Source organism: Pseudaquabacterium inlustre (genome assembly GCF_038066595.1).
Classification (GTDB): Bacteria; Pseudomonadota; Gammaproteobacteria; order Burkholderiales; family Burkholderiaceae_C; genus Pseudaquabacterium; species Pseudaquabacterium inlustre.
Genome location: NZ_JBBUTH010000011.1, coordinates 455,548 through 510,499 on the forward strand (window position 1 = coordinate 455,548; position 54,952 = coordinate 510,499).

At 71.6% G+C, this 54,952-nt stretch carries 52 protein-coding genes and 1 pseudogene (2 of these 53 running past the window's edge); 23 read left to right on the top strand and 30 right to left on the bottom strand.

Annotated features, from left to right (window positions below; genetic code table 11):
- The 3 genes from AACH10_RS24755 to AACH10_RS24765 all read left to right on the top strand — a co-directional run.
- Positions 1–413, top strand: partial view of a ribonucleoside-diphosphate reductase subunit alpha gene (locus AACH10_RS24755; protein WP_341413218.1) — the 3' portion only. It extends 2,485 nt beyond the left edge of the window; 413 of the gene's 2,898 nt are visible here — the last part of the coding sequence; the start codon falls outside the window, past its left edge; the stop codon is at positions 411–413.
- Between the two features lie 212 nt (positions 414–625).
- Positions 626–1,867, top strand: a complete 1,242-nt coding sequence (locus tag AACH10_RS24760) for a ribonucleotide-diphosphate reductase subunit beta (RefSeq protein ID WP_341413219.1) — start codon at positions 626–628, stop codon at positions 1,865–1,867.
- A gap of 211 nt (positions 1,868–2,078) precedes the next feature.
- Positions 2,079–2,594 (top strand): hypothetical protein, encoded by a 516-nt coding sequence (locus AACH10_RS24765; RefSeq protein ID WP_341413220.1) that lies wholly within the window; start codon positions 2,079–2,081, stop codon positions 2,592–2,594.
- Between the two features lie 46 nt (positions 2,595–2,640).
- On the opposite strand, the gene AACH10_RS24770 is transcribed toward AACH10_RS24765, so the two are convergent.
- The 3 genes from AACH10_RS24770 to fba form a co-directional block, all read right to left on the bottom strand.
- Positions 2,641–3,747: a hypothetical protein gene (locus AACH10_RS24770; protein WP_341413221.1), complete on the bottom strand. Its 1,107-nt coding sequence runs from the start codon at positions 3,745–3,747 to the stop codon at positions 2,641–2,643.
- Positions 3,748–3,794: 47 nt separating this feature from the next.
- Positions 3,795–4,694: a phosphoribosylaminoimidazolesuccinocarboxamide synthase gene (locus tag AACH10_RS24775; RefSeq protein ID WP_341413222.1), complete on the bottom strand. Its 900-nt coding sequence runs from the start codon at positions 4,692–4,694 to the stop codon at positions 3,795–3,797.
- A gap of 157 nt (positions 4,695–4,851) precedes the next feature.
- Positions 4,852–5,916 carry a class II fructose-bisphosphate aldolase gene (gene fba, locus AACH10_RS24780; protein ID WP_341413223.1) on the bottom strand — a complete coding sequence of 355 codons (1,065 nt, stop codon included), beginning with the start codon at positions 5,914–5,916 and terminating at the stop codon, positions 4,852–4,854.
- Positions 5,917–6,188: 272 nt separating this feature from the next.
- On the opposite strand from fba, the gene AACH10_RS24785 reads away from it, so the two are divergent.
- Positions 6,189–7,232 (top strand): STAS-like domain-containing protein, encoded by a 1,044-nt coding sequence (locus AACH10_RS24785; protein WP_341413224.1) that lies wholly within the window; start codon positions 6,189–6,191, stop codon positions 7,230–7,232.
- Between the two features lie 154 nt (positions 7,233–7,386).
- On the opposite strand, the gene pyk is transcribed toward AACH10_RS24785, so the two are convergent.
- The 10 genes from pyk to def all read right to left on the bottom strand — a co-directional run bounded on the left by pyk (position 7,387) and on the right by def (position 17,611).
- Complete coding sequence (pyk, locus tag AACH10_RS24790; RefSeq protein WP_341413225.1) at positions 7,387–8,817, bottom strand: pyruvate kinase; 1,431 nt, start codon at positions 8,815–8,817, stop codon at positions 7,387–7,389.
- A gap of 71 nt (positions 8,818–8,888) precedes the next feature.
- A complete protein-coding gene (locus AACH10_RS24795) occupies positions 8,889–11,219 on the bottom strand; it encodes an NADP-dependent malic enzyme (protein WP_341413226.1) in 2,331 nt (776 codons plus the stop codon).
- Between the two features lie 142 nt (positions 11,220–11,361).
- On the bottom strand, positions 11,362–12,555 hold the full coding sequence (locus AACH10_RS24800; protein WP_341413227.1) for a phosphoglycerate kinase: 1,194 nt from the start codon (positions 12,553–12,555) through the stop codon (positions 11,362–11,364).
- 58 nt (positions 12,556–12,613) lie between these two features.
- Positions 12,614–12,943: an AzlD domain-containing protein gene (locus AACH10_RS24805; protein WP_341413228.1), complete on the bottom strand. Its 330-nt coding sequence runs from the start codon at positions 12,941–12,943 to the stop codon at positions 12,614–12,616.
- A 2-nt stretch (positions 12,944–12,945) separates the two neighbouring features.
- Positions 12,946–13,602, bottom strand: coding sequence for an AzlC family ABC transporter permease (locus AACH10_RS24810; protein WP_341413299.1), 657 nt, complete (start codon positions 13,600–13,602; stop codon positions 12,946–12,948).
- Between the two features lie 204 nt (positions 13,603–13,806).
- Entirely contained in the window at positions 13,807–14,583 is a 777-nt protein-coding gene (locus AACH10_RS24815; RefSeq protein WP_341413229.1) for a head GIN domain-containing protein, read from the bottom strand.
- Between the two features lie 145 nt (positions 14,584–14,728).
- Complete coding sequence (locus AACH10_RS24820) at positions 14,729–15,133, bottom strand: hypothetical protein (RefSeq protein ID WP_341413230.1); 405 nt, start codon at positions 15,131–15,133, stop codon at positions 14,729–14,731.
- A gap of 37 nt (positions 15,134–15,170) precedes the next feature.
- Complete coding sequence (gene htpX, locus AACH10_RS24825) at positions 15,171–16,010, bottom strand: zinc metalloprotease HtpX (protein ID WP_341413231.1); 840 nt, start codon at positions 16,008–16,010, stop codon at positions 15,171–15,173.
- Between the two features lie 123 nt (positions 16,011–16,133).
- Complete coding sequence (gene fmt / locus AACH10_RS24830; protein ID WP_341413300.1) at positions 16,134–17,078, bottom strand: methionyl-tRNA formyltransferase; 945 nt, start codon at positions 17,076–17,078, stop codon at positions 16,134–16,136.
- A gap of 17 nt (positions 17,079–17,095) precedes the next feature.
- The gene (gene def, locus AACH10_RS24835) at positions 17,096–17,611 is read right to left on the bottom strand and encodes a peptide deformylase (RefSeq protein WP_341413232.1); all 516 of its coding nucleotides are present in this window, start codon (positions 17,609–17,611) and stop codon (positions 17,096–17,098) included.
- Between the two features lie 269 nt (positions 17,612–17,880).
- On the opposite strand from def, the gene AACH10_RS24840 reads away from it, so the two are divergent.
- The 3 genes from AACH10_RS24840 to AACH10_RS24850 all read left to right on the top strand — a co-directional run bounded on the left by AACH10_RS24840 (position 17,881) and on the right by AACH10_RS24850 (position 20,847).
- The gene (locus tag AACH10_RS24840; RefSeq protein WP_341413233.1) at positions 17,881–19,044 is read left to right on the top strand and encodes a LysM peptidoglycan-binding domain-containing protein; all 1,164 of its coding nucleotides are present in this window, start codon (positions 17,881–17,883) and stop codon (positions 19,042–19,044) included.
- 19 nt (positions 19,045–19,063) lie between these two features.
- A complete protein-coding gene (gene dprA, locus AACH10_RS24845; protein WP_341413234.1) occupies positions 19,064–20,287 on the top strand; it encodes a DNA-processing protein DprA in 1,224 nt (407 codons plus the stop codon).
- A gap of 107 nt (positions 20,288–20,394) precedes the next feature.
- Positions 20,395–20,847 carry a Smg family protein gene (locus AACH10_RS24850; protein WP_341413235.1) on the top strand — a complete coding sequence of 151 codons (453 nt, stop codon included), beginning with the start codon at positions 20,395–20,397 and terminating at the stop codon, positions 20,845–20,847.
- A gap of 99 nt (positions 20,848–20,946) precedes the next feature.
- On the opposite strand, the gene AACH10_RS24855 is transcribed toward AACH10_RS24850, so the two are convergent.
- The 5 genes from AACH10_RS24855 to AACH10_RS24875 form a co-directional block, all read right to left on the bottom strand.
- Positions 20,947–23,370 (bottom strand): DUF1631 family protein, encoded by a 2,424-nt coding sequence (locus tag AACH10_RS24855; protein WP_341413236.1) that lies wholly within the window; start codon positions 23,368–23,370, stop codon positions 20,947–20,949.
- A 55-nt stretch (positions 23,371–23,425) separates the two neighbouring features.
- The gene (secF, locus tag AACH10_RS24860; RefSeq protein ID WP_341413237.1) at positions 23,426–24,481 is read right to left on the bottom strand and encodes a protein translocase subunit SecF; all 1,056 of its coding nucleotides are present in this window, start codon (positions 24,479–24,481) and stop codon (positions 23,426–23,428) included.
- A 25-nt stretch (positions 24,482–24,506) separates the two neighbouring features.
- Complete coding sequence (secD, locus tag AACH10_RS24865) at positions 24,507–26,420, bottom strand: protein translocase subunit SecD (protein WP_341413238.1); 1,914 nt, start codon at positions 26,418–26,420, stop codon at positions 24,507–24,509.
- A 139-nt stretch (positions 26,421–26,559) separates the two neighbouring features.
- Positions 26,560–26,886: a preprotein translocase subunit YajC gene (gene yajC, locus AACH10_RS24870; RefSeq protein ID WP_341413239.1), complete on the bottom strand. Its 327-nt coding sequence runs from the start codon at positions 26,884–26,886 to the stop codon at positions 26,560–26,562.
- Positions 26,887–27,053: 167 nt separating this feature from the next.
- Positions 27,054–28,016 carry a tetratricopeptide repeat protein gene (locus AACH10_RS24875; protein ID WP_341413240.1) on the bottom strand — a complete coding sequence of 321 codons (963 nt, stop codon included), beginning with the start codon at positions 28,014–28,016 and terminating at the stop codon, positions 27,054–27,056.
- A 149-nt stretch (positions 28,017–28,165) separates the two neighbouring features.
- On the opposite strand from AACH10_RS24875, the gene purE reads away from it, so the two are divergent.
- The 8 genes from purE to AACH10_RS24915 all read left to right on the top strand — a co-directional run bounded on the left by purE (position 28,166) and on the right by AACH10_RS24915 (position 36,626).
- Positions 28,166–28,633: a 5-(carboxyamino)imidazole ribonucleotide mutase gene (gene purE / locus AACH10_RS24880; RefSeq protein WP_341413301.1), complete on the top strand. Its 468-nt coding sequence runs from the start codon at positions 28,166–28,168 to the stop codon at positions 28,631–28,633.
- 41 nt (positions 28,634–28,674) lie between these two features.
- Positions 28,675–29,802 carry a 5-(carboxyamino)imidazole ribonucleotide synthase gene (locus AACH10_RS24885; RefSeq protein ID WP_423228664.1) on the top strand — a complete coding sequence of 376 codons (1,128 nt, stop codon included), beginning with the start codon at positions 28,675–28,677 and terminating at the stop codon, positions 29,800–29,802.
- A 19-nt stretch (positions 29,803–29,821) separates the two neighbouring features.
- Positions 29,822–30,850 (top strand): L-threonylcarbamoyladenylate synthase, encoded by a 1,029-nt coding sequence (locus tag AACH10_RS24890; RefSeq protein WP_341413242.1) that lies wholly within the window; start codon positions 29,822–29,824, stop codon positions 30,848–30,850.
- A 19-nt stretch (positions 30,851–30,869) separates the two neighbouring features.
- Complete coding sequence (locus tag AACH10_RS24895; RefSeq protein ID WP_341413243.1) at positions 30,870–31,874, top strand: SGNH/GDSL hydrolase family protein; 1,005 nt, start codon at positions 30,870–30,872, stop codon at positions 31,872–31,874.
- A 19-nt stretch (positions 31,875–31,893) separates the two neighbouring features.
- Complete coding sequence (tsaB, locus tag AACH10_RS24900) at positions 31,894–32,655, top strand: tRNA (adenosine(37)-N6)-threonylcarbamoyltransferase complex dimerization subunit type 1 TsaB (protein ID WP_341413244.1); 762 nt, start codon at positions 31,894–31,896, stop codon at positions 32,653–32,655.
- Positions 32,652–33,167 carry a ribosomal protein S18-alanine N-acetyltransferase gene (rimI, locus tag AACH10_RS24905; protein WP_341413245.1) on the top strand — a complete coding sequence of 172 codons (516 nt, stop codon included), beginning with the start codon at positions 32,652–32,654 and terminating at the stop codon, positions 33,165–33,167. Before tsaB ends, rimI begins: the two co-directional genes overlap by 4 nt.
- Positions 33,154–34,035, top strand: a complete 882-nt coding sequence (locus tag AACH10_RS24910) for a uracil-DNA glycosylase (RefSeq protein ID WP_341413246.1) — start codon at positions 33,154–33,156, stop codon at positions 34,033–34,035. Before rimI ends, AACH10_RS24910 begins: the two co-directional genes overlap by 14 nt.
- A 113-nt stretch (positions 34,036–34,148) precedes the next feature.
- A complete protein-coding gene (locus AACH10_RS24915; RefSeq protein WP_341413247.1) occupies positions 34,149–36,626 on the top strand; it encodes a diguanylate cyclase domain-containing protein in 2,478 nt (825 codons plus the stop codon).
- 33 nt (positions 36,627–36,659) lie between these two features.
- Here AACH10_RS24915 and glmU read toward each other — a convergent pair whose 3' ends face one another.
- A complete protein-coding gene (gene glmU / locus AACH10_RS24920) occupies positions 36,660–38,036 on the bottom strand; it encodes a bifunctional UDP-N-acetylglucosamine diphosphorylase/glucosamine-1-phosphate N-acetyltransferase GlmU (protein WP_341413248.1) in 1,377 nt (458 codons plus the stop codon).
- Between glmU and AACH10_RS24925 the strand changes: the two genes are divergently transcribed.
- The gene (locus AACH10_RS24925; RefSeq protein ID WP_341413249.1) at positions 38,035–38,958 is read left to right on the top strand and encodes a DUF6279 family lipoprotein; all 924 of its coding nucleotides are present in this window, start codon (positions 38,035–38,037) and stop codon (positions 38,956–38,958) included. The genes glmU and AACH10_RS24925 overlap by 2 nt on opposite strands.
- On the opposite strand, the gene AACH10_RS24930 is transcribed toward AACH10_RS24925, so the two are convergent.
- The 4 genes from AACH10_RS24930 to AACH10_RS24945 all read right to left on the bottom strand — a co-directional run bounded on the left by AACH10_RS24930 (position 38,952) and on the right by AACH10_RS24945 (position 41,894).
- Positions 38,952–39,575 carry a DUF4136 domain-containing protein gene (locus tag AACH10_RS24930; protein WP_341413250.1) on the bottom strand — a complete coding sequence of 208 codons (624 nt, stop codon included), beginning with the start codon at positions 39,573–39,575 and terminating at the stop codon, positions 38,952–38,954. The two genes, AACH10_RS24925 and AACH10_RS24930, sit on opposite strands and share 7 nt — an antisense overlap.
- A gap of 49 nt (positions 39,576–39,624) precedes the next feature.
- Complete coding sequence (gene ttcA / locus AACH10_RS24935) at positions 39,625–40,500, bottom strand: tRNA 2-thiocytidine(32) synthetase TtcA (RefSeq protein WP_423228665.1); 876 nt, start codon at positions 40,498–40,500, stop codon at positions 39,625–39,627.
- Between the two features lie 107 nt (positions 40,501–40,607).
- Positions 40,608–41,021 (bottom strand): dihydroneopterin aldolase, encoded by a 414-nt coding sequence (locus AACH10_RS24940; protein WP_341413251.1) that lies wholly within the window; start codon positions 41,019–41,021, stop codon positions 40,608–40,610.
- A gap of 12 nt (positions 41,022–41,033) precedes the next feature.
- The gene (locus AACH10_RS24945; RefSeq protein WP_341413252.1) at positions 41,034–41,894 is read right to left on the bottom strand and encodes an SDR family oxidoreductase; all 861 of its coding nucleotides are present in this window, start codon (positions 41,892–41,894) and stop codon (positions 41,034–41,036) included.
- 96 nt (positions 41,895–41,990) lie between these two features.
- On the opposite strand from AACH10_RS24945, the gene AACH10_RS24950 reads away from it, so the two are divergent.
- Together AACH10_RS24950 and AACH10_RS24955 are read left to right on the top strand one after the other, a co-directional pair.
- Entirely contained in the window at positions 41,991–43,079 is a 1,089-nt protein-coding gene (locus tag AACH10_RS24950; RefSeq protein ID WP_341413253.1) for a class I SAM-dependent methyltransferase, read from the top strand.
- Positions 43,080–43,081: 2 nt separating this feature from the next.
- Positions 43,082–43,273 carry a DUF2905 domain-containing protein gene (locus tag AACH10_RS24955; RefSeq protein ID WP_341413254.1) on the top strand — a complete coding sequence of 64 codons (192 nt, stop codon included), beginning with the start codon at positions 43,082–43,084 and terminating at the stop codon, positions 43,271–43,273.
- On the opposite strand, the gene AACH10_RS24960 is transcribed toward AACH10_RS24955, so the two are convergent.
- The 5 genes from AACH10_RS24960 to AACH10_RS24980 form a co-directional block, all read right to left on the bottom strand.
- Positions 43,236–44,501 carry a multifunctional CCA addition/repair protein gene (locus AACH10_RS24960; RefSeq protein ID WP_341413255.1) on the bottom strand — a complete coding sequence of 422 codons (1,266 nt, stop codon included), beginning with the start codon at positions 44,499–44,501 and terminating at the stop codon, positions 43,236–43,238. The two genes, AACH10_RS24955 and AACH10_RS24960, sit on opposite strands and share 38 nt — an antisense overlap.
- A gap of 19 nt (positions 44,502–44,520) precedes the next feature.
- Positions 44,521–45,468: a complex I NDUFA9 subunit family protein gene (locus AACH10_RS24965; protein ID WP_341413256.1), complete on the bottom strand. Its 948-nt coding sequence runs from the start codon at positions 45,466–45,468 to the stop codon at positions 44,521–44,523.
- 13 nt (positions 45,469–45,481) lie between these two features.
- A complete protein-coding gene (locus tag AACH10_RS24970) occupies positions 45,482–47,539 on the bottom strand; it encodes a lytic transglycosylase domain-containing protein (RefSeq protein ID WP_341413257.1) in 2,058 nt (685 codons plus the stop codon).
- Positions 47,540–47,655: 116 nt separating this feature from the next.
- Entirely contained in the window at positions 47,656–48,339 is a 684-nt protein-coding gene (locus tag AACH10_RS24975; protein WP_341413258.1) for a glutathione S-transferase family protein, read from the bottom strand.
- Between the two features lie 81 nt (positions 48,340–48,420).
- Positions 48,421–49,485: a LysR substrate-binding domain-containing protein gene (locus tag AACH10_RS24980; protein WP_341413259.1), complete on the bottom strand. Its 1,065-nt coding sequence runs from the start codon at positions 49,483–49,485 to the stop codon at positions 48,421–48,423.
- 126 nt (positions 49,486–49,611) lie between these two features.
- Between AACH10_RS24980 and AACH10_RS25375 the strand changes: the two are divergent.
- A pseudogene (locus AACH10_RS25375) lies at positions 49,612–49,836 on the top strand (DUF2917 domain-containing protein); the annotation flags it as partial.
- Between the two features lie 71 nt (positions 49,837–49,907).
- Here AACH10_RS25375 and AACH10_RS24985 read toward each other — a convergent pair.
- The gene (locus tag AACH10_RS24985; protein ID WP_341413260.1) at positions 49,908–50,369 is read right to left on the bottom strand and encodes a TfoX/Sxy family protein; all 462 of its coding nucleotides are present in this window, start codon (positions 50,367–50,369) and stop codon (positions 49,908–49,910) included.
- 115 nt (positions 50,370–50,484) lie between these two features.
- Between AACH10_RS24985 and AACH10_RS24990 the strand changes: the two genes are divergently transcribed.
- Entirely contained in the window at positions 50,485–51,078 is a 594-nt protein-coding gene (locus tag AACH10_RS24990; protein ID WP_341413261.1) for a 5-formyltetrahydrofolate cyclo-ligase, read from the top strand.
- A 182-nt stretch (positions 51,079–51,260) separates the two neighbouring features.
- Here the strand turns inward: AACH10_RS24990 and AACH10_RS24995 are convergent, their stop codons facing one another.
- A complete protein-coding gene (locus AACH10_RS24995; protein ID WP_341413262.1) occupies positions 51,261–51,863 on the bottom strand; it encodes an OmpW/AlkL family protein in 603 nt (200 codons plus the stop codon).
- Positions 51,864–52,165: 302 nt separating this feature from the next.
- Between AACH10_RS24995 and AACH10_RS25000 the strand changes: the two genes are divergently transcribed.
- The 3 genes in view from AACH10_RS25000 to AACH10_RS25010 are tightly spaced (at most 60 nt apart) and all read left to right on the top strand, a layout consistent with a single transcriptional unit that may run on beyond the window.
- Positions 52,166–53,800, top strand: coding sequence for a carboxyl transferase domain-containing protein (locus AACH10_RS25000; RefSeq protein WP_341413263.1), 1,635 nt, complete (start codon positions 52,166–52,168; stop codon positions 53,798–53,800).
- Positions 53,801–53,860: 60 nt separating this feature from the next.
- On the top strand, positions 53,861–54,853 hold the full coding sequence (locus AACH10_RS25005; RefSeq protein WP_341413264.1) for a GNAT family N-acetyltransferase: 993 nt from the start codon (positions 53,861–53,863) through the stop codon (positions 54,851–54,853).
- Positions 54,853–54,952 carry the 5' end (the start) of an alpha/beta hydrolase family protein gene (locus AACH10_RS25010; RefSeq protein WP_341413265.1) on the top strand. The gene runs 824 nt beyond the window's last position, so 100 of the gene's 924 nt are visible here — the first part of the coding sequence; the start codon lies at positions 54,853–54,855; its stop codon lies off the right edge, out of view. The genes AACH10_RS25005 and AACH10_RS25010 overlap by 1 nt, the downstream gene beginning before the upstream one ends.

A 54,952-nucleotide genomic window follows, 5' to 3' on the forward strand; every position in this document is an offset into this window, starting at 1 on the left:
GCATCGACCGTGTGCCTGAAGAGCTGAAGCAGTTGTACGCCACCGCCTTCGAGGTCGACGCCACCTGGCTGATCGAGGCCGGCGCGCGCCGCCAGAAGTGGATCGACCAGGCCCAGAGCCTGAACATCTACCTGGCCGGTGCCTCGGGCAAGAAGCTGGACGAGACCTACAAGCTGGCCTGGCTGCGCGGCCTGAAGACCACCTACTACCTGCGCACCATGGGCGCCACGCATGCCGAGAAGTCCACCGTGACCGCCGGCGCGCTGAACGCCGTGCCCGGTGGCGTGAGCGGTGGCGGCCTGTCGGCCCTGGACGCCGCAGCGGCCCAGGCCCAGGCGGCGATGGACGCGGTGCCGGCGAGCGACATCAAGTTCTGCTCGATCGACAACCCGGACTGCGAAGCCTGCCAATGACCGGCCGCGGACAGTAAACCGCAAAGTGAGCGGGCATCTTCCGAGAAGGATGCCCGCTGTCGCCTGAGCCTCGTCGCGCCTGTGGTGCCGCGACGAGGCCCGAAGCCTCACCAACGATGCACGCGTGCAACGACGAAGTCGTCCGCATGTCAAGAAGTGCTTGGTGTTTGGACGCGACACTCTGATAATTCGCACCCATAGGACGAACACGCATGCTGGTCTGGGAAGACGACGTCGCATCCCCTTCGACGACACCGCCACAAGGTACCGCACCGCAAGCCGCCAGCAACGCGCGGCTTGAGTCCACTGCTCCCCTCGCGCAAGCATCGCTGCATCTGCAGCCGGCCGTTGCGGCCATGCCGGTGAACGCCGCGCCCGTGCGTGCTGCTGCCGCTGCCGTGGTGCCGGTTCCGCAAGCCCCCGCCGAGAAGAACACGCGCCGCGTCAACGTCGCCGAGAAGCGCATCATCAACGGCCAGACCGATGTGAATCAGCTGGTGCCGTTCAAGTACAAGTGGGCCTGGGAGAAGTACCTCGCCACCTGCGCCAACCACTGGATGCCGCAAGAGATCAACATGTCTCGCGACATCGCGCTGTGGAAGGACCCGAACGGCCTGACCGAAGACGAGCGCCGCATCATCAAGCGCAACCTCGGCTTCTTCGTCACCGCCGATTCGCTGGCGGCGAACAACATCACGCTGGGCACCTACCGCCACATCACCGCGCCCGAGTGCCGCCAGTTCCTGCTGCGCCAGGCCTTCGAAGAGGCGATCCACACCCACGCCTACCAGTACATCGTGGAGAGCTTGGGTCTCGATGAAGGCGAGATCTTCAACGCGTACCACGAGGTCTCGGCCATCCGCGAGAAGGACGAGTTCCTGATCCCGTTCATCGACGCGATCATGGACCCCAACTTCAAGACCGGCACGCTCGAAGCCGATCAGACGCTGCTGCGTTCGATCATCGTCTTCGCCTGCCTGATGGAAGGCCTGTTCTTCTACGTCGGCTTCACGCAGATCCTGGCGCTGGGCCGCCAGAACAAGATGACCGGTGCCGCCGAGCAGTACCAGTACATCCTGCGCGACGAGTCGATGCACTGCAACTTCGGCATCGACCTGATCAACCAGATCAAGCTCGAGAACCCGCAACTGTGGACGCCGCAGTTCAAGGCCGAGATCCGTGGTCTGTTCGAGAAGGCGGTCGAGCTGGAGTACCGCTATGCCGAGGACACCATGCCGCGCGGCGTGCTGGGCTTGAACGCCAGCATGTTCAAGGGCTACCTGCGCTACATCGCCAACCGGCGCGCCACGCAGATCGGCCTGGAACCGCTCTTCCCGAACGAGGAAAACCCGTTCCCCTGGATGAGCGAGATGATCGATCTGAAGAAGGAGCGCAATTTCTTCGAAACCCGCGTCATCGAGTACCAGTCCGGTGGCGCACTGAGCTGGGACTGACGCACCGGGCACGCAGGTGCCAGGCGCGAGGGTCCACGGTCAGATCAAGATTCGCATCCGCGTCGAGTTGCTCGTCAGAAGCAACCGCAGCGGGTGCATCCCCGTTCACCGGGGAGCCAGCAAGGGTCTCGAGGCCCGTCTGGCGCCGCGGTGAATCACGCCGTCGCTTGACCGACGGTCTGTGTCTTGCAACTTGATCAAGGAGTTTGTGATGGCAACTGCGAAGAAGGCCACTGCGGCCAAGCGTCCGGCAACCAAGCCTGCTGCCCCCGCTAAGAAGGCGGCGCCGGCGAAGAAGGCTGCCGCCCCGGCGAAGAAGGCTGCACCGGCCAAGAAGGCTGCTGCTCCGGCGAAGAAGGCCGCTGCACCGGCGAAGAAGGCTGCTGCTCCGGCGAAGAAGGCTGCACCGGCCAAGAAGGCTGCTGCTCCGGCGAAGAAGGCCGCTGCACCGGCGAAGAAGGCTGCTGCTCCGGCGAAGAAGGCCGCAGCACCGGCCAAGAAGGCGGCCGCTCCGAAGGCGGCCGCCAAGAAGGCTGCACCGGCGAAGAAGGCCGCTGCGCCCAAGGCTGCTGCCAAGAAGGCTGCACCGGCCAAGAAGGCTGCTGCCAAGAAGGCCGCTGCCAAGAAGGCTCCCGCAACGCCTGCGCCTGCGCCCGCAGCGCCTGCCGCCAAGACCGCGCTGAGTCCGGCTGCCGCTTGGCCGTTCCCCACTGGGAACAAGCCCTGAGCATTCTGGTTTGAGCTAGTGATCAAGGCCCGGCCAACGCCGGGCCTTATTTTTTCAAGAGACTGTTGATTCGGTCTGCGGTTTGAAGCGCATGGCTCAGAGTCGCCCTTTGAATCGCCCGATGGTTCGCGAGGTGTTCTCGTCCTAACTCTGCGAATCGTCCTGCATCTTGGGGGCGTTCCAACCGTTCGGCAATCTGCTTGGCGCGCCCGTACACGTACGCCAGATTGTCCTGATCATCACCCGCTGTAAGTGCTTCGATGGCAATTGACGTCAGCCTCCAGGCCTCTTCCGGTCGCGACTGATTCGCGTAGCTCCATGCCCGACTGATCTGGAGAAGGGGGAATTCCCGCTTGGGCAACTTGTCGCTTTGGACGCAGTCCAATAATCGACTAGCCGCTGGAAACTTCTTTCCGACCAGTAGAAGTTGGCCGCGAACCAGTGGAGTGGATTCCTCGAATGAAATCGCACCCACGGCGAAGTCGTACGTCGTGAACGATCCGACTTCCATGTTGGCCCTCAGCAAGTCGCTCGGAGGGACTTCGCCAAACGCGTCATCCACAAGGATATTGGCTGCTCGGCAGATCGCGACGTTGAAGAGCATTGCGCTGATCGTCGCTTGGTCGCCCTCGGCGGTCGCATGTCGGCGTGCGCGCTCGTACCACGGCCTGGCGAGTTGGTAGTTTCCCGCCATGTGTATGGTGTCCGCCAATATCAAGCTTGCGCGCCCTCGCGCGTGATGGTCTTGCTCGTCAGACTGTTCGAACGTCTCGACGAGGAACTTGGACATTTCCTCGTATTTGGCGTTCTCAAGTGCAATGAGGCCCATCCAAGCCGAACACCAAGGCAGCGCTGATTTGGTTTTCAAAGCGACGGCAAGCGCGTAGGCGCGCCGAAGTCGCTCCCACCCCGGCTTTACCTCAATCTTGAAGTAATGCCCCACCCCCTCCGCCAGCATCACCCATGATGCGATCTCGTGGTGGAGTTCCACGCCGAAGGTGTCGCGCACTCGCAGGATCAGGGCCTTGGCTTCTTCGGCCTGGCCCTGGCGGGCGCGGTGCACAGAGATCTTGCAGGTGGCGCGGGCCCAGGCCACGCGGTCGGTGGCGTTGCGGGCCTGGGTCTCCAGGTCGTCCAGCAGTCGGCAGTACATGGCGGGCCTCCCTGGCCCGCCGGGCTGGACGGCAGCCTGGGTGGCTGTCAGCCGCGCAGCGTGGCCAAGGCCGTTCTATACCGCTCTGCCGTGGCGTTGGCAACCTGGGGCGGCACCTGGGGCGCCGGGGCCTTCTTGTTCCAGGGCTCGCCGTCCACGCGGGCGGTTTCCAGCCAGTCGCGCAGGTACTGCTTGTCGAAGCTGGGCGGGTTGATGCCTTCCTGGTAGCCATCCACCGGCCAGAAGCGCGAGCTGTCGGGCGTGAGCACCTCGTCCATCAGCGTGAGGGTGCCGTCGGCGTCCAGGCCGAACTCGAACTTGGTGTCGGCGATGATGATGCCGCGCTGGAGTGCGATGGCCGCAGCCTCGCTGTACAGCCGGATGGCGGTGTCGCGCACCTTGGCCGCCAGCTCGGCGCCGATGATCTCGGCCATGCGTTCGAAGCTGATGTTCTCGTCGTGGTCGCCCACGTCGGCCTTGGTGGCCGGCGTGAAGATCGGCGCGGGCAGGCGGCTGGCGTTCTTCAGGCCCGGGGGCAGGGGCACGCCGCAGACCTGGCCGTTGTCCTGGTACTCCTTCCAGCCCGAGCCGGCCAGGTAGCCGCGCACCACGGCCTCCACGGGCAGCGGCTTCAGGCGCTTGACCAGCATCGAGCGGCCCTGCACCTGGGCCACCTCGTCGGCGGCCACCACGCTGGTGGGCTCGTCGCCGGTCAGGTGGTTGGGCACCACATGGCCCAGCTTGTCGAACCAGAACAGCGCCATCTGCGTCAGCAGCACACCCTTGCCGGGGATGGGTTCGCCCATCACCACGTCGAAGGCCGAGATGCGGTCGCTGGCCACCATCAGGATGCGGTCTTCGCCCACGGCGTAGTTGTCGCGCACCTTGCCGCGCGCCAGCAGCGGCAGCGAGTGGAGGCTGGTTTCGAACAGGGCGTCGGTGCTCATCGGCGTCTCGAGAAGAAGGGGCAGGGGCCAGGGGCCGGAAGGGCCCGTATTGTGCCTGCCGGTGCCGGCGGGCATGCAAAAGGGGCCCGCGCGGGGCCCCGTGTGCCGATGCCGCGCGCCGGGCGGCAGGCCGCCGGCGCGCATGGGTGGCTGGCGCTCAGTTCACCACCTGGGCCAGCTGGCCGCTGGCGTAGCGGGCGGCCATGTCCACCAGGTTCAGGCCCTGGATCTTGCCGGCCTGGCCTTCGCAGCCGAACTCGAGGTAGCGCTGCTTGCACACGGCCTTGGCGGCCTCGCGGGCGGGCTTGAGCCATTCGCGGGCGTCGAACTTGTCGGGGTTCTCGGCCATGAACTTGCGCACCGCGCCGGTCATCGCCAGGCGGATGTCGGTGTCGATGTTGATCTTGCGCACGCCGTGCTTGATGGCTTCCTGGATCTCGGCGATGGGCACGCCGTAGGTCGTCTTCATCTTGCCGCCGTACTGGTTGATGATGGCCAGCAGCTCCTGCGGCACGCTGGACGAGCCGTGCATCACCAGATGGGTGTTGGGGATGCGCGCGTGGATCTCCTTCACGCGGCTGATGGCCAGGATGTCGCCGGTGGGCGGACGGCTGAACTTGTAGGCGCCGTGGCTGGTGCCGATGGCAATCGCCAGCGCGTCCAGCTGCGTGGCCTTGACGAACTGTGCGGCCTCTTCCGGGTCGGTCAGCATCTGGCTGTGGTCCAGCTTGCCTTCGGCGCCGATGCCGTCTTCCTCGCCGGCATCGCCGGTTTCCAGGTTGCCCAGGCAGCCCAGTTCACCCTCGACGGTGACGCCCACCTTGTGGGCCATGGACACCACCTGGCTGGTGACGTCGACGTTGTAGCCGAAGTCGGCCGGGGTCTTGCCGTCCTCGCGCAGGCTGCCGTCCATCATCACCGAGCCGAAGCCCAGGTCGATGGCGCCGGCGCACACCTTGGGGCTGGTGCCGTGGTCCTGGTGCATCACCAGCGGGATGTGCGGGTAGGCCTCGGTGGCGGCCTGGATCAGGTGCTTGATGAACGATTCGCCGGCGTACTTGCGGGCGCCGGCGCTGGCCTGCAGGATCACCGGCGCGCCCACTTCGTCGGCCGCGGCCATCACGGCCTGCACCTGCTCGAGGTTGTTGACGTTGAAGGCCGGGATGCCATAGCCGTTTTCAGCGGCATGGTCCAGCAGTTGGCGCATCGAGACGAGAGGCATGGCGGGTCCTGGATGAGAGTGGAAAACCGTGCGGGCGGCTGCCATGGTAAGCCGCGCACCGCTGCGCCGCCGCGTCATGAAACCGCCTTGTAACCGCGCAAGATTGTATCGGCCGCCCCTTGCCGGGCCAGGGGCTTGCAGTCCTGCAAATCAAGGGACAGGGGCCGGAACTGGGCGGTTGCAGCGTCGCTTTTCACGCTTCAGCGCGAACGGCCGACAGCTCACACTGGCGGCCACAGACGATGGCGGTACGGCCGCCCAAGGACAGCACCATGGCCCGGCAACAAGCTCCCCGTTCAGTGCTCAGCAAGGCGTGCGACTGCGTCACCGAGCTGGCCATCCGACACCCTGGCGACCTGGCGCAACGCCTGGCGGCCCGGCTGTCATTGCCGCTGGCCGAGGCCCGCGTGCTGTGCGATCAGCTGGCGGATCTGCAGTGGCTGGTGAACGCCGGCACGGCCGACCGGCCCCAGTGGCGCCCCGGCGCGCTGCGCCAGGTGGTGCGCCGCTACGGCCTGGCCGGGCTGCAGGAAGACGTGCCCTGGCAGCAGGACTTCGCCCCGTACTTCGAGCTGCCGGCGCATGTGGCGCGCATCGCCCAGCACGCCTTCACCGAGCTGGTGAACAACGCCATCGACCACAGCGGCGGCCGGCAGGTCACGATCTCGATGCGCCAGACGCCGCTGCAGATGCAGCTGCTGGTCAGCGATGACGGGCGCGGCGTGTTCAACAGCATCGGCCGCCAGTTCAAGATCAACGATCCGGTGCACGCCATGCTGGAGCTGGCCAAGGGCAAGCTCAGCAGCCAGCCCGAGCGCCACACCGGCCGCGGCCTGTTCTTCACGGCCAAGATGGCCGACATCTTCGACCTGCACGCCAATGGCGCGGCCTTCCAGCAGCGTGGCTGGGAGAACGAGGACTGGCAGCGCGGCCGGCCGGTGTGCGGGCGCGGCACCTCGGTCTACGTGGCCGTGGCGCTGGACACCGAGCGCACCGTCGACGAGGTGCTGCGCCGCTACAGCGCCGACGGCGCGGGCTATGGCTTCGAGCGCACCGTGGTGCCGATGAAGCTGCTCACCGCACCGCAGGTGGGGCTGGAGTCACGCGCGCAGGCGCGCCGCATCACGCAGCGCCTGACAGACTTCCGCCGCGTGGAGCTGGACTTCGACGGTCTGCAGGACATCGGCCATGGCTTTGCCGACGAGTTGCTGCGCGTGTTCTCGCGCGAGCATCCGCAGGTGCAACTGGTGCCGGTGAACATGGCGCCGCGCGTGGCGGCGCTGGTGCACAGCGTGGCCGAACCCGCAGCAGCCTGATCGAAGCGCGCCGGTCGGAGAACCCGCACGGCGGGTGGTGCTGCGTACACGCGGGGCCGGGTGCCCCAGCGGGCCGAGCGCCGGGCCGCCCCAAGCCGGCCCGCAAACCCGCCCGGCGGGTGGTGCCGCGTACCCGCGGCACCGGGTGCCCCAGTTACCCGACGCGGCAGACCTTCAGCATGTTGGTGCCGCCCGGGTAGCCCATCGGCTCGCCACAGGTGATGGCATAGGTGTCGCCGGGGCGCAGCACGCCGCGGTCGACCAGCACGCGCTCGGCATCGGCCAGCGCGGCGTCGCGGTCGGAGTGCGACGCCATCTGCACCGGGCGCACGTTGCGGTACAGCGCCATGCGGCGCTCGCTGGTGGGCTTGCTGGTGATGCCGAAGATCGGCACATGGATGTTGTGCCGGCTCATCCACAGCGCGGTGCTGCCCGACTCGGTGAGCGCGATGATGGCCTTGCAGCCGAGATGGTGCGCGGTGAACAGCGCGCCCATCGCGATGCTCTGGTCGATGCGGCCGAAGGCCCGGTCGGTGAAGCTGGCGTCCAGGCGCACGTCCTCGGCGCGCTCGGCCTCCAGCGCGATCTGCGCCATCTGCTCCACGGTCTCCACCGGGTACTTGCCGGCGGCGGTCTCGGCGCTGAGCATCACCGCGTCGGTGCCGTCCAGCACCGCGTTGGCCACGTCGCTCACCTCGGCACGCGTGGGCACCGGGTTGACGATCATGCTCTCCATCATCTGCGTCGCGGTGATGGCCACCTTGTCCATCTCGCGCGCCATGCGGATCATCTTCTTCTGCAGTGCCGGCACGGCCGCGTTGCCCACCTCCACCGCCAGGTCGCCGCGCGCCACCATGATGCCGTCGCTGGCTTTCAGGATGGCCTCGAGCTGCGGAATGGCCTCGGTGCGCTCGATCTTGGCGATCATCGCCGGCTTGTGGCGGTAGGGCTCGCCGGCCACATAGGCCAGCTGGCGCGCCATCTCCATGTCGGTGGCGTTCTTCGGGAAGCTCACCGCCAGGTAGTCGCACTGGAAGGCCATCGCGGTCTTGATGTCCTCCATGTCCTTGGCGGTCAGTGCCGGCGCGGTCAGGCCGCCGCCCTGCTTGTTGATGCCCTTGTTGTTGCTGAGCTCGCCGCCGATCTTCACGGTGGTGTGCACCTGCTCGCCGCGCACGGCCTCCACGGTCAGCACCAGCAGGCCGTCGTTGAGCAGCAGGGTGTCGCCGGGCTTCACGTCGCGCGGCAGCTCCTTGTAGTCGAGGCCCACGCCCAGGTCGTCGCCAGGCTCGGTGCGCGCGGCGTCCAGCACGAAGGGCGCGCCCGGCACCAGCATCGTCTTGCCGTTGGCGAACTTGCCGACGCGGATCTTCGGGCCCTGCAGGTCGGCCATCAGCGCCACCGGCTTGCCCACCTTCTCGGCGATGCTGCGCACGAGGTTGGCTCGGTCGATGTGGTCCTGCGCCTTGCCGTGGCTGAAGTTCAGCCGCACCACGTCCACGCCGGCGCGCAGCATGCGTTCGAGCACCTCCGGATCGCTGCTGGCGGGGCCGAGGGTGGCGACGATCTTGGTGGCGCGTGGCATGGGCAGGCTCGGGTTGGCTGGAAGGCGCCGTGATTATGGGCGCGCATGCCGGCGTGGCGACGGGGCGGCAGTTACCGCGCGGTTTCTTTCGGTGCCCCGGCGTCGGCCACGGCCAGCGCCGTCATGTTGACCACGCGACGCATCGTGGCCGAGGGCGTCAGCACATGCACCGGCGCGGCCGCCCCCAGCAGGATGGGGCCGACGGTGACGCCGCGGCTGCTGGTCTCCTTCAGCACGTTGAACAGGATGTTCGCCGCGTCCAGGTTGGGCAGCAGCAGCAGGTTGGCCGCGCCCTCCAGCGTGCAGTCGGCCAGGAAGCTGCGGCGCACGCTCTCCGACAGCGCCGCGTCGCCCTGCATCTCGCCATCGCACTCCACATCGGGACACCACTGCACGAACAGGTCGCGCGCCGCGCGCATGCGGCGGGCCGACTCGCGCTGCGAACTGCCAAACATTGAATGCGACACGAAGGCCACCTTGGGCGGCAGGCCGAAGCGGCGCATCTCGTCGGACGCCATGCGCGCGATCTCGGCCAGCTCGGCCGCGCTGGGCGTCTCGTTGACGAAGGTGTCGGCGATGAACAGCGTGTGCTGGTCCAGCATCACCGCGTTCATCGCGGCCATTGTGCCCACGCCCGGCGCGCGGCCGATGACGGTGCGCACATGGTCCAGGTGGGCGTCGTAGCGGCCCACCAGGCCGCACAGCATGGCGTCGGCCTCGCCGCGGCGCACCATCAGGCTGGCGATCAGCGTGTTGCTGCGGCGCACGGCGGCCTTGGCGGCCTCCTGCGAGACGCCGTCGCGCCCCATCAGCCGGTGGTACTGCTCCCAGTAGCTGCGAAAGCGAGGGTCGTCTTCGGGGTCGCACACGTCGAAGTCGATGCCGGGCTTCAGGCGCAGGCCGGCGCGCTCGATGCGCATCGCGATCACCGCCGGCCGGCCCACCAGGATCGGGCGGGCCAGGTGCTCGTCCAGCACCACCTGCACGGCACGCAGCACGCGTTCGTCCTCGCCTTCGGCGTACACCACGCGCACCGGCTGGCGGGCGTGGGCGGCCTTGGCGGCGGCGAACACCGGGCGCATCACCATGCCGGTCTGGTAGACGTAGCGGCTGAGCTGCTGGCGGTAGGCGTCCAGGTCGGCGATGGGACGCGTGGCCACGCCGCTGGCGGCGGCGGCCTCGGCCACGGCCGGGGCGATGCGCAGGATCAGCCGCGCATCGAAGGGCTTGGGGATGATGTAGTCGGGGCCGAAGCGCAGCTCCTGGCCGGCGTAGGCGGCGGCCACCTCGTCACTGGTCTCGGCCTTGGCCAGCGCGGCGATCTCGCGCACGCACGCCAGCTTCATGGCCTCGTTGATGGTGGTGGCGCCGCAATCGAGCGCGCCGCGGAAGATGTACGGGAAGCACAGGACGTTGTTGACCTGGTTCGGATAGTCCGAACGGCCGGTGGCCACGATGCAGTCGGGCCGGGCCTGCTTGGCCAGCTCGGGCCGGATCTCGGGCTCGGGGTTGGCCAGCGCCAGGATGATGGGCTGTGCCGCCATCGTGGCCACCATCTCGGGCGTCAGCACGCCGGCGGCCGAGCAGCCCAGGAACACGTCGGCGCCCTTCACCGCGTCGGCCAGAGTGGTGGCGGCCGTCTTCTGGCAGTAGCGCTGCTTGCTCTCGTCGAGCTTGCCGGCCTCCACGTCGGCGCGGCCGGCGCGGATCACGCCCTTGCTGTCGACCACGGTGATGTTGGCGATGCCCACGCCCAGGCCCACCATCAGGTCCAGGCAGGCGATGGCCGCGGCGCCGGCGCCCGAGGCCACCAGCTTCACCTGGCCGATCGGCTTGCCCACCAGTTCCAGCGCATTGAGCAGCGCGGCCGAGCTGATGATGGCGGTGCCGTGCTGGTCGTCGTGGAACACCGGGATGTTCAGCCGATCGCGCAGCGCGCGCTCGATCTGGAAGCACTCGGGCGCCTTGATGTCCTCGAGGTTGATGCCGCCCAGCGTGGGCTCCAGCGCGGCGATGATCTCGATCAGCTTGTCCGGGTCCTTCTCGGCCAGCTCGATGTCGAACACGTCGATGCCGGCGAACTTCTTGAACAGGCAGCCCTTGCCCTCCATCACCGGCTTGCCGGCCAGCGGGCCGATGTCGCCCAGGCCCAGCACGGCCGTGCCGTTGGTCACCACGCCCACCAGGTTGGCGCGGCTGGTGTAGTCGGCGGCCAGCGACGGGTCTTGCTCGATGGCCAGGCAGGCATAGGCCACGCCGGGCGAGTAGGCCAGGCTCAGGTCACGCTGGTTGGACAGCGGCTTGGTGGGCGTGACGGCGATCTTGCCGCGCGTGGGGGCCCGGTGGTATTCCAGCGCCGCGTCGCGCAGGGCCTGTTCGGCGGGGGTCAGTTCGGATGCCATGGCGCGTATCTCCTTCGTGTTCGCGTGCGCGGACCGTGGAGGTTACGCCCGAAAACAGCACGCCCGGCCCGAGGATTCACCTCGGCCGGGCGTGGGGAGTTTTGCGTCGGCAGGCGGCAATCACCGCCCGCTGAAATCCGGGTCAGCCCTGGGCGCGCTTCGAGAGGATCTCGAATGCGGGCAAGGTCTTGCCTTCCAGCACTTCCAGGAAGGCGCCGCCGCCGGTGGAGATGTAGCCCACCTGCTTGTCGATGCCGTACTTGGCGATGGCGGCCAGGGTGTCGCCACCGCCGGCGATGCTGAAGGCGCTGCTGTCGGCAATGGCGCGGGCGATGGCCTCGGTGCCGTGGCTGAAGGCGTCGAACTCGAACACGCCCACCGGGCCGTTCCAGACGATGGTGCCGGCGGCCTTCAACTGCGCGGCCAGCGTGGCGGCGGTCTTGGGGCCGATGTCCAGGATCAGGTCGTCGTCGGCCACGTCGGTCGCGGCCTTCACGGTGGCCACGGCGTCGGCGGCAAAGCTCTTGGCGCAGACCACGTCCTCGGGGATGGGCACGGCGGCGCCGCGGGCGGCCATCGCCTCGATCACGGCCTTGGCTTCGCCCACCAGGTCGGGCTCGGCCAGGCTCTTGCCGATCTTCAGGCCGGCGGCCAGCATGAAGGTGTTGGCGATGCCGCCGCCGACGATCAGGCCGTCGACGTTCTTGGACAGGCTTTGCAGGATGGTCAGCTTGGTGCTCACCTTGCTGCCGGCCACGATGGCCACCAGCGGGCGCTTGGGCGCGGCCAGGGCCTTGCTGATGGCGTCGATCTCGGCGGCCAGCAGCGGGCCGGCGCAGGCGATCGGCGCGAACTGCGCGATGCCGTAGGTGGTGCCCTCGGCACGGTGCGCGGTGCCGAAGGCGTCGTTGACGTAGATGTCGCACAGCGCGGCCATCTTCTTCGCCAGGTCTTCGTTGTTCTTCTTCTCGCCCTTGTTCAGGCGGCAGTTCTCCAGCATCACCAGCTGGCCCGGGGCCACCGTCACGCCGTCGACCCAGTTGGCCAGCACCGGCACCTCGCGGTCCAGCAACTCGCCCAGGCGCTTGGCCACCGGGGCCAGCGAATCCTCGGGCTTGAACTCGCCTTCGGTGGGGCGGCCCAGGTGGCTGGTGACCATCACCGCGGCGCCGGCCTTCAGCGCCAGCTCGATGGCCGGCACCGAGGCGCGGATCCGCGTGTCTTCGGTGATGGCGCCGCTGTCGTCTTGCGGCACGTTCAGGTCGGCGCGGATGAACACGCGCTTGCCGGCCAGCTGGCCCTGGGCCGCCAAGTCTTGCAGTCGGAGGATCTTCATGGTGTCTGTCTTCAGCGGGGGAGTGGAGGAATCTCGATCAACCCGCAAGTTTGGCAGATCACCAGCCGAGGCCCAGGCGGAAGATCAACATCGTGGCGGTGCCGGCCACGATGGTGCCCAGCATGTCGCGCCGCCACAGGTAGTAGCCGGTGGCCGCCAGCGCCCCGGCCAGGCGCGGGTCGCGCCAGGTGCTGATCAGCTGGCCCTGGCTCATCACCAGCTCGGGCGCGATCACCGCCACCAGCGCGCCGATGGGGGCGTAGCGCAGGCCCTCGCGCAGCCAGTCGGGCATCGGCAGCTCGCGCTCGGGCAGGATGAAGAAGCCGCGCGTCAGCACGGTGATGACGGCCAGGCCGGCGATGGCGACGATGACTTCCCAGGTGGCCATGCTCAGCCCCGGCGCCAGGCGCGCGAATGGTCGATGGCCGTGCCCACCGCCACCGCCGCCGCGATGGCCACCAGCATGTTCAGCTTGAGCGGCAGCGCGTAGGCGGCCACGGCGGCGCTGCCAGCCACCAGGGCCGGCAGCCAGGTGGCCCGGTCGGCCAGCATCGAATAGGTCATGCCCAGCAGCGCCACGGTGCCTGCAAAGCCCAGGCCCCACTCGGCCGGCACACGGTGGCCCAGCGCGATGCCCAGCAGCGACATCACGTGCCAACTGCCGGCGTTCACCGTCACGCCGCCCCAGAAGTACGGCGCCTGCTCGGGCGCAGGCTTCGGTTCGGGAAAGCGGCGCATGAACAGCACGTAGTTCAGGTCGGCACAGAAGTAGGCCAGCAGCGCGCGCCGGCGCCGCGGCAGGTGCGCGAAGTAGGGGCGCCACTGGGCGCTGAAGACCACGAAGCGCAGGTTCAGGCACAGCGCGGTGGCCCACACCACCCAGATCGGCGCGCCACCGGCGATCAGCGGCGTGGCCGCCAGCTGCGCGGTGCCGGCGAACACGGTCAGCGACATCAGCACGGCCAGCCAGGGGTCGATGCCGCTCTTGACCATGGCCACCCCGGTCACCAGGCCCCAGGCGCCGATGCCCAGCGCAATGCCCACCATGTCGCGGGCGCCGCGCCGGTATTCGGGATGCTGGACGAGCTGGCGCAGCCGGGCGCCAAGGCGGGGGCGGTCGGCGGGCGCCGCGCGGTCGGGCAGGCCGTCGCTGCGGCCTGCGGAGGGTCGGGTCATGCGGACGATTGTCCCTGCCGCGCGCCGCGCCCGCTGCAGCCGGGCCTTGCGGCCTTGCAGGGCGGCCGGCCAGCGTCAGTAGCGCTTGACCGAGCCGCTGCCGGCCACCTTGGTCTGCACCGTGGCGCTGCCGGTGTGGCGCACATCGCCCGAGCCGGCGATGGCGATGTCCAGCTTGCGCTGGGCCTGCACGTCGGCGCTGCCGGAGCCGGCGATGCTCACGCGCACGTCATCGGCGCGCAACTGCGGCGCCTTCACATCGCCCGAGCCGGCGATCTTCACGGTCAGCTGGGTGGCCTGGCCGCTGGCGATGACATCGCCCGAGCCCGACACCTCCAGCGCCAGCTCGTCGATGGCCGCGTCGTTCAGCTGCACCTTGCCCGAGCCGCTGATCTGCGTGCGCAGCCGCGGCTGCTTCAGGCCCTCGGCCAGCACATCGCCCGAGCCCTGCACCTGCAGGCCGCGCAGCTCGGTCACGGTGACCTGCACCAGCGGCCTGACCACGGTCTTCAGGCTGGTGCCGCGCTTCCAGCGCAGCTGCAGCGTGCCGCCGCTGTCCACCACGGTTTCCAGCAGCGGCAGCAGGTTGCGGTCGGCCTGCACGCTCACCGACGGCGTGGCGCCCTGGCGCACCGTGACGTTGAAGCCCTGGGTCTGGATCGTGTCGAATGCGCCGGGGCTGCGCTGCTCGGTGGCCGCCTCGCCATTGCCTTCCACCCGCTCGGCGCGCGCCGAGCCGGGCCAGGCGGTGAGCGTGGTCAGCGCCAGCATCAGCAGCGCGCCGGCCAGCGCGGTGCCGAGCAGGCGGTCGATCCAGCTGGAAACAGAGGCGGCGAAGCGCAGTCGGGGCATCGGGGTCTCCTGGGTTTGTCAGGGATGGTCGGTGTGACGGCCCGATGTTCGGCCACGCCGGCCCCGGCCAGGCCCTGGCGCGCGACGGAATGCCGGCTCAAAGGCCCCAACTGCCGTGGCGGGCGACAGGTGGCGCGTCAGCGCGTCAGTGCGCGGCCTTCTTGGCCTTGGCGCCCTTGGCGGGCGGCGCGTGGTCGGCGTCCTCGGCGTCCTCGTCCTCGGGGGCCGAGGCCTTGGGCGCTGGCGCGGGGGCCGATGCCGGCTCGGGCGGCTTGGGCAGCGGCACCACGGGCGTCACCGGCTCGATCTTGTTCTCGCGCATGTAGTTGTCCATCTCGCGCCAGCCGGCGTAGATGGCGGCCTTGTCGGCCTTGCGGTAGAGCGTGTAGCAGTCCTCGATGGCGCGGCCGGCGTGGCGGCAGGCGCCGCCGATGGCCTTGCTGTCGGCATCGCGCTTGGCCGCGGCCGCGGCGGGCGTGTCGATGCCCAGCTGCTCACAGCCGGCCGTGAGCACGCACACGAGCAACAGGGGGGCCAGGGACCACTTCATGCACCGGATATCGGCGCACGGGCCGCGGGACTTGAGTTCAGCGCATGGCCAGCAGGCGTGCCACGCGTTCTTCCGTCGACGGGTGCGTGGAGAACAGCCCGCGCAGGCCGCCGCCCGACAGCGGGTTCACGATCATCATCTGCGCGGTCTCGGGGTGGCGCTCGGCGGCTTCCAGCGGCTCGCCGCGGGCGATGCGCTCGATCTTCTGCAGCGCCGAGGCCAGGGCCTGCGGGTCGCCCGAGATCTCGGCGCCGCCGCGGTCGGCCTCGAACTCGCGCGCGCGGCTGATGGCCATCTGGATCAGTGCCGCGGCCATCGGCGCCAGGATGGCCACCAGCAGCCCGGCCAGCGGGTTGGCCGGCCGGCCCTCGCTGTCGCGGCCGCCGAACATCATGCCGAAGTTGGCCAGCATGCCGATGGCGCCGGCCATCGTGGCGCTGATGGTCGAGATCAGGATGTCGCGGTGTTTCACGTGCGCCAGCTCGTGGGCCATCACGCCGCGCATCTCGCGGGCGCTCAAGGACCGCAGGATGCCGGTGGTGGCGGCCACGGCGGCGTGCTCGGGGTTGCGGCCGGTGGCGAAGGCGTTGGGCGCGTTGTCGTCGATGACGTAGACGCGCGGCATCGGGATCTGCGCCTTCTGCGCCAGCTCGCGCACCATGGCCACGAACTGCGGCGCGGTGCTGTCGTCCACCTCGCGGGCGTTGTACATCTTCAGCACCATCTGGTCGCTGAACCAGTAGCTGAAGAAGTTCATGCCCAGCGCCACCAGCAGCGCCAGCATCATGCCGGTCTGGCCGCCGAGCATGCGGCCCAGCAGCATGAAGAGGGCGGTGATGGCCGCCATCAGGATGGCGGTCTTCATCAGGTTGAACATGGCGGGTGAGGGCCCCGGCGTCGGGGCATGGGTGACGATGTGGCGTCAGATGCGGGCGCGGCCGCAGAGTTCAATGCCGGCCACGCCGCCAGGCCACCGCCGCAGCGCGCGGGCGGGCCAGGCTCAGCCCAGCGTGCTGCCTGCCAGCCCCGGGCGCTGCTGCAGGAAGGTGCCCACGTCGATGCGCCGGCCGCCCGGCCGCTGCAGCGTGCGCAGCGCCAGGGCACCCTCGCCGCAGGCCACCACCAGACGCTGGCCCTCGGCCTGCAGCACCTGGCCGGGCGTGCCGGCGGCCCCGGGCAGCACCTCGGCGGCCCACAGCTTCACCACCTCGCCCGCCAGCGTGAAGCTGGCGCCGGGGAAGGGGTCGAAGGCGCGCACGCGGCGCTCGACCTGCGTGGCCGGCTGCGACCAGTCGATCGCCGCTTCGTGCTTCTCGATCTTGTGCGCGTAGGTCACGCCTTCGGCCGGCTGGGGCGTGCGCACCAGCGCATCGGGCGCGGCCAGGCCCTGCACGCACAGCGCGCCGCCCAGCGCCGCCAGGCGGTCGTGCAGCGCGGCGGTGGTGTCGTCGGGGCGGATGGCTTCCTCGGCGGTCAGCAGCATGTCGCCGGTGTCCAGGCCGGCGTCCATCTGCATCAGCGTGATGCCGGTGAGGGCATCGCCGGCCTCGATGGCGCGGTGGATGGGCGCGGCGCCGCGCCAGCGCGGCAGCAGCGAGGCATGGATGTTCAGGCAACCGCGCGGCGGCAGGTCGAGCACCCACTGCGGCAGGATCAGGCCGTAGGCGGCCACCACCATCACGTCTGGCGCGGTGGCTTGCAGCGCATCGCGGGCGGCGGCGGCGTCCTCGGGGTACTTGCCATCCAGGCGCAGGCTGCGCGGCTGGGCGACGGTGATGCCGTGCTGCAGCGCCAGCGCCTTCACCGGCGAGGGGGTGAGCTTCATGCCGCGGCCGGCCGGGCGGTCGGGCTGGGTCAGCACCAGCGGCACGCTGTGGCCGGCGGCCAGCAGCTGGCGCAGGGCCTCCGCGGCGAACTCCGGCGTGCCGGCGAACACCACGCGCAGGGACGGCGCGCCGGCCATCAGCGGCTGCCTTGCTCGTCGCGCGTCTTCTTGATCATCTTGGTCTTGATGCGGTTGCGCTTGAGCGTGCTGAGGTACTCGACGAACACCTTGCCCATCAGGTGGTCCATCTCATGCTGCACGCACACCGCCGCCAGGCCCTCGGTGTCGAGGCTGAAGGTCTGGCCGTTGCGGTCGAGCGCGCGCACCGTCACACGGGCATGGCGCTGCACCGGTTCGTAGATGGTGGGCACGGACAGGCAGCCCTCGTCGCCGACATGCATCTCCTCGCTCACCGCGGTGAGCTCGGGGTTGATCAGCACCAGCGGCTGGTCGCGTTCGGACGAGGTGTCCATCACGATCACGCGCTCGTGCACGTCCACCTGGGTGGCGGCCAGGCCCACCCCGTCGGCCTCGTACATGGTGGCCAGCATGTCGTCGGCCAGCTGGCGGATGCGGTCATCCACCTGGGCCACGGGCTTGGCCACGGTGTGCAGGCGCGGATCGGGATAACGGAGGATCGTCAGCAGGGCCATCGGTGTGCGGTGTCGGGCCGGCCCGACACAAGGGGAAACAACTGTGGATGCGATGCAACGCCGGTGCTGGCTGCGCGCCGATGCGGGGCGGCGGGCGCCAGCGCTTTTCGTTGCGGCATCAAGGGTTTATCGGCAGAATCTGTGAGGCTGCATGAAGTATTTCAACGCCCGTGCAGTCCTTGGCGTGCCGGGGGCTGCTAGGGTGTCTGCCACGCAGCACCTGCCGCGCGGTGCGGATTGTCGCATCGGCCCATCCGGAGATCCACGCCATGAGTTCACGCCAGCCCCGACCCGACCGCACGCGCCTGCAGGCGTGCGCCTGGGGCCTGCTGCCGCTGCTGATGGCAGCCAGCACCGGCGTGCAGTCGCTCGAGCCGGTGTCGCCGGCCTGGCGCGCCACCGCCCAGCAAGTGGCCGAGGCCGGCGTGGCGCTGTCCGAGCTGGCGCCCAACGCGCCGGAGTCGCACACCGTGCAGCGCGGCGACACGCTGTGGGGGGTGTCCTCGCTATTTCTGAAGAGCCCCTGGCGCTGGCCCGAGCTGTGGGGCATGAACCTCGACCAGATCCGCAACCCGCACCTGATCTACCCGGGCCAGGTGCTGGTGCTCGACAAGAGTAACGGCCGCGCGCGCCTGCGCCTGGCCGGCGCGGCGGCCGAGGGCGAGGCGCCCACCAACACCGTCAAGCTGTCGCCGCGCGTGCGCAGCCAGCTGCTCGAGAACGGCGCCATCGCGTCGATCCCGCTGAGCCTGATCGCGCCGTTCCTGAACGAGGCCGTGGTGCTCAGCGACAACGCGCTGGCCAGTGCGCCGCGCATCGTGGCCACGCAGGAGGGCCGCGTGATGGTTTCGCGCGGTGAGACCGCCTACGTGCGCGGCGACCTGGGCGGCGCGCGCAGCTTCACCGTCTACCGCCAGGCCAAGCCGCTGGCCGACCCCGAGACCCGCGAGGTGCTGGGCTTCGAGGCCGGCTACGTGGGCACGGCCGATCTGGTGCGCACGGCGGTGGAGCAGGGCGTGCCGCTGCCGGCCACCTTCCAGCTCACCAGCGCACGGCTGGAGGCTGGCGTGGGCGACCGCCTGGCGCCGGTGCCGCCGCACGACCTGCAGGCCTATGTGCCGCATGCCCCGTCGCAGCCGGTGGGTGGCCGCGTGGTGTCGATCTACGGCGAGGCGCTGAGTGCCGGCCAGAACCAGATCGTGGCCATCAACCGTGGCGCGCGCGACGGGCTGGAGCGCGGCCATGTGCTGGCCCTGTGGCGCGCCGGCCTGCCGGCCACCGACGCCACCCAGGCCAAGCCGCAACCCATCCAGCTGCCCGACGAGCGCAGCGGTCTGCTGTTCGTGTTCCGCGTGTTCGACCGCGTGTCGTATGCGCTGATCGTCTCGGCGCTCGATCCGGTCAAGCCGGGCGACCGCTTCTCGCAGCCCTGATCGGCCAGGCAGGCCGGGCATGCAGCCGCACTCGGCTTCATCGCCCGGCGCGGCAGCGCCGGCCGCGCCCGACCCCGACGAACTGAACGCCTGGCTGCGCCTGCTGGCCACCCCCGGCGTGGGCCGTGACACCGCGCGGCGCCTGCTGGCCGCGTTCGGGTCGCCGCAGGCGGTGTTCCAGGCCGGTGAGCTGCCCTGCCGCAGCGTGGCGGGCGTGGCCGTGGCGGCCGCGCTGGCGCAGCGGCCACCGGGCCTGGACGACCTGCTCGACCGGGTGGCCACCTGGCTGCACGGCGCGGCCCCCGATGGCCCGCCGCGCCGCATCCTGGTGCTGGGCGACGCCGACTACCCCGGCGCGCTGCTGCACACCGCCGATCCCCCGCTGCTGCTGTACCTGGAGGGGCGTGCCGCACTGCTGAACGCGCCGGCGGTGGCCATCGTCGGCAGCCGCCGGCCCACGCCGCAGGGGCGCGAGAACGCGCGGGCCTTCGGCGCCGCTCTGCTGCGCGAGGGCTGGACGGTGGTGTCGGGCCTGGCCGCGGGCATCGACGGCGCCGCGCACGAGGGCGCGCTGCAGGCCATGGGCGAGGCCGTGCCGGGCGCCGCGCCCGGCACGGTGGCGGTGATCGGCACCGGCATCGACGTGGTCTACCCGCCGGCCCACCGGGCGCTGACCCGGCGCATCGCCCGCCAGGGTCTGCTGGTCAGCGAGCTGCCGCCCGGCGCGCCGCCGCTGGCCGCGCACTTCCCGCAACGCAACCGCCTGATCGCCGGGCTGAGCCGCGGCACGCTGGTGGTGGAGGCCGCGCTGCGCTCGGGCTCGCTGATCACTGCCCGGCTGGCGGCCGAGGCGGGGCGCGAGGTCTTCGCGCTGCCGGGCTCCATCCTGTCCAGCCAGAGCGAGGGCTGCCACGAGCTGATCCGCCAGGGGGCCACGCTGGTCGGTTCGGTGGCGCAGGTGATTGAGGAACTGGGCCGGCCCGCGCCGGCCAAGGGCGGTGCGGCGCCGCCAGACGCGCCCGGCACCCGGTCCGCCGCGACCGATGCCGTGCCCGACGCCGCAAGCGAAGCCGACGACCCCGTGCTGCGCGCACTGGGCCACGATCCGGCCTCGCTGGACGTGCTGATCGCCCGCTGCGGCTGGCCCGCGCACAGCTTGTCAGCCCATCTGCTGACCTTGGAATTGAGCGGCCAGGTGGCCCGTCTGCCAGGCGGTCTGTACCAGAGAATCGAGATCGCCTGAGCGAATTTCAGGCAGTGAGCGCCTGCTCACATGAAAGCGTCGAATTGACGCCGGAACGCGGCGCTGCGCCGCCGCCCCGGATCCGGGCCCTGGGGTATAGTGGATTCATGTTCGAGGTTCTGGTCTATCTCTACGAGAACTACTGGCGCCCTGATGCGTGCCCGGATCATGTGCAGCTGACGCGCAAGCTCTCGGCCGTGGGCTTCGAGTCCGACGAGATCCAGGAAGCCCTGGTGTGGCTGGATGGCCTGGCCGAAGCGGCGCAAACCTACACCGGCGAGCAGTCCGAGGCCAGCATGCGCGTGTACTCGCCGGCCGAGCTGGACCGCCTGGGGCCTGATTCAGTGGCCTTCGTCAGCTTCCTCGAATCGGCCGGCGTGCTGCCGCCGTCGATGCGCGAGATGGTGATCGACCGCGCCAGCGCGGTGGGTGAATCGCCGCTGGCGCTGGAAGACCTGAAGGTCATCGTGCTGATGGTCTTCTGGAGCCTGGGCGAGGAGCCCGACGCGCTGATCCTCGACGAACTGTTCGTCGCGCCCGAAGAGCGGCTCATTCACTGACCAGCCCCGTGCCGCGGGCCGAGCGCCGGGCAGCTCCCAAGCCGGCCCGCACCCGCCCGGTGGGTGGTGCCGCGTATCCGCGGCACCGGGTGCTCCAGCTCAATTCATCAATTTGGACGGATCGGCGTCCAGCTTGGCCAGCGCGCTGCGCGTGGCCTTGACGGTCAGCGCCTCGTCCTGCGCCGGCAGCAGCAGGCCGGCCTGCAGGTAGGCCGCCAGGCGCTGCTGCTGGAACATCAGGCAGCGGCCGGCCGGCGTGACGAACAGCGACAGCTGGCGGCGCATGCCGTGCCACACCAGTTGCACGTTCTCGCGGCGGCCGCGCCAGTCCAGCGTGTACCAGCTGCCCACCATCAGCTCACGGGCCCAGGCCAGCATCGGCGCGGTGGGCATGGTGCCGCCATCGGACACCACTTCCATCTCGGAGCTCTCGTGGCCCGACAGGTCGAGCACCATCGACTCGTCGATCTCGATGTCCTCGGCCGCCGGCAGCAGTTCTTCCAGCGAGTCGAGCCGCTCCATCAGGTCCTGCAGGCGGTCGCTGGGGATCACCGCGGCCTTGGCCGTGAAGGCGGCGGCCAGCGCGTTGTTCAGCGCGTTGATGCGCTCGTCCTGCTTCTCGGCAGCCATGTTGGCCGAGGCCATGCCGTCGCGCAGGCGCTTGAGCAGCGGCGGCAGGCGGCGGATGACCTCGGCGCGCTCCTCGCGCGTGACCTTGGCGCTGGCCGACCAGATCAGGTCGGCGGCAGCGCGCTTCATGGCCTTGGTCTCGGTGGCCTGCGGGCCGTAGCGCACGGCCGAGGTGGCCAGCACGTCGGCCCACACCTGGAACAGGAACTGGCGAACGCCTTCCTGCACCGGCACCTCGTTGAGCATGCGGCGCAGCTCGATGGTGTACTGGATGGCCAGCGTCTCGCGCTGCTCGACCTGCTGGGCCAGCGTGACGCCGCGGCGGGTGGCCTCGTTCTCGTTCTTGAAGTAATGCTCGAGGAACTTCTCGAACTCGGTCAGCACGGTCTGGAACACGCGGCGGCCGGTGTCGGGGTAGGCCTCGACGACCTGCACCACGCGCTTGATCTCCTTCTCGAGCGCATCGCCCACCGCGCCGCTGGCCGAATCGAGGCCCATCACGCAGGCGCCCATGCGGTCGATCAGCCGGCGCGCCGGATGATCCAGCGTGGCGAAGAAATCGGGCTCGCTGATGGCCACGCGCAGCACCGGCATCTGCAGCCGCGCGAACCACACGCGCATGGCGGCCGGGATGCGGTCTTCGGTGAGGATGCTCTGGAACATCATCGCCACGATCTCGATCGTGGCGCGCTCGGTGGGGCTGCTGGCGGCCTGCTTGAGCGCCTGCTTGCCCTTGTCGAGCTCGTCGAGCAGCATCGGCCCGGTGGGCGCCATGGCGCCACCGGCCACCATGCCGCCGGCCAGCCCCGGGCGATGGCCACCGCGGGACGCGCCGGCACTGGCCCCTGCCGTGGTGCCGCCGGTCGGCGTGGTGCCGAAGCGGCGGCGCAGGCTGTGCTGGGCGTTCTGGATGGCCACCGACAGGGTGTCGGACACCGGCCGCGCCTGCTGGGTGTCGGAGAAGCCGGGCAGGTGCCGGCCGACCAGCCGGTTGAGCCGGCTCATCACCGCCTCGGCGTGGTCGCTGCCGCGCGCCAGTGGCGCGGCGCGGGTCATCATGCGGGTCTCCTCGCCGACCTGGCGGTCGTCGTGGCCCCAGCTGCCGTGGCCGCTGGACGGGCCGGCCAGGCCGCTGCCGGCGCGGCCGCCCAGGCCATGACCCGACGACGGGCTGCCCGAGTGACCGAAGCCGCTGCCACCGCTGCCTGTGCCGCCACCCCCGCCGGCCCCACCCTCCCGGGCGCGGCGGATCAGCGGGCGCAGGTCCACGTCGGCCATCACGCGCTGGCCGACCAGCCAGCGGTTGGTCTCGTGGTAGGCCTCCTGGGCCAGCGCAGCGAACTCGTCGTGCAGCAGCGGCTGGGCCTCGCGCCAGTCGTCGGCCAGCAGGCCGGCCGTGCGCCAGGCGTCCAGCACCACGCGCGCCAGGATGTGGGCGCGCAGCATGTCATGGGTGTCGAGCTCGCCGCGGCGCTCGAGGAAGGCGACGCGCGAGCGCAGGTCGGTGAACTCCCAGGAAGCGCGGTCCATGATGGCCAGCGCCAGGCGCGAGGTGAGGATCTCGCGCTCGATGGTGTCGTCGTCGACCAGCGACAGGCCGCCGTCACGGCTGCCGGCCGGGGCCTGGCTGGGGATCGACGCGGTGACGCCGTGCTGCAGCACGTGGCGCAGGCCGGCGGCCATCGCGCCGTGCCAGGCGCCGGAATGCTTGATCAGGCCCTGCACCAAGTCGCGGCGGCGCTGGGCGACCGCGTACTCGGCAGGCTTGTCGAGCAGCTCGCGCGAGGCGCCGGAGACGGCGCTCACCACCGCAGGCAGGCCCTTGAGCAGCTCCTCCACGTAGCGACGCCGGGCCAGGCTGGCGATCTGTGCGTTGTCGGCGGCGGTCGCCATGGTGGAGGGGGTGGACTTCGGGAGACTCAGGGTGACTCCCTACTCTATACCAGGACTAAACGACCGCCCCTGCATTCGGGTCGTTGGGGTCGTGTTCCTTGCCGGCCGCGCCCCCTCCCTTGCTGATGAGGTCTTCCCGCTTGACGCCCAGCCACATCGCGATGGCCGCCGCCACGAACACCGACGAGTAGATGCCGAAGCAGATGCCGATGGTCAGCGCCACCGCGAAGTAGTGCAGCGTGGGACCGCCGAACAGCAGCATGGCCAGCACCATGATCTGCGTGGAGCCGTGGGTGATGACCGTGCGGCTGATGGTGCTGGTGATGGCGTGGTCGATCACCTGCGGCGTGGTCAGCTTGCGGTACTTGCGGAAGGCCTCGCGGATCCGGTCGAAGATCACCACCGACTCGTTGACCGAGTAGCCCAGCACCGCCAGCACCGCCGCCAGCACCGCCAGCGAGAACTCCCACTGGAAGAAGGCGAAGAAGCCCAGGATGATGACCACGTCGTGCAGGTTGGCGATGATGCCGGCCACGCCGAACTTCCACTCGAAGCGGAAGGCCAGGTACAGCACGATGCCCACCACCACGAAGGCCAGCGCCTTCAGGCCGTCGGCGGCCAGTTCCGAGCCTACGGCCGGGCCGACGAACTCGGTGCGCGAGAGCTTCACCGGCTCGGTGCCGGCCGGCGTGGTGCAGGAGGGGCGGCTGACCTGTTCGCCCTGCGGCGTGGTGTAGGCCTTGGTGCCCACGCGGCCGCTCTCGGCCTGGCACAGCGCCTCGAAGGCGCGGGTGGCGGTGGCAGCCTGCTCGCCAGGCTTGGCCTCGCCGCGCACCGGCAGCCGCACCAGCACGTCGTGCGAGGTGCCGAAGTTCTGCACCTGCACCTCGCCGAGCTTCAGCGCCTCGATGGTGCCGCGCACCTTCTCGAGGTTGGCGGTCTGGGCGTACTCCACCTCGAGCACCGTGCCACCCTTGAACTCGATGGACAGGTGCAGGCCGCGGGTGACCAGGAAGAACACCGCGGCGGCGAAGGTGACGAAGCTGATGATGTTGAACACCAGCGCGTGCCGCATGAACGGGATGTCGCGGCGGATGCGGAAGAATTCCATGTGAGGGGTCCTCGTCGCGTTGCGGTCAGGCCTTGGGGGCGGCGTCGCCGTCGGCCGGCGTCACGGCCGAGCCCGGCACGGCGGCCGGCTTCCACACCTGGCCGATGGACACGCTCTTGAGCTTCTTCTGCCGGCCGTACCAGAGGTTGACCAGGCCGCGCGAGAACATCACCGCCGAGAACATGCTGGTCAGGATGCCCAGGCAGTGCACCACGGCGAAGCCGCGCACGAAGCCCGAGCCGAAGGCCAGCAGCGCCAGGCCGGCGATCAGCGTGGTGATGTTCGAGTCGAGGATGGTGGCGAAGGCGCGCTCGTAGCCGGCGTTGATCGCCGCCTGCGGCGAGGCGCCGTTGCGCAGTTCCTCGCGCACGCGCTCGTTGATCAGCACGTTGGCGTCGATGGCCATGCCCAGCGTCAGGGCGATGGCGGCGATGCCCGGCAGCGTCAGCGTGGCCTGCAGCATCGACAGCACGGCCACCAGCAGCAGCAGGTTGAAGCCCAGCGCCAGCGTGCTGAACACGCCGAACAGCAGGTAGTAGCCGCACATGAACACCGCAATGGCCGCGAAGCCGTAGGCCACGCTGGCAAAGCCCATCTTGATGTTCTCGGCGCCCAGCGTCGGGCCGATGGTGCGCTCCTCGATGATCTCCATCGGCGCGGCCAGCGAGCCGGCGCGCAGCAGCAGCGCGGTGTCGGTGGCCTCCTGGGTCGTCATGCGGCCCGAGATCTGCACGCGGCCGCCACCGATCTCGCTGCGGATCACCGGCGCGGTGACGACCTCGCCCTTGCCCTTCTCGAACAGCAGGATGGCCATGCGCTTGCCGACGTTCTCGCGCGTGACGTCGCGGAAGATGCGCGCGCCCTTGGCGTCGAGCGTCAGGTGCACGGCCGGCTCGCCGCTGGAGCCCGAATCGAAGCCCGGCTGGGCGTCGGTGAGGTTCTCGCCGGTCAGCACCACCTGGCGGAAGACGATGATCGGCGAGCCGTCGCGCTCGGCGTAGCGCTCGCTGCCGAAGGGCACCGGGCCGCTGCCGCGCAGGGCATCCAGCGCTTCGGTGCTGGTGTTGACCATGCGCACCTCCAGCGTGGCGGTGCGGCCGATGATGTCCTTGGCGCGGGCCGTGTCCTGCACGCCGGGCAACTGCACCACCACGCGGTCGGCGCCCTGCTGCTGGATCACCGGCTCGGAGGTGCCGAGCTCGTTGACTCGGTTGTGCAGCGTGGTGATGTTCTGCTTGATCGCCGCGTCCTGCACCGCCTTGGCGGCCTGGGGCTTCAGTTCGCCGGCGAGCTTGATGTCGGCCCCATCGGGGGTGGCGGTCCACTGCCAGTCGGCCAGCTGGTCGGTCAGCAGGTTCTGCGCCTGGGTGGCGGTGGCCGCGTCGCGGAAACGGATCGTGACCTGGTTGCCGTCGCGGGCGATGCCGGCATGGCGCACGTTCTTGTCGCGCAGCAGGGTGCGCGCGTCGCTGGCCACGCTGTCGGCCTTCTTGGTCAGCGCGGCCTTCATGTCCACCTGCATCAGGAAGTGCACGCCGCCGCGCAGGTCCAGGCCCAGGAACATGGGTTGCGCGTGCAGCGCGGCCAGCCAGGTGGGCGTGCGGCTCAGCAGGTTCAGCGCGACGATGTAGCCGGGGTTGGCGGCGTCGGGGTTCAGCGCCTTGGCGATCGCGTCCTTGGCCTTGATCTGGTCATCGGTGCTGCGAAAGCGGGCCTTGACCGACGTGCCGTCCAGCTGCACGAAGTCGGCCTTCAGGCCGGCGGCCTGGATCGCCTGCTCGACGCGCGGCACCAGGCCAGCGTCGACCTTCAGCGTGGCCTTGCCCGACGACACCTGCACCGCCGGCGCTTCGCCGAAGAAGTTGGGCAGGGTGTAGATCAGGCCGATCACCAGCGCCAGGGCCAGCAGGGCGTATTTCCACCAGGGGTAACGGTTCATCGTCGCGTTCCTCGACCCGGCGCCGGCCCCGGGGGTGTGGGGCATGGCGGGCGGCGGGCGGTTCACCCCGGGGGGCGGGGTGCCAGGCGGTGCCGGCGCGTGCCGCGCCGGTGCCGCAAAGACTGCTGTGGCTGGCGGCTTACTTGCCGTAGGTGCCCTTGGGCAGCACCTGCACCACGGCGCTGCGCTGCAGCTGCAGCTCGACGCCGCTGGCCACTTCCAGGCGCAGGTGGTTGTCGTCGAGCTTGGTCACGCGGCCCACCAGGCCGCCCGAGGTCACGACCTCGTCGCCCTTGGCCAGGGCCTCGATCATGGCCTTGTGTTCCTTCTGGCGCTTCATCTGCGGGCGGATCATCACGAAGTACAGCACCGCGAACATGCCGACCATGATGACCAGCTGCATGGTGCCGCCTTCGGCGCCACCGGCGGCCGGGGCGGTCTGGGCGAACGCTTCGGAAATGAACATGGGAAATTCCTAGGAGAAAGTGGATCCGCGCGGCGCGCGCTGCGCACCGCGCGGTCGGGCAAACCGCCCATTTTAGGTGCGGGTGATGACGCTGGACCCTGGGGGATCCACAAGGTTCAACGCAGGCCGCGCCGGCGCCGGGCGGCCCGGGTGCCGGGCGCGCCGGCTCAGAACAGCGCCATGCTGAGCTTGCGGCGGTACTGGTCGATCACCGGGTCGGACGGCGGCACGGCGGCCTTGCCGGTCAGCTCCAGCGTGCCCTTGGCCTTGCCGGCATCGGCGCCGGCTGCGCCCGGCGCGGCCTTGGGCACCGGCTTGGTCATCAGCTCGAGGATGGCCACGTAGGTCTTGCGCGCCAGCTCGTCGTTCCAGGCCTTGTCGCGCATGATGATCTCGAGCAGCGCGTCCATCGCGTCGGTGAAGCGGCCCACGGCCATCTGCAGCTGGGCCAGCTCGTAGCGGGCGTCGAAGTCGCGCCGGTTGGCCTCGATGGCGGCGGCCAGGGCCTGCGGCGGGCGGGCGGTGGGGGCCTTCTCGCAGGCGGCCAGCCACAGGCCCAGCGCGGCCAGGCGCGGCTCGAACTGCAGCTTGCCGGCCACCGGCTCGAAGGCCTGGCGCGCCATCGGCAGGTTGCCGGTCTCGATCAGCAGCTTGACGTAGTCGAAGCGCGCGGTGTCGTTGGCCGGGTCCACGGCCACCGCCTGCTGCAGCTTGGCGAGCGCGGCGTGCACGTCGCCCTCGGCTTCCAGCGCCTCGGCCTCGGCGGTCTCGGCCTCGGCTTCCGCTTCGGCGGCGCTGGGCACATGGCGGTCGAGGAACTCGCGGATCTGTGCCTCGGGCAGCGCGCCGACGAAACCGTCCACCGGCTGGCCTTGCGCGAACAGCACGCAGAACGGGATCGAGCGCACGCCGAAGGCCTGGCTCAGCTGGCCGGCGATCTCGGGCTGCTCGTCGCTGTTGAGCTTGGCCAGCTTGAAGCGGCCGCCGTAGGCCGTTTCCAGCTTTTCCAGGATGGGGCCCAGCGTGCGGCAGGGCTGGCACCAGGGCGCCCAGATGTCGAGCAGCACCGGCTGCTGCATCGAGGCCTGGATCAGCTCGGTTTCGAAGTTCTGGATCGTGATGTCACTCATGTCGGGCAGGCCCTGCAGGGAGTTTGGCGGTCGTGTGGCACGGGCAGATGCGGGCGGCCGCCTACAATTCAATGTTTTGCCGCCGCGCCCGAAAGAGAGTCGTCTTGTCTGACCTGCACCACAACCCCAGCGCCGTGATCGGCGTGCTGATGGGATCGTCCAGCGACTGGGACACGATGCGCGAGGCGGCCCGGATTCTCGCCGACTTCGGCGTGCCGCACGAATGCCGCGTGGTCTCGGCCCACCGCATGCCCGACGAGATGTTCGCCTACGCCGAGGCCGCGGCCGACCGCGGCCTGAAGGCCATCATCGCCGGCGCCGGCGGCGCGGCCCACCTGCCGGGCATGCTGGCCGCCAAGACCACCGTGCCGGTGCTGGGCGTGCCGGTGCAGAGCCGGGCGCTGTCGGGCGTCGATTCGCTGCACTCCATCGTGCAGATGCCCAAGGGCGTGCCGGTGGGCACCTTCGCCATCGGCGCGGCCGGTGCGGCCAATGCGGCGCTGTTCGCGGTGGCCATGCTGGCCACCGGCGATGCCGCGCTGCGCGCCAAGTTGGAAGCCTTCCGTGCGGCGCAGACCGCCGCCGCCCAGGCCATGACCGCGGAGCTGAAGCTGTGACGAATGCCAAGACCGTGCTGCCCGGCGCCACGCTGGGTGTGATGGGCGGCGGCCAGCTGGGCCGCATGTTCGTGCATGCGGCCCAGGCCATGGGCTACTTCACCGCCGTGCTCGATCCCGATCCGGCTTCGCCGGCCGGCCTGGTGGCGCACTACCACGTCGACACCGGCTACCTGGATGAGCAGGGCCTGGCGCAGCTGATGCAGCGCAGCGCCGCCATCACCACCGAGTTCGAGAACGTGCCCGCCGCCGCGCTGGTCACGCTCGGCGCGCACCGCCCGGTGGCGCCCGGCGCCGAGGCCGTGGCCGTCTGCCAGGACCGCGCCGAGGAGAAGGCGCTGTTCGTCCGCGCCGGTGTGCCCTGCGCACCGCATGCGCGCATCGAGACCGAGGCCGAGCTGGCCGCGGTGCCCGACTCGCTGCTGCCTGGCATCCTGAAAACCGCCCGCCTGGGCTATGACGGCAAGGGCCAGGTGCGCGTGGCCGACCGCGCCGCGCTGGCCGCTGCCTGGGGCCAGCTCAAGCAGGTGCCCTGCGTGCTGGAGGCCATGCTGCCGCTGGCGCTGGAGATCAGCGTGGTGGTGGCGCGCAGCGCCTTCGACGAGGTGGTGCAGCTGCCGGTGCAGCAGAACCTGCACCGCGACGGCATCCTGGCCGTCACCCAGGTGCCGGCGCCCGATGCCAGCCCCGCGCTGCAGCAGCAGGCCAGCGATTGCGCCGCCGCGCTGGCCCGCGCGCTGGGCTACGTGGGCGTGCTGTGCGTCGAGTTCTTCGTGCTGCAGGACGGCCGTCTGGTGGCCAACGAGATGGCGCCGCGCCCGCACAACTCGGGCCACTGGTCGATCGACGGCAGCGACGTCAGCCAGTTCGAGCTGCAGGTGCGCACGCTGACCGGCCTGCCGCTGGTGGCGCCGCGCCAGCACTCGCCGTCGGTGATGCTCAACCTGCTGGGCGACCTGTGGTTCCCCCAGGGCGCCAGCGCGGCCGAGGTCACGCCGCCGTGGGCGAAGGTGCTGGCGCTGCCCGGCGTGCACCTGCACCTGTACGGCAAGGCCAGCGCGCGGCCCGGCCGCAAGATGGGCCACCTGACCGTCACCGCCGCCAGCGCGGCCGAGGCCCGCGACGTGGCGCTGCAGGCCGCCGCGCTGCTGGGGCTGCCGGCGTTCTGAGCGCCGGCTGCACGCTGCCATGACCGTGCTGCGCGGCGACGATCCCGCGGCCCTGGCCGCCGCCGCCGAGCGCCTGGCCGCCGGCGAGCTGGTGGCCCTGCCCACCGAGACCGTGTACGGCCTGGGCGCGCGCGCCGACCAGGATGACGCGGTGGCCCGGATCTTCGCCGCCAAGGGCCGGCCGGCCGATCATCCGCTGATCGTGCACGTGGCCGATGCCGCGGGCGCGGCGCCGTTCGCGGCCGATCTGCCGCCGGCTGCGCAGCGCCTGATGGCCGCCTTCTGGCCCGGCCCGGTGACGGTGATCGTGCCGCGCCGCGAGGGCGTGGCCACGGCCTCGGCCGGCGGGCAGTCCAGCATCGGCCTGCGCTGTCCGGCGCACCCGGTGGCGCAGGCGCTGCTGCGTGCCGCGGCCGCGCGCGGCGTGCCGGGCGTGTCGGCGCCGAGTGCCAACCGCTTCGGCCGTGTCAGCCCCACCACCGCCGCGCATGTGGCCGACGAGTTCGGCCCCGACCTGCTGGTGCTCGACGGTGGCGACTGCGAGGTGGGCATCGAGTCGGCCATCGTCGACGTCAGCCGCGGCCGGCCGGTGCTGCTGCGCCCCGGCGTGCTGCCGCGCGAGGTGCTCGAGGCCGCACTCGGCGAGCCGCTGCACGCGCCCGATGCCGCGGCGCCGCGCGCGTCGGGCACGCTGGCCTCGCACTACGCGCCGCGCGCGCGGGTGCGCCTGTTCGACGCCGCCGGCCTGGCCACTGCGCTTTGCCGGGCCGATACATCGGTGCCGCCGTGGCCCGAAGGCGTGGCGGTATATTCGCGCCAGCCTGTGGCAGCGCCTGCCGGGCGCTGGCACGCCATGCCCGCCGAGCCGGTGGCCGCGGCGCATGAACTGTTCGCCGTGCTGCGGGCGCTGGATGTGCCGGCGGTGCGCGAGATCTGGATCGAGCAGCCGCCCGATCTACCCGCCTGGGAAGGCGTGCGCGACCGCCTGCGGCGCGCCGCCGCCGACCCCGGTGCCGAAGCCGGTGCGCCCGGCCCTGGCGCCCTCTGACGTTTCAATGGAATCCCCGATGAGTCTCTCGCCCGAACTGAACCGCCGTCTGCCGCGTTGGCTGGCCCCGCTGGGTGCCCTGGCGGCCGCGGTGCTGATGGCCAGTTGCGGCGGCGGCACCTCGCAGGTGCAGGCCTTCAAGCCCGACCGCGTGGTGGTGCTGGGTGACGAGACCAGCCTGATCGCCGATGCCACCGATGCCGAGGGCAAGCACGACGGCTTCAAGTACACGATCAACGACCGCACCTCCACCAGCACCGGCAAGTGCACCGCGCTGCCCACCTTCGCGCAGGCGGTGGCCAACCTGTACGGCTTCGCGTTCAAGGAGTGCAACCCGAACAGCGCCACGGTCAAGGCCGTCACCTACGCCGCCGAGAACGCCACGGTGGGCGACATCGCCATCGGCCTGGAGCAGCAGGCGGCCACGGCCTCGCTGGGCAGCAAGGACATGGTCACCGTGATGATCGGCCTGCACGACGTGATCGAGGTCTACGAGAAGGTCAAGAACGGCACCTGGAGCGAGAGCACCGCGATCACCGAGATCAAGGCGCGTGGCCGCAAGGCCGCCAGCGTGATGAACAACGTGATCCTGAAGTCGGGCGCGCGTGCGCTGCTGTTCACCATCCCCGACCTGGGCTTGTCGCCGTACGCCGTCACCGAGCAGCTGTCGCGCTCGAACGCCAAGGCCCTGCTGTCGCAGCTGACCTACGACTACAACGCCGAGATGCGCGCCGGCATCGACGCCACCGCCTACGACGGCCGCAACTACGGCCTGGTGCTGGTCGACGACCTGGTGTCGGCCGTCTACAAGGCGCCCACCGCCTACCTGGCCTCGCCGGCCTCGCCCGACGTGGCCGCCTGCGACAAGACCCAGGTCACGGCGCCGCAGTGCACCACCGCCACGCTGGTCTCGGGCGCGTCGAGCACCAGCCACCTGTGGGCCGACGACATCCATCTCGGCCCGCAGGCGCACAGCCTGATCGGCAGCCAGGCGCAGACGCGCGCGCTGAACAACCCGTTCTGACCGCCCGGGCCGCCCGGTCGTGACCGCCCGTCTGCTGGCGCTGGACACCGCCACCGAGTGGCTGGCCGCCGGCCTGCGCACGCCGCACGGCCGCTGGCTGCGCCACGAATCCGGCGGCGCCCAGGCGTCGGCGCGCCTGGTGCCGGTGCTGCAGCAGCTGCTGCAGCAGGGCGGCGAATCGCTGGGCGCGCTGGACGCCATCGCCTTCGGCGTCGGGCCCGGCGCCTTCACCGGGCTGCGCACGGCCTGTGCCGTGGCCCAGGGCCTGGGCTTCGGCGCCGGCCTGCCGCTGCTGCCGATCGACAGCCTGCTGCTGGTGGCCGAGGCCGCGCGCGCCACGCAGGCCGATGGCGGCGCCGGGGCCTGGTGGGTGGCGGTGGATGCGCGCATGGACGAGGTCTACGCGGCCGAGTACCGCCACGACGCCGGCACCGGCTGGCACACCGTGACGCCGCCGGCGCTGTACACGCTGGCCGCGCTGGCCGCGCGCTGGGAGGCCGCCGCGCCGGTCCGCGTGGCCGGCAATGCGCCGCGTGTCTTCGGCGCGCGCCTGCCGCTGCAGGGCGTGCGCTGCATCGAGCCGGTCGAGGCGCCGGGTGAGATGGCTGAGACGTGTGAAGGCGGCCGTGCCGCCGCGCTGCTGACCCTGGCCGAGGCGGCCTGGGCGCGTGGCGACGCCATCGCCGCCGACCAGGCCCTGCCGCTGTACCTGCGCGACAAGGTGGCGCTGACCACCGAGGAGCGCCTGCGCCAGCGCGCCGCCGCGGAGCCGCGGGGATGAGCGCGCAGCTGCGCCCGGGCGCCGACGCGGCGCCCGTGCACCGGGCCATGCAGGTGATGGATCTCGACCGCGTGATGGCCGTCGAGGCCAGCGCCTACAGCCACCCGTGGACGCGCGGCAACTTCATCGACTCGCTGGCCGCCGGCTACGACGCCGAGTTGCGCCTGGGCGAGGGCCAGGCCCTGATCGGCTACTGCGTGGCCATGCGCGGCGTGGGCGAGACGCACCTGCTCAACATCACCGTGGCGCCGGTCTGGCAGCGGCGGGGCCATGCCCGTGCGCTGCTGGCGCGGCTGGTGGCGCAGTGCCGCGCGCGCGCCGACGAGGCGCTGTGGCTCGAGGTGCGCCAGAGCAATGCGCCGGCCCGTGCGCTGTATGCCGCGCTCGGCTTCGACGAGGTGGGGCTGCGCCGCGGCTACTACCCGGCCGACCGCGGCCGCGAGGACGCGGTGGTGATGCGCCTGGGCCTGCAGGGCGGCGCCCATGAAGGAGACGGCCATGCGCTGGGATGAGCGCCAGCAGGCGATGCTGCGCACGCTGGGCCTGCGCCTGTGGCTGCCGCCGGACGATGCGGTTGCGCCGTCGCCCGAGGCCGAGGCACCGGCCGCTGCCGCCGCCGCAGCCCCCGCGCAGGACGTGACGGTGGCCGAGCGACCGCCGGCCGCCGTGGCGCCGGCGCCGCAGCCGGCACCGGCCCCCGTGGTCCAGGCGGCTGTCACCGCCCCCAGTCCGCGGCCTGTGGCGGTGCAGGTGCCGGTGTCGGTGCCGGTGCGTGCCGCCGACACCGGCCCGGTGTCGCAGATGGACTGGCCGGCGCTGCGCGCGGCCGTGGACGGCTGCCAGGCCTGCGGCCTGGGCCGCACGCGGCGCAACACCGTGTTCGGCGTGGGCCACATGCAGGCGCACCTGATGGCCGTGGGCGAGGCGCCGGGCGAACAGGAAGACCGCGAGGGCGAGCCCTTCGTCGGCGCTGCCGGCCAGCTGCTCGACCGCATGCTGGCGGCCCTGGGCCTCACGCGCGAGGCCGCCGAGCCCGCGCGCCAGGTGTTCATCGCCAACACGCTGAAGTGCCGGCCCCCGCACAACCGCAACCCGCAGCCCGACGAGCTGGCGCAGTGCCAGCCCTTCCTCGAGCGTCAGGTGGCCCTGGTGCAGCCGCGCGTGATCCTGGCCATGGGCCGCTTCGCCGTGCAGTCGCTGCTGGGCACCGATGCGCCGATCGGCCGCCTGCGCGGCACCGTGCACCAGTGGCAGGGCCGGCCGCTCATCGTCACCTACCACCCGGCTTACCTGCTGCGGCAGCCGGCCGACAAGGCGCGCGCCTGGGACGACCTGTGCCTGGCCGCCAGCTGCCTGGACGCCGCCGCCCGCCCGGCCTGAAGCCAGGATCCCTCCCGGGTGTCAAGCCCGCGACCTGAGCGCCTGCGGGGCCGCCCCGCCGATATCATGCCCGCCGGCCGCTCCGGCAAGGCGCGGCTGGAGGAGCCCCGAACTTGCATCGCGACACCGGTCCGCAGCACCCCCCCGGTCCGCCACCGCCGCCCGACCTGGGCTGGCCCGACGTTCCGCTGCCCGCGCTGGCCCTGGATGGCCAGGGCCGGGCGCTGGCGGTCAATGCGGCGCTGGCCGAGCGCGCCGGCCTGCCGCGCGAGGCCTTGCTGGCCGAAGGCTGGTGGCAGCTGCTGGCGCCCGAGGCGCTGCCACCGCTGCGCGCAGCACTGCGCCCTGGCCAGCAGGCCGTGCTGCAGCTGCCGCTGGCGCCACCGGCCGGTGGCCGCGCGATGCTGGAGCCCACCGAGCCGGTGACGCTGATGCTGGGCTGGCAGCGCACCACCGGCCTGCACCTGGCGGTGATGGGCACGGTGAGCGGGTTGTGGCGCACGCTGGCCGCCGAGCAGTCGCGCAGCCGCGTGCAGCAGCGCCTGGGCGACATGCTGCCGGTGATGATCGCCTACTACGGTGGCGCCGAGCGCGTGTGCCGCTATGCCAACCAGGCCTACGCCAGCTTCTACGGCTTCGACACCCAGGCCATCGTGGGCCGCAGCCTGCGCGAGGTGCTGGGCGACGACGGGGTGCGCGATGTGCAGCCCGAGGTGCAGGCCATGCTGCAGCAGCGGCGCACCGTGTCCTACACCCGCGCCTGGGCACCGGCCGACGGCGGTCCGCGGCGCTGGGTGGACGTGAACCTGATCCCGCATGTGGCCGAGCCCGGACCGCGTGGCGACGGCCCGACGCTGGGCGCCTTCGTGCTGGTGAGCGATGTCTCGCGCTTCATCGACACCGAGCGGGCGCTGCGCGAGAGCGAGGAGCGGCTGCGCAAGTTCATGGACGCCAGCGTGGAGGGCATCGCCTTCCACCGCGACGGCGTGATCACCGACGTGAACGCGCCGATGGCGGCGCTGGTGGGCCATGCGCGCGAGGCGCTGATCGGCCAGCCGGTGATGCGCTTCATCGCCCCCGACCACGTGGCCCGCGTGGGCGCCGGCCTGGCGCGGCTGAGCGAGCTGCCCTACGAGGCGGCCTGCCTGCATGCCGACGGCCACGAGGTGCCGATCGAGATCATCGCGCGGGCCATCGAGCACGAGGGCCAGCCGCTGCGCATGGTGGTGGTGCGTGACATCCGCGACCGCCAGGCCGCGCGGGCGCGCATGCAGCACCTGGCCGAGCACGATGCGCTGACCGGCCTGCGCAACCGCGGTGCCTTCATGGCGGCCCTGCAGGCGGCCATCGAGCACCCGCCGGTGCCGGGGGGCTGCCAGGCGCTGCTGTTCGTCGACCTGGACCACTTCAAGCGCATCAACGACGCGCTGGGCCATCTGGCCGGCGACGCGCTGCTGCGCGCCGTGGCCGAGCGCCTGCGGGGCGCGCTGCCGCCCGGCGCGGTGGCCGGGCGCTTCGGTGGCGACGAGTTCGTGATCCTGCTGCCCCAGGTGGCGGACGCCGACGCGGCACGCGCCGCCGCCCAGCAGCTGCAGGCCGCGATGGGCGCGCCGGTGCACTGGGGCGGCCGCAGCATGGCGGTCACCCCCACCATCGGCGTGGCCCTGCACCCGGCCGACGGCGACAGCGCCGATGCGCTGCTGCGCCATGCCGATGCCGCGCTGTACGCCGGCAAGGCGGCCGGTCGCGCGACGGTCATGCTGTTCCAGCCGGCCATGGCGGCGGCCATCGAGGCCGGCCTGCAGCTCGAGGCGCGCATCGCGCAGGGCCTGCGCCAGGGCGAGTTCGACTGGCGGCTGCAGCCGCGCTGCGCGCTGGCCGATGGCCGCCTGCGTGGCCTGCAGGCGCAGCTGCACTGGCACCACCCCGCGCGCGGCAGCCTGGCGCTGGCCGAGTTCGCGCCCGCCGCCGCACAGGCCGGCCTGCTGCAGCCGCTGCTGGACTGGGCGCTGGCCGGGGCCCTGCACCTGCTGGCCGACTGGTCGGCGCTGCAGCTGGGCGTGCCGCTGTGCCTGGCGCTGGGCGGCCTGGCACAGCGCGCCGCGGGCCTGGCGGAGCGTGTCGAGCGCGCGCTCGACGCCGCGCCCTGCGGCGGGCGCAGCGCCGCCGGCCGCCTGGCGCTGGAGTTCGACGCCGCGCTGCTCGCCGACGATGCGGGCCTGGTGACCGACCTGCTGCAGCGCCTGCAGGCGCGCGGCGTGGCCGTGTGGCTGGCCGGTGTGGGCGCGGGGGCGCTGCCACTGGGGCTGCTGCGCTCGGCCACGGCCGGCGCCGGGCCGCTGGCCGGTCTGGTGCTCGACCCGGGCCTGGCCGCGGTGCCGGCCGGCTCGGCGGTGGACCTGGCCGTGCTGCGCAGCCTGGTGGCGCTGGCCGGCGGCCTGGGGCTGGCGCTGTGCGCCCCCGGCGTGGCCGGCAGCGCGCAATGGCAGGCCTTGCAGGAGGCCGGCTGCGAGCAGGCCCAGGGGCCGTGGGTGGCCGCGGCGATGACCCCGGCCGAGGCCACGGCCTGGCTGGCCACGCAGCGGCCCTGAGGCGCGCGCCGCGCGCCGGCCGGCCCGTGGGGCTTACTTCCTGGCCTTGACCGGCCGCGTCCAGCCGCTCAGCGACACCTGCTTGGCGCGCGCCACCGTCAGCTGGCCCTCGGGCGTGTTCTTGGCCACCGTGCTGCCGCCGCCGATGGTGCCGCCGGCGCCGATGCTCACCGGCGCGATCAGCACGCAGTTGCTGCCCACATGCACGTCGTCGCCGATCACGGTGCGGTGCTTGTTGGCGCCGTCGTAGTTGGCGGTGATGCTGCCGGCGCCGTAGTTCACGCGCGCGCCCACGATGGCGTCGCCCAGGTAGGCCAGGTGGTTGGCTTTGGAGCCCTTGGCCAGCGTGCTGTTCTTCACCTCGACGAAGTTGCCGATGTGCACCTCTTCGGCCAGCTCGGCGCCGGGGCGCAGGCGGGCGTAGGGGCCGATCAGCGCGCCGGCGCCCACCTTGGCGCCCTCGATGTGCGTGAACGGGTGGATCACCGCGCCGCTGGCGATCTCGGCGTCGCGGATCACGCAGTGCGCGCCGATGCTCACGTTGTCGCCCAGCGTCACGCGGCCCTCGAACACGCAGCCGACGTCGATCTCGCAGTCCTGACCGTGGGCGAGGCTGCCGCGCAGGTCGAAGCGCGCGGGGTCGGCCAGGCGCACGCCGGCCTCCAGCAGGCCTTCCGCCAGGCGCTTCTGCAGGCGGCGCTCCAGGTCGGCCAGCTGCAGCGGGCTGTTGACGCCCAGCACCTCGGTTTCATCGGGCGCATGGCTGGCCACCACCGGCACGCCCTCGGCCACCGCCATCGCGACGATGTCGGTCAGGTAGTACTCCTTCTGCGCGTTGTCGTTGGTCAGCGCCATCACCCACTTCTTCAGCAGCGCGGTGGGCGCGGCCATCATGCCGGTGTAGACCTCGCGGATCTCGCGCTGGGCCGGCGTGGCGTCCTTGTGCTCGACGATGCCCAGCACGCGGCCGCCGTGGCCGTCACCCGAACGCATGATGCGGCCGTAGCCGGTGGCATCGGCCAGCTCGATGGTCAGCAGCGCCAGCTGGCGGCCGTCGCAGGCCTCGGCCAGCGCGCGCGCAGTGCCGGCGGCGATCAGCGGCACGTCGCCGTTCAGGATCAGCGTGGTGCCCTCGTCGCCCAGGTGCGGCACCACCTGCTGGATGGCATGGCCCGTGCCCAGTTGCGGCATCTGGCGCACCGGCAGCACGCCGCGCGGGGCAATGGCAGACTCGACCTCATCGGCGCCATGGCCGGTGATCACCAGCGTGCGGTCGGCGCCCAGCGACTGCGTGGTGTCGAGCACATGCGCCAGCAGCGCGCGGCCGGCCAGCTTGTGCAGCACCTTGGGCAGGCGGGATTTCATGCGGGTGCCTTTGCCCGCCGCCATGATCACGATGTCGAGTGCCATGAGGATGCGTGTGCTGTTGCCGTGGAAACCGCGAATTATCGGCCGCCTGCGTGGCGCGCTGCTGACGGTGTGCGTGCTGGGGCTCACGGCCTGCAGCGCCGTGCGCCTGGGCTACGACCAGGGCCCCACGCTGGCCTGGTGGTGGCTGGACCGGCAGCTGGACTTCTCCAGCGCGCAGAAGCCGCGCGTGCAGGCGGCGCTGGACGACTGGTTCGCCTGGCACCGTGCCACCCAGCTGCCGGCCTATGCCGACGAGCTGGCGCAGTTGCAGCGCCTGAAGACCGAGCGGCTGGCGCCGGCCCAGGTCTGCACGCTGTTCGCCGGCTGGCAGCAGCGGCTGCGCACGGCCGCCACCCAGGCCCTGCCGGCCGCGGCCGAGATCGTGCGCACGCTCACCCCGGCCCAGCTGGAGCACCTGGAGCGCCACCAGGCCGAGGTGCTGGACGACGCCGCGCGCCAGTTCCTGAAGCCCGGCAGCACCGAGGCCGAGCGGCGCCAGGCACTGATCGACCGCGAGACCGAGCGCTTCGAGTCGCTGTACGGCACGCTGCAGGACGCACAGCGCCGCCGGCTGGCCGAGGCGCTGGTGGCCTCGCCCTTCGATGCCGAGCGCTGGCTGGCCGAGCGCCGCGCGCGCAGCGCCGATCTGCTGCGCGCCCTGCGCCAATGGCAGGCCGAGCGCGCCGACGCCGCCACGGTGCAGGCCGGGCTGCAGCGCCTGGCCGATGAACTGCTGGCCTCGCCGCGGCCGGCCTACCGCGAGCAGCAGCGCCGCGTCACCGAAGCCAACTGCGCCATCGTGGCCGAACTGCACAACAGCGCCACGCCGGCCCAGCGCCAGCGCGCGGCCGAGCGGCTGAAGCGCTGGGAGGAGGATGCGCGGGCGCTGGCGGCGGCTCCGCGGGGCCGGGTGCCTCAGTAATTCACGCGGACGGTGCGGGGATTCGGCCCTGCGGCCGGAAAGTCCATCAGCGCGGCCGCGAACAGCGGGCCCAGCAGGCTGCGCGCATCGCTGCCCCAGCCCTCGCTGCTGGCGCGGGCCTCGTACAGCGGTTTGCCGCTGGCGCGCTCGCGGATCAGCAGCGCCACCTCGCGGTCGTAGCGCGGGTTGTCGTAGCGCGGCGGCAGCGCCCAGTACGGGCCGCGCCAGGGATGCAGGCGCCAGGGGCCGAAGCCGCCGTGCCACCACAGCGGATCGTCCCAGGGCGAGCGGTCGGTGCGGCTGACCCGTGCGCCCAGCTGCACGATCAGGTCGGGCTCGGCGCCGGCCGCCACCGGCGTGAAGCCGGCCCGCGCCAGCGCAGCGGCGGCGGCCTCCTCCAGCTTCTGCTGCGTGTCGGCCTGCGGGGGCTGCTGCTGCGAGGGCAGGCGCTCGAAGGCGTAGCTGCCGCGGCGACCGGCGTCGCGCGCGGCCGGCCATTCGCCAAAGCTGCTGACCTCGACCGACAGCTGCTGCAGCGTGGCGCAGCCGCCGAGCAGCGCGCCGGCGCCGCCCAGGGCGCCGAGGGTGGCCAGCGAAATCAGGTGTCGTCGTTGCATCGTGAACTCCTTCGAAGGCCGCGACGCCCGGTGCGTGAACGACCGCGGATCAGTCGCGCAGGATGCGGATCGTCTGCGCCTTGGGTGTACCGCAGTCGTCGGCGGCCTCGTCATGATCATCGTCATGGTCGAAGGCCTTGTCGCCGGTCGGGTCGGGCGTGCCGGTGGGCTGGATCGACGTGAACGGGTAAAGGTTGCGGTCCATCATGTGCGACGGCGTGATGTGGCCCATCGCGCGCAGCATGTTGTCGCTGCGGCCGGGGTACTGCTTCTCCCACTCGCGCAGCTGGGCCTTGATGTTGGCGCGCTGCAGGTTCTCCTGGCTGCCGCACAGGCTGCACGGGATGATCGGGTACTGGCGGTGCACGGCCCAGGTTTCCAGATCGGTCTCGGCCACGTAGGCCAGCGGGCGGATCACGGTGTGGCGGCCGTCGTCGCTCACCAGCTTGGCCGGCATGCCCTTCAGGCGGCCGCCGAAGAACATGTTCATCATCATCGTGACGATGATGTCGTCGCGGTGGTGGCCCAGCGCGATCTTGGTGGCCCCCAGCTCGCCCGCCACCCGGTACAGGATGCCGCGGCGCAGCCGCGAGCACAAGCTGCACATCGTGGCGCCTTCCGGGATGTGCTTCTTGACGATGCTGTAGGTGTCCTGGTTCTCGATGTGGAAGGGCGCCCCCACCTTGGCCAGGTACTCGGGCAGGATGTGTGCCGGAAAGCCCGGCTGCTTCTGGTCGAGGTTGACCGCCACCAGGTCGAACTTCACTGGCGCGCGCTCGCGCAGGTTCATCAGGATGTCGAGCAGGGCGTAGCTGTCCTTGCCGCCCGACAGGCAGACCATGATCTTGTCGCCGTCCTCGATCATGTTGAAGTCGGTGACGGCCTCGCCGACCTGGCGGTGCAGGCGCTTGCTCAGCTTGTTCATCTCGAAGGCGTGCTTCTTCGCCTTCTTGGCGGCCAGCGCGGCGTCGTCCAGCGGGGCGCCAGCGCCGCCGGCCGCGTCTTGCAGTTCGGGCAGGGTCATGTCGTTCATCACACGGCCTCCTTCAGGCCGAACTCCTTCATGCCAAACACCTCGCAGCCCACGGCGTCGCAGTCGGGGTACACGTCGGGCTTCTCGGTGGCCACGCGGGCGGCGCGCACCTTGGGGTGGGCCAGCATCGCGCGCAGCACGTCGTCGGCCAGGGTTTCCTGCAGGTGGATGTGGCCCTGCGACACGCGCTCGGCAATGCTGCGGCGGATGAAGTCGTAGTCCAGCACCTCGTCCAGGCGGTCGTGCTGCGGCGTGCTGTCCGCCAGCGGCACATACAGGTCGACGTTGATGACCACGCGCTGCTCGCCCTTCTTCTCGAAGTCGTGCACGCCGATGTTGATCCACACCTCGTAGTTGCGCAGAAAGAGGCGCCGGCAGTCCATCAGGCTGGGGTTGCTGAGCAGGCTTTGCATGGTGTCGGGCCTTCAGGAAGAGGAAACGGCTTGTTGTTGTTGGGCGAGGAACAGCACATCGCGCGGCTGGCCCCACAGGTGCTGGCCGCCGTCGACCAGCAGGTTGTGGCCGGTGATGGCCGGCGCCTCGAGCAGGTAGCGCACGGCGCGGGCGATGTCCTCGGGCGTGGACGAGCGCGCCAGCGGCGTCATGCGGTGCGCGGCAGCGAACTCGGCCTCGGTCATCGGCCCCGACAGCAGCGTGACGCCCGGCGACACGGCATTCACCCGCAGCACCGGCGCGCAGGCCTGGGCCAGCATCACGGTGGCGGCCTGCAGCGCGGCCTTGCTGAGCGTGTAGCTGAAGTAGTCGGGGTTGGGGTTGGCCAGCTTCTGGTCGAGCAGGTTGACCACGCAGCCGGTGGCTGCACCGTCGCCCGGTCCTTGCGGGTCTTCGCGGCGCTGCAGCAGGTGCTCGTGCAGCGCGCGGGCCAGCAGCACGGCCGGCGCGGTGTTGGCGCGCACCGCGCGGTCCAGCAGGCCGGGGCTGAAGCTGGCGGGGTCGTCGTACTCGAACAGCGAGGCGTTGTTCACCACCGCATCCAGCCGGCCCAGGCGCAGCAGCACCGCCGGCACCAGGGCTTCGCAGGCCTGCGGGTCGGCCAGGTCGGCGCTGAAGACTTCGGCGCGGCCACCGTGGCGCTGGGCCTCGGCTGCCGTGGCCTCGGCCTCGGCGAACGAGCGGTGGCAGTGCAGCGCCACGTCCCAGCCGGCGGCAGCCAGATCGAGCGCGATCTGCCGGCCGATGCGGCGCGCGGCACCGGTGACCAGGGCCACCGGCCGGGCGGCGGGCTGGACGGCGGCTGTGACGGAAGAGGGGGAGGGCGTGCTCATGGTTTCTACAATGCCAGGATGACGGCCCCGGCAACCCCGCCCGCCACCGCGTCCGGTGGTGCAGGCGAACCCGACAGTGTATCGACCCTGGTTTCCTTGCCGCTGAGCGAGGTGATCCGCCAGGCCATCGCCGAGGCGGGCGGCTGGCTGCCGTTCGACCGTTTCATGGCGCTGGCGCTGTATGCGCCGGGCCTGGGCTACTACGCCAACACCAGCGCCAAGTTCGGCGCCATGCCGGGCTCGGGCAGCGATTTCGTCACCGCGCCGGAACTGAGCCCCTTTTTCGGCCGCGCGCTGGCGGCCCAGGTGCGGCAGGGCCTGCAGGCCAGCGGCACGCACACGGTGGTGGAGTTCGGCGCCGGCTCGGGCGCGCTGGCCGAGCAGCTGCTGGAGGCGCTGGGCGATGCGGTGCAGGCCTACCGCATCGTCGACCTGTCGGGCACGTTGCGCGCGCGCCAGGCCGAGCGGCTGGCGCGCTTTGCGCCCAAGGTGCAGTGGCTGGATGCGCTGCCCGAGGCCATCGAGGGCGTGGTGGTCGGCAACGAGGTGCTCGATGCCATGCCGGTGCAGTTGCTGCACTTCGACGGCAGCGACTGGTTCGAGCGCGGCGTGAGCGTCGATGTGGCCGACGGCGAGGCCTTCGCCTGGGCCGACCGCCCCACCGATCTGCGCCCGCCGGTGGCGGCCGCCTTCGTGCCCGGCACCGTCACCGAGATCCACCCGCAGGCGCGTGCCTTCATCACCACGCTGGCCGGCGTGTTGAAGCGCGGCCTGGCGATCTTTCTCGACTACGGCTTCCCCGAGGCCGAGTACTGGCTGCCGCAGCGCCACATGGGCACGCTGATCTGCCACCGCGCGCACCGCGCCGACCCCGACCCGCTGGTGGACGTGGGCCTGAAGGACATCACCGCGCATGTGGACTTCACCGGCATCGCGCTGGCCGGGCAGGACGCCGGGCTGGAGGTGGCCGGCTACACCTCGCAGGGCCGCTTCCTGATCAACTGCGGCCTGATGCAGAGCCTGGCCACGGCCAGCGTGGCCGAGCGCGCGATGGCGCAGAAGCTGGTCACCGAGCACGAGATGGGCGAGCTGTTCAAGGTCATCGCCTTCGCCCGCGGGCTGGACCTGCCGCCGCAGCAGCCGCTGCTGGGCTTTGCGCAGGGCGACCGGACGCACCGGCTGTAGCCATGCGCTGGCTGATCGTCTTCGTGCTGGCCTCGCTGGTGTTCAGCGGGCTGAAGGGCTGGTTGCAGAAGATCGGCCTGGGCCGCTTGCCGGGCGACGTGACGCTGCGCCTGTTCGGCCGCGAGCTCTACCTGCCCTTCGCCAGCAGCCTGGTGTTCAGCGTGCTGGCGATGCTGGTGGGTCTGCTGGTCTGAGCGCCTGCAAGGCCCCCTCGACCGCCGCCACACGCACCGCGCGCACCCGCTCGCCGATCTGCGGGCCCTTCAGCCCGGCGGCCACGGCGGCCGCACTGGCGCCCTGCGCATCGGCGGCCAGTGCGGCGTTCAGCGCCGCCTGCAGGCGCGGGCGCTGCGGGTAGGGCCGGTCCTCGAAGCCGGTGCGCCCACGGGCGTCGCATTCGCAGGCCAGCAGCGCCTCGGCAAAACGCTGTGGGCGGCGCAGGCCGTCGCAGCGGTCGATCAGGCGCATCACGGCCTCGGCGCCGAACTCGGCGCTGCGGTGGATGTTGCCGTGCTCGCGCGCCACCACCTCGGCCAGCTCACGGCAGTCGGTGGGCAGCTTCCAGCGCTCGGCCACGCGGCGCGCCAGGCCCACGCTGCGCTGCTCGTGGCCGATGTGGCGCGGCCACTCGTCGCGCGGCGTCGTGGCCTTGCCCAGGTCATGCATCAGGCAGGCCCAGCGCACGGTGAGCGGGGCGTCCAGCGCCGCGGCGGCGCGCAGCACCAGCAGCTGGTGCTCGCCGGTGTCGATCTCGGGGTGGTGCTGCGGCGGCTGCGGCACGCCCCACAGCGCATCCAGCTCGGGCAGCAGCACGGCCAATGCACCGGTGTCGCGCAGCACCTGGATCATGCGGTCGGGCCGCGCCGCCGTCAGCCCGCGCGACAGCTCCTGCCACACGCGCTCGGGCACCAGGTGGTCGATCTCGCCATCGGCCACCATCTGCTGCAGCAGCGCCAGCGTCTCGGGCGCCAGCGAGAAGTCGGCAAAGCGTGCGGCAAAGCGCGCCACGCGCAGCAGGCGCACCGGGTCTTCGACGAATGCGGGCGACACATGGCGCAGCACCCGGGCCGCCAGGTCGGCCTGGCCGCCATGCGGGTCGGTCAGCGCGCCGGTGTCTGGGTCTTGCGCGATGGCGTTGATGGTCAGGTCGCGGCGCGCCAGGTCGTCTTCCAGCGTCACGTTGGGCGCGGCGTGGAAGGTGAAGCCGTGGTAGCCGCGGCCGGCCTTGCGCTCGGTGCGCGCCAGCGCGTATTCCTCGCCGGTCTCGGGATGCAGGAAGACCGGGAAGTCGGCGCCCACCGGCCGGTAGCCGGCGCGCAGCATGGCCTCGGGCGTGCTGCCTACCACCACCCAGTCGCGGTCCTGCACCGGCAGGCCCAGCAGCCGGTCGCGCACGGCGCCGCCGACGATATAGACCTTCATGCGATCGGAGGCCGGGCGCTCAGCGCCACTGATAGGCCGGCCGTGCCGGCGCGAAGTGCGCGGCCAGGCGCGCCAGCGGCTGTGGCGTGATGCCCAGCGCGGACAGACCCGGCAGCGTGCCGCCGGCCACGTTGGGCACCCGCATGCTCAGCACGTTGTCGCGGCTCATCGGTGGCTCGCCGGGCAGCAGAGCCATGCCGGCGGCCTGCAGCATGCCGGCCCACTCGGGCAGCGGCAGCACCGGGCGCGGGCGGCCGCTCATCGCGCCCACGCGCTGCACGATCTGGCCCAGCGTCAGCACCTCGGGGCCGGCGGCCTCCACCGTGGCGCTGGTCAGGTCGTCGCGGCGGGTCAGTTCGACGATGGCCTGCGCCACGTCGCCCACCCACACCGGCTGGAAGCGCGCGCCGGTGCCGGCCAGCGGCATCAGCGGAAACAGCTTCAGCAGGCCGGCGAACAGATTGGTGAAGCGGTCGTCCTCGCCGAAGATCACGCTGGGGCGCAGGATGCGCACGTCCAGACCGCCGGCGCCATCCACCTGCTCGGCCTGGCGCCACACCGCCTCGCCGGCGGCCTTGCTGCGCAGGTAGTTCGACGGCGCATCGGCCGCCACGCCCAGCGCGCTGACATGCACCACGCGGCGGATGCCGGCGGCGCGCGCCGCGGCGGCCAGCGTGCGCGGCAGCGCCACGTGCACACGGTCGAAGCGCGCCGCATCGCCGTGCAGCACGGCCACCAGGTGCACCAGCGCGTCGGCGCCCTGCAGCAAGGCGGCCAGCTGCGCGGGCTGGTGCACGTCGCAGGCCAGCACGTCCACCGTGGGCAGCGACTGCACGGCGCGGGCGTTGGGCAGGTGCCGCGTGGGCACCACCAGGCGGCAGCCCGGCCAGGTGCTGACCAGCCGCTCGCACAGTGCGCGGCCGACGAAGCCCGAGCCCCCGGTGATGACGATGCGCTGCGGTGTCATGGCTGGCGTGCGTTCAGGGCAGGTCGTTGTTGGTGGCCGGCGCGCTGGTCTCGCGCGGGCCGATGGTCTGGCCCAGGCGCGATCGCAGCGCCAGCGGCTTGCCGTTGAGCAGGCTGTCGTACACCGCGGCGGCCGAGGTCACGCGTTTCACATAGTCGCGCGTCTCGTTGAACGGGATGCTCTCGGTCCAGGCGGCGGCGTCCAGCGTGCCGCCTTCGCGCCACTTGCGCGGCCGGCCGGGGCCGGCGTTGTAGGCCGCGGCGGCCATCGATTGCGAGCCGCCCAGGTCGTCGAGCACCAGCTTCAGGTAGCTGGTGCCCAGCTTCAGGTTGGTCACCGGGTCGGTGATCAGCTCGGGCCGGCTCCAGTCCATGCCGATCTTCTTGGCCGTCCAGCGCGCGGTGGCGGGCATCACCTGCATCAGGCCGCTGGCGCCCACGTGCGACTTCAGCTGCGGCATGAAGCGCGTTTCCTGTCGGATCAGGCCGAAGACATAGGGTGCGTCCAGCCCGGCGGCGCTGGCGGCGGCGCGGATCTGCTCGGCCCAGGGCGTGGGGTAGCGCAGCGCCACGTCCACCTCGCTGCGGGTGCGCTCGGCGGTGTTGATGCACAGCTGCCAGTCGCTCACATCGCAGGCCAGGCGGGCGGCGGCGTTCAGCGCGCGGTCGTCCATACCGCGCAGCGTGAAGTTCCACTCGCGCCGCGCCTCGTCGCGCAGGCCCAGGTTCACCAGCATCAGCGCGCGCTGCAGGCCCGGGTGGTTGCGCGCGGCCTCGCGCTCGGCCGGGGTGATGGGCGCCGGGCGCGGCGGCAGCGTGGCCGGGCGCCCCAGGGCGTCGGCGGCCAGCTGGCCGTAGAAGTGCGGGTCGTTGCCCAGGCTGTCGAGCAGGCGCTGGCTCTCGGCGCGCTGCGCGTCGCCCTCGGCGCCGGCCCGGGCGGTGGCGGCCAGGGCCTGGGCGCGCCAGTAGACCCAGGCGGGGTCTTTCTGGGCGGCCGGGCTCATCAGCTCGATCAGGCGCAGCATCAGCGGCCAGCGGCCGTCCTGGCGGCTGCGCAGCGTGGCGCGCACGCCCCAGCCCAGGGTCTCGTCGCTCCAGCCGGGGTGGTGCCGGGCCTCGCCGCGCACCTGGCGGTCGAGCAGGTTCACCGCGCGCTGGGCATGGTCGGCCGCCTCGGGCAGCAGCTTGAACGCGGCCTGGCGCGCGGTGTAGAGCCAGCCCCAGGCGGCCTGGCTGGCGCTGAGGCCCTCGTCACCCAGCGATTGCGCGGCGGCCTCGGGGTCGTTGGCGGCCACGCGCATCAGGGCCAGCAGGCGCAGCTCCTGCTGGCCGCGGCGCGGGCTGGCGCTGCGCTTGAGGAAGCGCGCAGGGTTGTCCAGCGCCTCCACCGCTTCCTTGGCCATCACGTTGCCCATCAGGCCGATGGCCTGCTTGGCCGCGCCGGGGCGCTGCAGCTCGACCGACAGCCGGGCCTTGAGCCAGATGTCGTCGTCGCTGAACTTCTTGCCGTCGACCATCGCGGTGGCCAGCATGTTGCAGCCGTCGTCGGCCTCGCGCTGGGCCAGCCAGGCGGCGCGCGCGGCCTCGCGCACGTCGCGGCCGGCCAAGTGCTCGGACAGCAGCCACCAGCACGTGACCTCGCGGTCGTCGTTCATGCGAAAGCGCGGGTAGTCGCGCGCCAGGTTGCCGAAGTCGCGGCGGCGGCCCAGCTCCAGCAGCCAGTCGTTGCGCAGCCGGTCTTCCACATAGCTGCCGGGCCAGCGGGCGTAAAAGCCTTCCACCTCGTCGACCGAGGCCTCGACCAGGCGGCTGGACAGGTCCCAGTACTCCACCCAGGGCAGCAGCGGGTGGCGGGCCGCCGCCATGGCGGCTCGGGCGGCGGCCAGCTTGCTGCGGTCGGCCTTGCCGGCCTTGCGCACGGCGTCGCGGGCCTCGACCACGGTGGTGTCCAGCGCATCGGTGCCGGCGGCCGTGCCGGTGTTGGCGCGGGCCATGCCGGCGGGCAGGGCCGCCAGGGCCAGCAGCGTGAGCGGGATCAGCGCGGCGCGGCGCAGGGGGGGCAGGCAGGTCATCGCGGCAGGTGGCAGGTGCCGGCCCCACGCACAGGCGGGCCGGGTGTCTGCCCAGGGAGAAGGTCGCAGCGAATCACTGTACCCCAGGCCCCGCGCGGCCGTGGGATGTGCGCCGATCAGCGCTGTGTGCGGTAGGGTTCGTCTTCGGGCACGAAGTCGGCCTCGGTCAGGGCCTCGGCCTCCCAGGCCTGCACGCCGGCGGTGGCCCACAGGCGCTGCACATAGGCGGCGGCCTCGGCCGGCAGCGGCAGCGCATAGGTGCGGATGCGCGAGGCCACCGGCGCGAAGTAGGCGTCGGCGATCGAGTAGTCGCCGAACAGGAAGGGCCCGCCGCTGGCGGCCAGGGCCTCGGTCCACAGCGCGGTGATGCGCGCCAGGTCGGCCGCCACCGCCGGCTTCTCGGCCAGCAGGCGCGCCCCCACCTCGGGCAGCCGGGCCTCGATGTTCATCGGGAACGCGCCGCGCAGCGCGCCGAAGCCGCTGTGCATCTCGGCGCACACGCTGCGCGCGCGGGCCCGCGCGGCGCGGCCGGTGGGCCACAGCGCCTTCTCGGGGAAGCGCTCGGCCAGGTACTCGGCGATCGCCAGCGTGTCCCAGACCAGCAGGCCGTCGTCGTCCACCAGGGCCGGCACGCGGCCGGCCGGCGACACGGCGGCGATGGCCTGCTTGAACTGCGAATCGGCGCTGAAGCTGTCGAAGCGCAGCATCACCTCGTCGAAGGCGATGCCCTTCTCGCGCATCAGCACCCAGGGGCGCATGGACCAGGACGAGTAGTTCTTGTTGCCGATGTACAGCTTCATCGCGGGGCTCCGGGGCGTGAGGGGCAGTGGGTTGGGCGATGCATGCTAGGCGGCGCCGGCCGCGTCAGGGGTGAGTTTTCGTCATGGCTTCGATGCGCGCCGCGCATCGGCCGGCAGCGCGCGGGCGCCGGCCGTGCCGTAGGGGTCGGACGAGGCGGCCGGGTCGGCCAGCGCGGCGCGGGTCAGCGCGGCCTCGTCGCGGATCCAGCCGATGAAGGCCTGCAGCTCGGGCCGCAGCCGCGCGCCGGGCAGCGGCAGCAGCCAGTAGGCGGCGGGGCTGTCGATGCGGCCGGCCGGGCCGAAGGGCTCGACCAGCTCGCCACGGGCCAGCGCGTCGTGCACCAGGGCCATGCGCGCCAGCGCCACGCCCTGGCCGGCCAGCGCGCCCTGCACCTGCTGGTGGGTGTAGTTCAGGTAGATCCAGCGGCGCGGCTCCAGCAGCGGCTGGCCGGCCTCGCGCAGCCAGCGCCGCCAGCTCAGGTAGACGGCGCTGGGGCGGTGGTCGTCCTCCTCCAGCAGCGCATGGCCGGCCAGGTCGGCGGCGCGCGCCAGCGGCGGCACCTGGCCGCTGCGCGACTGCGCCATCAGCCACGGGCTGGCCACCGGCGTGAGCCGCTCGCCGAACAGGCGCTCGGCCTCGGGTGTGGTGGCCACGTCGTCGAAGCCGTAGCGCAGCACCAGGTCGACCTCGGGGTCGTCCAGTTCGGTCATCTTGTCGCTGGCGCTGATGCGGATGTCGATGTCCGGGTGGCGCTGCTGGAAGGTGGGCAGGCGCGGCAGCAGCCACAGCGTGGCGAACGAGGCAAAGGTGGACAGGTTCACATGCCGCCGTCCCTGGGCCACGCGGATCTGGCGCACCGTGCGGTCGATGCGCTCCAGCGCCGGCATCACCGCCTGGCGCAGCGCCTCGCCGGCGGCGGTGAGCTCCACGCGCCGCGTGCCGCGGTTGAACAGCGTGGCGCCCAGCTCCTGCTCCAGGCCCTTGATCTGCCGGCTGATGGCCGACTGCGTGAGGAACAGCTCGTCGGCCGCGCCGCTGAAGGACAGGCGCCGCGCCACCGCCTCGAAGGCGCGCAGGCTGTCCAGCGCCAGCGGGCGTCGCGGTGTGTTGGGCAGGGCGGGGGGCGGGGGCGGGGATTGATTCATTCCATTGGCGCATCAAAGCGCGGCATCGATCGCATTGGACTGCGGGCCGTCGCGTGCCGATCATCTTGCCATCGCCGCAACGTTCGCGCAGGGTTTGCGCGGCGGCTGGCGGCAGCGGAGCCCATCATGACCCACTCGCATCAATCCATCGCCCTCGACCGCCGCCAGCCCGCGCTGGGTCGCCAGCAGCGAGCCTTGCAGCTGCAGGGGGCCTGGCGCCTGCAGGCCGCCCAGGCCGGCTGGCTGGCGGTGGACGAGGGCCGCGTGTGGCTCACCCGCGACGGCGGCGGCGACGATCTGGTGCTGTCGGCCGGCCAGCGGCTGTGGCTGGGCCGTGGCGCGCGGGTGGTGGTGGAGAGCTGGCAGCCGGCGGTGGCCGCCCGCCTGGGCTGGCAGGCCGATGTGGCGGCGATGGCGCCGGCTCAAGCCGGCCGCGCGCGCCGCCGCGTACCGGGGACCGGCGCTGACCCGGTGGCGGCCGGCTGGGCTGCGCTGGCGCGTGCCCTGGGCTTGCTGGGGGCGGCCTTGCTGGCTGCCGCGCGCAGCGCCGAGGCCAGGGCCAGCCGCGCCCAGGGCTGCATGGCGGCGGGGGAATCCATGGCTTCGTCCGGCGCACTCCAGTAACTGGTGAGCACGCGCCGGCCACCGCGGGTGTCGTAGCCGAAGGGCTCGGCGCCGGCGGCGGCAAATTCGGGCTGGGCCGCCGCGTCGGCCTTCAGGTACAGGCGCTCGCCGACGATCAGCCCGACCATCAGCGCCTCGACGAACAGGCCCTGGCCGCCGAACATGCGCCGCGCCTGCGGCCGGCCGAGTGCGGCCAGCAGTTCCAGGCAGTGGTGGGTGAACCCGGCGTCGGTGGCGTCGGGGCGGGCGTGGGCGGCCATGGTGGCGCGCAGTGTAGGGGGGGCGGCCGGCCGGCGTGGACGATGTCGCAGCACCGCACCTGCGCATGGCGCCGCCGGGTGGGCGCGCGGGCCGGCGCGGGCCACAATCCCGCGCATGAGTTCCGAACGCCGCTTCCGATTCGACGAGCCCGCGCGTGACAAACCCACGCTGCGCAAGCAGCTGCAGGCCGAGCGCCAGGCCATGGTCGACCGCCACCAGCGTGCCGTGCACCTGCAGCAGGTGATGCAGGTGTGGCTGCTCGACCGGCCCGAGGTGGCCATCGGCGCCTACTGGCCGATCAAGGGTGAGTTCGACGCGCTGCCGGCGCTGTACCGCTGGAGCGAGGTCAGCGGCGACCGCATGCTGGGCCTGCCAGTGATCGACCGCGAGACCAAGCAGCTGCGCTTCCATGCCTGGTTTCCCGGCTGCCCGATGGAGGAGGACGCCTACGGCATCCCCAAGCCCAAGGACACGGTGCAGTTCCAGCCGCAGCTGCTGTTCGTGCCGCTGGTGGGCTTCGGTCCTGGCGGCAACCGCCTGGGCTACGGCGGCGGCTTCTACGACCGCACGCTGGCCGCGCTGACGCCGCGGCCGGTGACGGTGGGCCTGGGCTTCGCGCACGGCTACATCCCGTGGCTGGAGCCCGAGCCGCACGACGTGCCGCTGGATGCCATCCTCACCGAGGACGGCGTGGCCTGGGAGGCGTAGCCCACCCCCTACGGGCTGACGCCCGCCCCCTCAAGGGGGCACCACCCTGGGCCCGGCAGAGCCGGGCCTCGGTGGTTGCTGGGTTGCGCTGGGATCCTGCAACGACCTTGCAATGAAAAACGCCGCCCGAGGGCGGCGTTCTTCATCGTCGGCCGTGTCTCGTGTCTGAACGCGTCAGCGCATCAGAAGCGCTTGCCGAAGCCCACGCCGACCAGCAGCGGATCGACCTTGAACTTGCCCTTGTCGGCGCCGCTCAGGTAGACGTTGGTGCCGATTTGCACCTTCTTCACGTCGACGTTGAGCAGCCAGCCGCCGCCGACTGGCACGTCCACGCCAACCTGGGCGGCCAGGCCCCAGCTGTTGTGCTTCAGGCCGCCCGTGCCGTTGAGGATGTTGACGGCCGAGATGTTGGTGTAGTTGACACCGGCGCCCACGTACGGACGGAAGCCGTTCAGGCCGGTGAAGTGGTACTGCAGCGTCAGCGTCGGGGGCAGGTGCTTGAAGCTGCCGATCTCGGCGCCGTTCAGGTAGACGGTCTGCTTTTGCGGGTAGGTCAGGATCAGCTCAGCCGCCAGGTTGGGCGAGAAGAAGTAGCTCAGGTCCACTTCAGGGATGGTCTTGTCGTTGATCGTCAGACCCAGGTTGGTGCCGTCCTTGTTGGCCGAATCCAGGTGCACGGCGCGGGCGCGCACGATGAAGTTGCCGGTGTCCTGGGCTTGCACGGGCAGGGCGCACACGGCGGCGGCTGCGGCGGCGATGGCGATCAGGGAGCGGATGGCGGTCATGGTCTCTTTCCTCAGGGTTGCAAACAGCCAGGCCCTCTTCGCATCGGGCCCGTGAACGCATTGCACGACGGGCCGCGGCGCCGCGGATTGGCCCAGCGCAAGCCCGCGGCCGCCCGGCGCGGGCGCTGACTCAGGGTTTGACCTGAGGCAAATGCGGGTGATGCGGCGGCGCAACATCGGCGTTGACGCGGGCCACCGCATGCCGGGGTTGCGCTCAATTGACGTTTACGTAAACGTCACTTGATAATCCCGCCGCACACTCGAACCCACCCCGCATCCAGACCGCAAGCGCCGGAGACCGCATGGCCGTTCTGCAGAGCAAGTTGAACCCCCGCTCGCAAGAGTTCCGCAGCAATGCCCAGGCCATGCAGGCCCTGGTGGACGACCTGAACGCCCGGCTGGCGAAGATCGCCGAGGGCGGTGGCGCCGATGCGCGCGCCAAGCACCTGTCGCGCGGCAAGCTGCTGCCGCGCGAGCGCGTGGAGCGCCTGCTCGACCCCGACACGCCGTTCCTCGAGATCGCGCCGCTGGCCGCACTCGGCATGTACCCCGAGAAGGATGGCCAGGGCGGCACGCGCGACGCCGCGCCCAGCGCCGGCATGATCGCCGGCATCGGCCGCGTGGCCGGGGTGGACTGCGTGATCGTGTGCAACGATGCCACCGTCAAGGGCGGCACCTACTACCCGGTGACGGTGAAGAAGCACCTGCGCGCGCAGGAGATCGCGGCGCAGAACAACCTGCCCTGCATCTACCTGGTGGATTCCGGCGGCGCCAACCTGCCCAACCAGGACGAGGTGTTCCCCGACCGCGAGCACTTCGGCCGCATCTTCTTCAACCAGGCCAACATGAGTGCGGCCGGCATCCCGCAGATCGCCGTGGTGATGGGCAGCTGCACGGCCGGCGGCGCGTACGTGCCGGCGATGAGCGACGAGACCATCATCGTCAAGAACCAGGGCACCATCTTCCTGGGCGGCCCGCCGCTGGTGAAGGCTGCCACCGGCGAGGTGGTCAGCGCCGAAGACCTGGGCGGCGGCGACGTGCACACGCGGCTCTCGGGCGTGGCCGACCACCTGGCCGAGAGCGACCTGCATGCGCTGGCGCTGGCGCGCCAGAGCGTGGGCCGGCTCAACCGCATCAAGCCGCAGCCGCTGGCCACCGTGCCGCCCAAGCCACCGCGCTTCGCGCCGGAAGAGCTGCATGGCGTGATCCCCACCGACACGCGAAAGCCCTTCGACGTGCGCGAGGTCATCGCCCGCGTGGTGGATGACAGTGCCTTCGACGAGTTCAAGGCCCGCTACGGCAGCACGCTGGTCTGCGGCTTCGCCCACATCGAGGGCATGCCGGTGGGCATCGTGGCCAACAACGGCATCCTGTTCGCCGAGAGCGCCAACAAGGGCGCGCACTTCATCGAGCTGTGCTGCCAGCGCAAGGTGCCGCTGGTGTTCCTGCAGAACATCACCGGCTTCATGGTCGGCCGCAAATACGAGAACGACGGCATCGCCCGCGCCGGCGCCAAGATGGTGACGGCCGTGGCCTGTGCCCAGGTGCCCAAGTTCACGGTCATCATCGGCGGCAGCTTCGGCGCCGGCAACTACGGCATGTGCGGCCGCGCCTACAGCCCACGCATGCTGTGGATGTGGCCCAACGCGCGCATCAGCGTGATGGGCGGCGAGCAGGCCGCCAGCGTGCTGGCCACGGTCAAGCGCGATGGCATCGAGGCCAAGGGCGGCCAGTGGAGCGCCGACGAGGAAGAAGCCTTCAAGGCCCCCATCCGCCAGCAGTACGAGGTGCAGGGCCACCCGTACTACGCCAGTGCCCGGCTGTGGGACGACGGTGTGATCGATCCCGCCGACACGCGCCGCGTGCTGGCGCTGGGCCTGAGCGCGGCGCTGAACGCGCCGATTCCGGAGACGAAGTTCGGCGTCTTCCGCATGTGAGGCCGCGATGGGCGCAGGAACCATGCCAGCGCCTCCATCCCCCGCCCCCCGGCTGCTGCCATGAACCCGTCCGCCCGCTTCAATCTGCGTCCGCTGCAGGCCTCCGACTCGCTGGCCGAACTGACCGCGCTGCTGCACCGCGCCTATGCGCCATTGGGCGCGGCCGGCATGAACTTCACCGCCGTGCACCAGACCGAGGCCCAGACCGCCGAGCGCGTGCGCCACGGCCATTGCCTGGTGGCCGAGCGCGACGGGCGGCTGATCGGCACCGTCACCGTCAACGGCGCCTTCGATCCCAACATCCAGGCCTGGGCGCGGGCCACGCCCTGGTTCTACCGCGCCGACGTGGCGCACTTCCACCAGTTCGCCGTGGCGCCCGAGGTGCAGGGCGAGGGCATCGGCAGCGCGCTGCTGGCCGGGGCCGAGGCCTGGGCGCGCAACCACGGCCACGCCGCGCTGGCACTGGACACGGCGGTGCCGGCCACCGCGCTGCGTCAGCGTTATGCGCGGGCCGGCTTCGACGTGGTGGACGAGGTGCATTGGGGCGGCAAGACCTACCGCAGCGTGGTGATGCTCAAGCCGCTGGCCTTCGACGGTCGCGGCCAGGCCCTGCCGGTGCCGTCGCTCACCGACGCGCAGCACCATGCCGCGCTGGTGCGCTGCTGGTGGGCCCATGTGCAGGCGCGCGACTGGCCCGCTGCCCGCCACCTGCTGGCCGACGATGCCCAGCTGCACTGGCCGGCCAGCGGCGAGTGGCTGCTGGACGCCGACGCCATCGTCAAGGTGCAGGCCATCTACCCCGAGGGCTGGCGCATCACCGTGCTGGAGGTGACGCCGATGTGCGACGGCCGCGTGCACTCGTGGGTGCGCGTGGACCAGGGCGAGACCACCTTCTTCGCGCACACGCTGTGGCGCTTGGCCGGTGACGCCGATGCGCGCCCGTGCATCGCCGGCGCCAGCGAGACCTGGGCCACTGCCGAGGCCCCGCCGGCCTGGCGCACCGCCGAGGCCCTCGGGGCCTACCGGCGCGAACCCTGGCCGCGGGGGGCGTGATGCACCGTCTGTCACCGCAGGCATTCCGCGCGGCGCGGGCCCCAGGACGCATCGCCCGGGGGCTGCTGGCCGGCGTGCTGGCGTGCGTGGCGCAGGCGG

Excerpts from the sequence above, each read along its gene's own strand:
- glmU (WP_341413248.1), bottom strand. The coding sequence starts at position 38,036 with ATGGCACTCGACATCGTGATCATGGCGGCGGGCAAAGGCACCCGCATG.
- AACH10_RS24840 (WP_341413233.1), top strand. The coding sequence starts at position 17,881 with ATGAGTTCACGCCAGCCCCGACCCGACCGCACGCGCCTGCAGGCGTGC.
- rimI (WP_341413245.1), top strand. The coding sequence starts at position 32,652 with ATGAGCGCGCAGCTGCGCCCGGGCGCCGACGCGGCGCCCGTGCACCGG.
- AACH10_RS24875 (WP_341413240.1), bottom strand. The coding sequence starts at position 28,016 with ATGAGTGACATCACGATCCAGAACTTCGAAACCGAGCTGATCCAGGCC.
- secD (WP_341413238.1), bottom strand. The coding sequence starts at position 26,420 with ATGAACCGTTACCCCTGGTGGAAATACGCCCTGCTGGCCCTGGCGCTG.
- AACH10_RS24925 (WP_341413249.1), top strand. The coding sequence starts at position 38,035 with ATGAGGATGCGTGTGCTGTTGCCGTGGAAACCGCGAATTATCGGCCGC.
- AACH10_RS24990 (WP_341413261.1), top strand. The coding sequence starts at position 50,485 with ATGAGTTCCGAACGCCGCTTCCGATTCGACGAGCCCGCGCGTGACAAA.
- AACH10_RS24945 (WP_341413252.1), bottom strand. The coding sequence starts at position 41,894 with ATGAGCACGCCCTCCCCCTCTTCCGTCACAGCCGCCGTCCAGCCCGCC.
- AACH10_RS25005 (WP_341413264.1), top strand. The coding sequence starts at position 53,861 with ATGAACCCGTCCGCCCGCTTCAATCTGCGTCCGCTGCAGGCCTCCGAC.
- dprA (WP_341413234.1), top strand. The coding sequence starts at position 19,064 with ATGCAGCCGCACTCGGCTTCATCGCCCGGCGCGGCAGCGCCGGCCGCG.
- AACH10_RS24810 (WP_341413299.1), bottom strand. The coding sequence starts at position 13,602 with ATGGTGGGCATTGCGCTGGGCATCGGCGCCTGGGGCCTGGTGACCGGG.
- AACH10_RS24980 (WP_341413259.1), bottom strand. The coding sequence starts at position 49,485 with ATGAATCAATCCCCGCCCCCGCCCCCCGCCCTGCCCAACACACCGCGA.
- AACH10_RS24765 (WP_341413220.1), top strand. The coding sequence starts at position 2,079 with ATGGCAACTGCGAAGAAGGCCACTGCGGCCAAGCGTCCGGCAACCAAG.
- yajC (WP_341413239.1), bottom strand. The coding sequence starts at position 26,886 with ATGTTCATTTCCGAAGCGTTCGCCCAGACCGCCCCGGCCGCCGGTGGC.
- AACH10_RS24885 (WP_423228664.1), top strand. The coding sequence starts at position 28,675 with ATGGGCGGCGGCCAGCTGGGCCGCATGTTCGTGCATGCGGCCCAGGCC.
- AACH10_RS24800 (WP_341413227.1), bottom strand. The coding sequence starts at position 12,555 with ATGAAGATCCTCCGACTGCAAGACTTGGCGGCCCAGGGCCAGCTGGCC.
- AACH10_RS24805 (WP_341413228.1), bottom strand. The coding sequence starts at position 12,943 with ATGGCCACCTGGGAAGTCATCGTCGCCATCGCCGGCCTGGCCGTCATC.
- AACH10_RS24850 (WP_341413235.1), top strand. The coding sequence starts at position 20,395 with ATGTTCGAGGTTCTGGTCTATCTCTACGAGAACTACTGGCGCCCTGAT.
- secF (WP_341413237.1), bottom strand. The coding sequence starts at position 24,481 with ATGGAATTCTTCCGCATCCGCCGCGACATCCCGTTCATGCGGCACGCG.
- AACH10_RS24775 (WP_341413222.1), bottom strand. The coding sequence starts at position 4,694 with ATGAGCACCGACGCCCTGTTCGAAACCAGCCTCCACTCGCTGCCGCTG.
- fba (WP_341413223.1), bottom strand. The coding sequence starts at position 5,916 with ATGCCTCTCGTCTCGATGCGCCAACTGCTGGACCATGCCGCTGAAAAC.
- AACH10_RS25000 (WP_341413263.1), top strand. The coding sequence starts at position 52,166 with ATGGCCGTTCTGCAGAGCAAGTTGAACCCCCGCTCGCAAGAGTTCCGC.
- AACH10_RS24785 (WP_341413224.1), top strand. The coding sequence starts at position 6,189 with ATGGCCCGGCAACAAGCTCCCCGTTCAGTGCTCAGCAAGGCGTGCGAC.
- AACH10_RS24770 (WP_341413221.1), bottom strand. The coding sequence starts at position 3,747 with ATGTACTGCCGACTGCTGGACGACCTGGAGACCCAGGCCCGCAACGCC.
- AACH10_RS24930 (WP_341413250.1), bottom strand. The coding sequence starts at position 39,575 with ATGCAACGACGACACCTGATTTCGCTGGCCACCCTCGGCGCCCTGGGC.
- def (WP_341413232.1), bottom strand. The coding sequence starts at position 17,611 with ATGGCCCTGCTGACGATCCTCCGTTATCCCGATCCGCGCCTGCACACC.
- AACH10_RS24970 (WP_341413257.1), bottom strand. The coding sequence starts at position 47,539 with ATGACCTGCCTGCCCCCCCTGCGCCGCGCCGCGCTGATCCCGCTCACG.
- pyk (WP_341413225.1), bottom strand. The coding sequence starts at position 8,817 with ATGCCACGCGCCACCAAGATCGTCGCCACCCTCGGCCCCGCCAGCAGC.
- AACH10_RS24910 (WP_341413246.1), top strand. The coding sequence starts at position 33,154 with ATGCGCTGGGATGAGCGCCAGCAGGCGATGCTGCGCACGCTGGGCCTG.
- AACH10_RS24820 (WP_341413230.1), bottom strand. The coding sequence starts at position 15,133 with ATGAAGTGGTCCCTGGCCCCCCTGTTGCTCGTGTGCGTGCTCACGGCC.
- purE (WP_341413301.1), top strand. The coding sequence starts at position 28,166 with ATGGGATCGTCCAGCGACTGGGACACGATGCGCGAGGCGGCCCGGATT.
- ttcA (WP_423228665.1), bottom strand. The coding sequence starts at position 40,500 with ATGAACAAGCTGAGCAAGCGCCTGCACCGCCAGGTCGGCGAGGCCGTC.
- AACH10_RS24815 (WP_341413229.1), bottom strand. The coding sequence starts at position 14,583 with ATGCCCCGACTGCGCTTCGCCGCCTCTGTTTCCAGCTGGATCGACCGC.
- AACH10_RS24975 (WP_341413258.1), bottom strand. The coding sequence starts at position 48,339 with ATGAAGCTGTACATCGGCAACAAGAACTACTCGTCCTGGTCCATGCGC.
- AACH10_RS24855 (WP_341413236.1), bottom strand. The coding sequence starts at position 23,370 with ATGGCGACCGCCGCCGACAACGCACAGATCGCCAGCCTGGCCCGGCGT.
- AACH10_RS24795 (WP_341413226.1), bottom strand. The coding sequence starts at position 11,219 with ATGGCATCCGAACTGACCCCCGCCGAACAGGCCCTGCGCGACGCGGCG.
- AACH10_RS24995 (WP_341413262.1), bottom strand. The coding sequence starts at position 51,863 with ATGACCGCCATCCGCTCCCTGATCGCCATCGCCGCCGCAGCCGCCGCC.
- AACH10_RS24760 (WP_341413219.1), top strand. The coding sequence starts at position 626 with ATGCTGGTCTGGGAAGACGACGTCGCATCCCCTTCGACGACACCGCCA.
- AACH10_RS24955 (WP_341413254.1), top strand. The coding sequence starts at position 43,082 with ATGCGCTGGCTGATCGTCTTCGTGCTGGCCTCGCTGGTGTTCAGCGGG.
- AACH10_RS24960 (WP_341413255.1), bottom strand. The coding sequence starts at position 44,501 with ATGAAGGTCTATATCGTCGGCGGCGCCGTGCGCGACCGGCTGCTGGGC.
- AACH10_RS24940 (WP_341413251.1), bottom strand. The coding sequence starts at position 41,021 with ATGCAAAGCCTGCTCAGCAACCCCAGCCTGATGGACTGCCGGCGCCTC.
- htpX (WP_341413231.1), bottom strand. The coding sequence starts at position 16,010 with ATGTTCAACCTGATGAAGACCGCCATCCTGATGGCGGCCATCACCGCC.
- AACH10_RS24965 (WP_341413256.1), bottom strand. The coding sequence starts at position 45,468 with ATGACACCGCAGCGCATCGTCATCACCGGGGGCTCGGGCTTCGTCGGC.
- AACH10_RS24890 (WP_341413242.1), top strand. The coding sequence starts at position 29,822 with ATGACCGTGCTGCGCGGCGACGATCCCGCGGCCCTGGCCGCCGCCGCC.
- AACH10_RS24895 (WP_341413243.1), top strand. The coding sequence starts at position 30,870 with ATGAGTCTCTCGCCCGAACTGAACCGCCGTCTGCCGCGTTGGCTGGCC.
- AACH10_RS24985 (WP_341413260.1), bottom strand. The coding sequence starts at position 50,369 with ATGGCCGCCCACGCCCGCCCCGACGCCACCGACGCCGGGTTCACCCAC.